This window comes from Staphylococcus sp. HMSC62D11 (assembly GCF_001839145.1).
Classification (GTDB): Bacteria; Bacillota; Bacilli; order Staphylococcales; family Staphylococcaceae; genus Staphylococcus; species Staphylococcus lugdunensis.
This window is the reverse complement of sequence record NZ_KV840185.1, coordinates 53,363-97,856: the sequence shown is the minus strand read 5'-3', so window position 1 is coordinate 97,856 and position 44,494 is coordinate 53,363. Positions and strand designations below refer to the sequence as shown.

At 34.3% G+C, this 44,494-nt stretch carries 46 protein-coding genes and 1 other annotated feature; of the genes, 23 read left to right on the top strand and 23 right to left on the bottom strand.

The annotated features are described in order from the left end of the window. Window positions 1-1,008 (bottom strand): MFS transporter (locus tag HMPREF3267_RS05050; RefSeq protein WP_070866793.1); only part of this gene is annotated, 1,008 nt, incomplete at its 3' end. 344 nt (window positions 1,009-1,352) lie between these two features. On the opposite strand from HMPREF3267_RS05050, the gene HMPREF3267_RS05045 reads away from it, so the two are divergent. Continuing rightward, window positions 1,353-1,916: a GNAT family N-acetyltransferase gene (locus HMPREF3267_RS05045; RefSeq protein ID WP_002479217.1), complete on the top strand. Its 564-nt coding sequence runs from the start codon at window positions 1,353-1,355 to the stop codon at window positions 1,914-1,916. 244 nt (window positions 1,917-2,160) lie between these two features. Here HMPREF3267_RS05045 and HMPREF3267_RS05040 read toward each other — a convergent pair whose 3' ends face one another. Beyond that, window positions 2,161-3,039: a YwqG family protein gene (locus tag HMPREF3267_RS05040; RefSeq protein ID WP_070823863.1), complete on the bottom strand. Its 879-nt coding sequence runs from the start codon at window positions 3,037-3,039 to the stop codon at window positions 2,161-2,163. A 296-nt stretch (window positions 3,040-3,335) separates the two neighbouring features. Between HMPREF3267_RS05040 and HMPREF3267_RS05035 the strand changes: the two genes are divergently transcribed. Beyond that, window positions 3,336-3,740, top strand: a complete 405-nt coding sequence (locus HMPREF3267_RS05035) for a hypothetical protein (RefSeq protein WP_002479219.1) — start codon at window positions 3,336-3,338, stop codon at window positions 3,738-3,740. A 189-nt stretch (window positions 3,741-3,929) separates the two neighbouring features. Here the strand turns inward: HMPREF3267_RS05035 and HMPREF3267_RS05030 are convergent, their stop codons facing one another. The 3 genes from HMPREF3267_RS05030 to HMPREF3267_RS05020 form a co-directional block, all read right to left on the bottom strand. Beyond that, complete coding sequence (locus tag HMPREF3267_RS05030) at window positions 3,930-4,907, bottom strand: LacI family DNA-binding transcriptional regulator (protein WP_002461073.1); 978 nt, start codon at window positions 4,905-4,907, stop codon at window positions 3,930-3,932. A gap of 179 nt (window positions 4,908-5,086) precedes the next feature. Further along, window positions 5,087-6,502, bottom strand: a complete 1,416-nt coding sequence (locus HMPREF3267_RS05025) for a glycoside hydrolase family 32 protein (RefSeq protein ID WP_037540913.1) — start codon at window positions 6,500-6,502, stop codon at window positions 5,087-5,089. Between the two features lie 20 nt (window positions 6,503-6,522). Next, window positions 6,523-7,800, bottom strand: coding sequence for an MFS transporter (locus tag HMPREF3267_RS05020; protein ID WP_062078418.1), 1,278 nt, complete (start codon window positions 7,798-7,800; stop codon window positions 6,523-6,525). Window positions 7,801-8,078: 278 nt separating this feature from the next. Between HMPREF3267_RS05020 and HMPREF3267_RS05015 the strand changes: the two genes are divergently transcribed. From HMPREF3267_RS05015 to HMPREF3267_RS04995, 5 genes are all read left to right on the top strand, one after another. Next, the gene (locus HMPREF3267_RS05015; RefSeq protein WP_062078420.1) at window positions 8,079-8,750 is read left to right on the top strand and encodes a response regulator transcription factor; all 672 of its coding nucleotides are present in this window, start codon (window positions 8,079-8,081) and stop codon (window positions 8,748-8,750) included. 90 nt (window positions 8,751-8,840) lie between these two features. Beyond that, window positions 8,841-9,755 (top strand): ABC transporter ATP-binding protein, encoded by a 915-nt coding sequence (locus HMPREF3267_RS05010; RefSeq protein ID WP_062078422.1) that lies wholly within the window; start codon window positions 8,841-8,843, stop codon window positions 9,753-9,755. Beyond that, entirely contained in the window at window positions 9,748-10,497 is a 750-nt protein-coding gene (locus HMPREF3267_RS05005) for a membrane protein (RefSeq protein WP_002492056.1), read from the top strand. Before HMPREF3267_RS05010 ends, HMPREF3267_RS05005 begins: the two co-directional genes overlap by 8 nt. A 22-nt stretch (window positions 10,498-10,519) precedes the next feature. Beyond that, on the top strand, window positions 10,520-11,422 hold the full coding sequence (locus HMPREF3267_RS05000) for a sensor histidine kinase (protein ID WP_002479225.1): 903 nt from the start codon (window positions 10,520-10,522) through the stop codon (window positions 11,420-11,422). Window positions 11,423-11,458: 36 nt separating this feature from the next. Then, window positions 11,459-11,707 (top strand): hypothetical protein, encoded by a 249-nt coding sequence (locus HMPREF3267_RS04995; RefSeq protein WP_062078424.1) that lies wholly within the window; start codon window positions 11,459-11,461, stop codon window positions 11,705-11,707. Between the two features lie 246 nt (window positions 11,708-11,953). On the opposite strand, the gene HMPREF3267_RS04990 is transcribed toward HMPREF3267_RS04995, so the two are convergent. Then, window positions 11,954-12,370 (bottom strand): VOC family protein, encoded by a 417-nt coding sequence (locus HMPREF3267_RS04990; RefSeq protein WP_062078426.1) that lies wholly within the window; start codon window positions 12,368-12,370, stop codon window positions 11,954-11,956. Window positions 12,371-12,537: 167 nt separating this feature from the next. Here HMPREF3267_RS04990 and HMPREF3267_RS04985 point away from each other — a divergent pair, with 167 nt between their 5' ends. Genes HMPREF3267_RS04985 through HMPREF3267_RS04975 form a run of 3 tightly spaced genes read left to right on the top strand, consistent with a single transcriptional unit; the run spans window position 12,538 to window position 15,531 of the window. Further along, the gene (locus tag HMPREF3267_RS04985; protein WP_062078428.1) at window positions 12,538-13,659 is read left to right on the top strand and encodes an efflux RND transporter periplasmic adaptor subunit; all 1,122 of its coding nucleotides are present in this window, start codon (window positions 12,538-12,540) and stop codon (window positions 13,657-13,659) included. After that, the gene (locus tag HMPREF3267_RS04980; RefSeq protein ID WP_002461084.1) at window positions 13,656-14,351 is read left to right on the top strand and encodes an ABC transporter ATP-binding protein; all 696 of its coding nucleotides are present in this window, start codon (window positions 13,656-13,658) and stop codon (window positions 14,349-14,351) included. The genes HMPREF3267_RS04985 and HMPREF3267_RS04980 overlap by 4 nt, the downstream gene beginning before the upstream one ends. Continuing rightward, window positions 14,335-15,531, top strand: coding sequence for an ABC transporter permease (locus HMPREF3267_RS04975; protein WP_062078429.1), 1,197 nt, complete (start codon window positions 14,335-14,337; stop codon window positions 15,529-15,531). Before HMPREF3267_RS04980 ends, HMPREF3267_RS04975 begins: the two co-directional genes overlap by 17 nt. 71 nt (window positions 15,532-15,602) lie before the next feature. On the opposite strand, the gene HMPREF3267_RS04970 is transcribed toward HMPREF3267_RS04975, so the two are convergent. The 8 genes from HMPREF3267_RS04970 to HMPREF3267_RS04935 all read right to left on the bottom strand — a co-directional run bounded on the left by HMPREF3267_RS04970 (window position 15,603) and on the right by HMPREF3267_RS04935 (window position 26,450). Further along, window positions 15,603-16,490 (bottom strand): CobW family GTP-binding protein, encoded by an 888-nt coding sequence (locus HMPREF3267_RS04970; RefSeq protein ID WP_002492020.1) that lies wholly within the window; start codon window positions 16,488-16,490, stop codon window positions 15,603-15,605. Window positions 16,491-16,505: 15 nt separating this feature from the next. Then, the gene (locus HMPREF3267_RS04965; protein ID WP_062078430.1) at window positions 16,506-17,855 is read right to left on the bottom strand and encodes a nucleoside recognition domain-containing protein; all 1,350 of its coding nucleotides are present in this window, start codon (window positions 17,853-17,855) and stop codon (window positions 16,506-16,508) included. Beyond that, the gene (locus HMPREF3267_RS04960; protein WP_062078431.1) at window positions 17,849-18,964 is read right to left on the bottom strand and encodes an NAD(P)/FAD-dependent oxidoreductase; all 1,116 of its coding nucleotides are present in this window, start codon (window positions 18,962-18,964) and stop codon (window positions 17,849-17,851) included. Before HMPREF3267_RS04960 ends, HMPREF3267_RS04965 begins: the two co-directional genes overlap by 7 nt. 226 nt (window positions 18,965-19,190) lie before the next feature. Next, on the bottom strand, window positions 19,191-19,934 hold the full coding sequence (locus HMPREF3267_RS04955; RefSeq protein ID WP_002461090.1) for a cyclase family protein: 744 nt from the start codon (window positions 19,932-19,934) through the stop codon (window positions 19,191-19,193). Window positions 19,935-20,158: 224 nt separating this feature from the next. Next, the gene (metE, locus tag HMPREF3267_RS04950) at window positions 20,159-22,387 is read right to left on the bottom strand and encodes a 5-methyltetrahydropteroyltriglutamate--homocysteine S-methyltransferase (protein ID WP_002461091.1); all 2,229 of its coding nucleotides are present in this window, start codon (window positions 22,385-22,387) and stop codon (window positions 20,159-20,161) included. Further along, the gene (locus tag HMPREF3267_RS04945) at window positions 22,384-24,222 is read right to left on the bottom strand and encodes a bifunctional homocysteine S-methyltransferase/methylenetetrahydrofolate reductase (protein ID WP_062078433.1); all 1,839 of its coding nucleotides are present in this window, start codon (window positions 24,220-24,222) and stop codon (window positions 22,384-22,386) included. Before HMPREF3267_RS04945 ends, metE begins: the two co-directional genes overlap by 4 nt. Then, on the bottom strand, window positions 24,176-25,351 hold the full coding sequence (gene metC / locus HMPREF3267_RS04940) for a cystathionine beta-lyase MetC (RefSeq protein ID WP_002461093.1): 1,176 nt from the start codon (window positions 25,349-25,351) through the stop codon (window positions 24,176-24,178). Before metC ends, HMPREF3267_RS04945 begins: the two co-directional genes overlap by 47 nt. 4 nt (window positions 25,352-25,355) lie before the next feature. Continuing rightward, window positions 25,356-26,450, bottom strand: coding sequence for a PLP-dependent transferase (locus tag HMPREF3267_RS04935; protein WP_002479235.1), 1,095 nt, complete (start codon window positions 26,448-26,450; stop codon window positions 25,356-25,358). Window positions 26,451-26,518: 68 nt separating this feature from the next. Then, window positions 26,519-26,911 (bottom strand) — a binding site (T-box leader). Window positions 26,912-27,183: 272 nt separating this feature from the next. Here HMPREF3267_RS04935 and HMPREF3267_RS04930 point away from each other — a divergent pair. From HMPREF3267_RS04930 to ychF, 4 genes are all read left to right on the top strand, one after another. Continuing rightward, window positions 27,184-28,011, top strand: a complete 828-nt coding sequence (locus HMPREF3267_RS04930) for a ParB/RepB/Spo0J family partition protein (protein ID WP_002479236.1) — start codon at window positions 27,184-27,186, stop codon at window positions 28,009-28,011. Between the two features lie 208 nt (window positions 28,012-28,219). Beyond that, window positions 28,220-29,101, top strand: a complete 882-nt coding sequence (locus tag HMPREF3267_RS04925; RefSeq protein WP_002479237.1) for a mechanosensitive ion channel family protein — start codon at window positions 28,220-28,222, stop codon at window positions 29,099-29,101. Between the two features lie 17 nt (window positions 29,102-29,118). Further along, the gene (locus HMPREF3267_RS04920; RefSeq protein ID WP_002479238.1) at window positions 29,119-29,334 is read left to right on the top strand and encodes a DUF951 domain-containing protein; all 216 of its coding nucleotides are present in this window, start codon (window positions 29,119-29,121) and stop codon (window positions 29,332-29,334) included. Continuing rightward, window positions 29,334-30,431 carry a redox-regulated ATPase YchF gene (ychF, locus tag HMPREF3267_RS04915; protein ID WP_070823862.1) on the top strand — a complete coding sequence of 366 codons (1,098 nt, stop codon included), beginning with the start codon at window positions 29,334-29,336 and terminating at the stop codon, window positions 30,429-30,431. The genes HMPREF3267_RS04920 and ychF overlap by 1 nt, the downstream gene beginning before the upstream one ends. Before the next feature lie 239 nt (window positions 30,432-30,670). Here ychF and HMPREF3267_RS04910 read toward each other — a convergent pair whose 3' ends face one another. Both HMPREF3267_RS04910 and HMPREF3267_RS04905 read right to left on the bottom strand, forming a co-directional pair. After that, window positions 30,671-30,862, bottom strand: a complete 192-nt coding sequence (locus HMPREF3267_RS04910; protein WP_002479240.1) for a hypothetical protein — start codon at window positions 30,860-30,862, stop codon at window positions 30,671-30,673. Window positions 30,863-30,923: 61 nt separating this feature from the next. Further along, complete coding sequence (locus HMPREF3267_RS04905) at window positions 30,924-31,709, bottom strand: GH25 family lysozyme (protein ID WP_002479241.1); 786 nt, start codon at window positions 31,707-31,709, stop codon at window positions 30,924-30,926. A 317-nt stretch (window positions 31,710-32,026) separates the two neighbouring features. Here HMPREF3267_RS04905 and rpsF point away from each other — a divergent pair, with 317 nt between their 5' ends. The 5 genes from rpsF to HMPREF3267_RS04880 all read left to right on the top strand — a co-directional run bounded on the left by rpsF (window position 32,027) and on the right by HMPREF3267_RS04880 (window position 35,207). After that, window positions 32,027-32,323, top strand: a complete 297-nt coding sequence (rpsF, locus tag HMPREF3267_RS04900) for a 30S ribosomal protein S6 (RefSeq protein ID WP_002461101.1) — start codon at window positions 32,027-32,029, stop codon at window positions 32,321-32,323. 21 nt (window positions 32,324-32,344) lie between these two features. Continuing rightward, window positions 32,345-32,854, top strand: coding sequence for a single-stranded DNA-binding protein (ssb, locus tag HMPREF3267_RS04895; protein ID WP_002461102.1), 510 nt, complete (start codon window positions 32,345-32,347; stop codon window positions 32,852-32,854). Between the two features lie 46 nt (window positions 32,855-32,900). Further along, the gene (gene rpsR / locus HMPREF3267_RS04890) at window positions 32,901-33,143 is read left to right on the top strand and encodes a 30S ribosomal protein S18 (protein WP_002461103.1); all 243 of its coding nucleotides are present in this window, start codon (window positions 32,901-32,903) and stop codon (window positions 33,141-33,143) included. 698 nt (window positions 33,144-33,841) lie between these two features. Further along, window positions 33,842-34,090 (top strand): hypothetical protein, encoded by a 249-nt coding sequence (locus HMPREF3267_RS04885; protein ID WP_002479242.1) that lies wholly within the window; start codon window positions 33,842-33,844, stop codon window positions 34,088-34,090. Window positions 34,091-35,009: 919 nt separating this feature from the next. Next, window positions 35,010-35,207 carry a hypothetical protein gene (locus HMPREF3267_RS04880; RefSeq protein ID WP_002492167.1) on the top strand — a complete coding sequence of 66 codons (198 nt, stop codon included), beginning with the start codon at window positions 35,010-35,012 and terminating at the stop codon, window positions 35,205-35,207. A 343-nt stretch (window positions 35,208-35,550) separates the two neighbouring features. Here the strand turns inward: HMPREF3267_RS04880 and HMPREF3267_RS12580 are convergent, their stop codons facing one another. Next, window positions 35,551-35,715, bottom strand: a complete 165-nt coding sequence (locus HMPREF3267_RS12580) for a hypothetical protein (protein ID WP_002479244.1) — start codon at window positions 35,713-35,715, stop codon at window positions 35,551-35,553. Window positions 35,716-36,199: 484 nt separating this feature from the next. Next, window positions 36,200-36,457: a hypothetical protein gene (locus HMPREF3267_RS04875; RefSeq protein ID WP_002461107.1), complete on the bottom strand. Its 258-nt coding sequence runs from the start codon at window positions 36,455-36,457 to the stop codon at window positions 36,200-36,202. A 237-nt stretch (window positions 36,458-36,694) separates the two neighbouring features. Here HMPREF3267_RS04875 and HMPREF3267_RS04870 point away from each other — a divergent pair, with 237 nt between their 5' ends. The 3 genes from HMPREF3267_RS04870 (at window position 36,695) to HMPREF3267_RS04860 (ending at window position 38,372) form a co-directional block, all read left to right on the top strand. Continuing rightward, window positions 36,695-36,925, top strand: a complete 231-nt coding sequence (locus HMPREF3267_RS04870; protein WP_002461108.1) for a DUF3923 family protein — start codon at window positions 36,695-36,697, stop codon at window positions 36,923-36,925. A 148-nt stretch (window positions 36,926-37,073) separates the two neighbouring features. Further along, the gene (locus HMPREF3267_RS04865) at window positions 37,074-37,325 is read left to right on the top strand and encodes a GlsB/YeaQ/YmgE family stress response membrane protein (protein WP_172412362.1); all 252 of its coding nucleotides are present in this window, start codon (window positions 37,074-37,076) and stop codon (window positions 37,323-37,325) included. A 468-nt stretch (window positions 37,326-37,793) separates the two neighbouring features. Next, window positions 37,794-38,372: a histidine phosphatase family protein gene (locus tag HMPREF3267_RS04860; RefSeq protein WP_002461110.1), complete on the top strand. Its 579-nt coding sequence runs from the start codon at window positions 37,794-37,796 to the stop codon at window positions 38,370-38,372. Between the two features lie 224 nt (window positions 38,373-38,596). Here the strand turns inward: HMPREF3267_RS04860 and HMPREF3267_RS04855 are convergent, their stop codons facing one another. From HMPREF3267_RS04855 to HMPREF3267_RS04835, 5 genes are all read right to left on the bottom strand, one after another. Continuing rightward, complete coding sequence (locus HMPREF3267_RS04855) at window positions 38,597-38,848, bottom strand: hypothetical protein (protein WP_002461111.1); 252 nt, start codon at window positions 38,846-38,848, stop codon at window positions 38,597-38,599. A gap of 206 nt (window positions 38,849-39,054) precedes the next feature. Further along, window positions 39,055-39,678: an NDxxF motif lipoprotein gene (locus tag HMPREF3267_RS04850; protein ID WP_002479245.1), complete on the bottom strand. Its 624-nt coding sequence runs from the start codon at window positions 39,676-39,678 to the stop codon at window positions 39,055-39,057. 418 nt (window positions 39,679-40,096) lie between these two features. Continuing rightward, window positions 40,097-41,620 carry an alkyl hydroperoxide reductase subunit F gene (gene ahpF, locus HMPREF3267_RS04845; protein ID WP_002461113.1) on the bottom strand — a complete coding sequence of 508 codons (1,524 nt, stop codon included), beginning with the start codon at window positions 41,618-41,620 and terminating at the stop codon, window positions 40,097-40,099. A 17-nt stretch (window positions 41,621-41,637) separates the two neighbouring features. Next, window positions 41,638-42,207, bottom strand: a complete 570-nt coding sequence (gene ahpC / locus HMPREF3267_RS04840; RefSeq protein WP_002461114.1) for an alkyl hydroperoxide reductase subunit C — start codon at window positions 42,205-42,207, stop codon at window positions 41,638-41,640. A 527-nt stretch (window positions 42,208-42,734) separates the two neighbouring features. After that, entirely contained in the window at window positions 42,735-43,514 is a 780-nt protein-coding gene (locus HMPREF3267_RS04835; protein ID WP_002461115.1) for a 2-keto-4-pentenoate hydratase, read from the bottom strand. Between the two features lie 165 nt (window positions 43,515-43,679). Here HMPREF3267_RS04835 and HMPREF3267_RS04830 point away from each other — a divergent pair, with 165 nt between their 5' ends. After that, the gene (locus HMPREF3267_RS04830; protein ID WP_062078437.1) at window positions 43,680-44,435 is read left to right on the top strand and encodes an NADPH-dependent oxidoreductase; all 756 of its coding nucleotides are present in this window, start codon (window positions 43,680-43,682) and stop codon (window positions 44,433-44,435) included. Window positions 44,436-44,494 lie beyond the last annotated feature (59 nt).

Here is a 44,494-nt window from a genome sequence, read left to right as displayed (position 1 = left end):
CTCAGGTATTCCAGCCTGGTAAACCGTTCCTTTAAAAACTTTATCAGATAGATAACCACAGATAATTGTGCCAGGTATTCCAGCCCATTCATATAGAAAATAAGCCCAACCAGAGCTTTTAAGATCAAAACTTTTTTCTTCACTCAAATAAGTAGGTGCCCAATCAAGCACACCATAGCGTACAAAATAAACAAAGATATTGGCAAAGGCGATAGCCCAAACCCATTTATTATTTAGCACGTACTTAAACAAAATATCTTTTGTAGTGAGTTCAGTTTCAAATGTTTCTTTCTTAGACGTCGGGTAGTCATCTTTATAAACTTCTATTGGTGGCAATCCTTGTGATTGTGGTGTGTCACGAACTAAAAAGAAGGCAATAATAGCTACAATGATGGCTAATAATGCAGGAAAGATAAACGCACCTTCAAACCCTTTTAAATAGCCTAAATGATATTGTGCTGTCACAAAAATACCCCAAGTTGCTAGTGGCGCCATTAATCCACCACCGATATTATGTGCAACATTCCAAATTGCTGTTTTACTACCACGTTCACTCACACTATACCAATGCACGAGTACACGACCAGACGGTGGCCATCCCATGCCTTGGAACCAACCATTGAGAAATAATAAAATGAACATAATAAGAATACTAGATGTGAAAAATGGTACAAATCCTAATAATAAGTTCACAACGGCCGTAAGGATTAAGCCAACTGTTAAAAAGATACGTGCATTGCTTCTATCACTTACCGTCCCCATCACAAATTTACTAAATCCATAAGCAATAGAAACAGCAGATAATGCAATACCGAGTTCTGCTTTACTAAATCCTTGTTCAATCAAAGCTGGCATTGCTAAAGAAAAGTTTTTGCGCAGTAAATAATAGCCTGCATAGCCAATAAAAATGCCTAAAAATACTTGCCAACGCAAACGCTTATAAGTTGCATCAACATCACTTTGTGGAAGTTGTTGTTTAGCTGCTGGCGGCTTTAAAAAGTTGAACATTTCAACACCCCTTTATTAAATTTACAAATACTTAACATCATCTTAATATAATTTTCTTGGTAATGGAATAATATTTTTATAATAAAAACAAATTAGTTATTAAAATATTATCGGTTAAAAATACATAATAAAATATATGGATTGTGGTCGAGAATGAGGTAAGGATATGTTAGTATAATGATAATTTATTATTGTATGTTAAAGGGAGCATGATGAAGATATTTGATTTTCAAGTCAATAATAGTATTCATTTCGAAAGATTAGAGATTGCTGAAGTAGATGCGTTATATCAACCTGTTGATTAATTTAGCTAATCATTATTTATAAATCATGGAGGGATAATAATGATATTTGGATATAAAATAGATGAAAGTATTAGTTTGAAAATACTAGAACAACGTGAAGCACCCCTTCTTTTCAAACTGGTAGATTCAAATCGTGAGTATCTATCCGAATTTTTACCTTTTGTTGAATACACAACAACAGTTGAAGATAGTAAAAAGTTTATACGTTCGGCGCTACAACAATTTAGTGATGGCAATGGCTTTCACAGTGGGATTTGGTTCGATGGAGAACTTGTCGGCGTCATTGGATTGCATTATTTGGACTTAGTTAATAAAAAAACATCGATAGGATATTACTTAGCAGAAACTTTTCAAAAGAAAGGGATTATGACTAAATGTACTGAAGCTTTAATTCGTTACATTTATGAGGAATTTGATGTAAATCGTATCGAGATTTGTATGAGTACCGATAATAAAAAAAGTCAATCAATACCTCAACGTCTTGGATTCACAAAAGAAGGTACTTTAAGAAGCAATGAAAGATTGCACGGAAAATTCTCTGATAGTTATGTATATAGTTTGTTGCGAGAAGAGTATGATCATTCATTATCGTTAAATAATTGAGAATTTTTCATGGATAAGTGTCATCATTTATGGGAGCGGGACAAAATTCATAATGAATTCGTAGTCCCGCCCTGGCAAGGTTGACTAGGATTGAAAAAGCTTGGCATACGCGTATTTTCAATCCAGTCAACTAATGCCAATATAGAGTTCATAACTTAAAACATAATTATGTCCCAGGTTCTAAACGATAACGTTATTCATTGCGCCTAGAAATAGAGAATTAATTAAGTGTGGACGTTTCACATTATCCGCAATCCCAAGTATACATGTAATCATCAAATTTCAAAGCTAAGAGATCTTCGGGCTTAATAAAGATGTTACCAATTCCTAAATCTCCCCACATAATTTTAGCATTGCCTTTTTTTGTAGAATCAATCTGTAGTAAGAGCGTATCATATACTCTTAATCCTTTGTCATAAGCTCTTGGGTCTGCTTGCATAAATAGTGGATAGCCGCCTAGCTGGTTGCTTGGCTCTTCAGCAGAGAACGTATTAAATACAAGTTCCATTAAATCATCATAGCCATCAAACATTGATTCTAACTTAAATGAAGGGTTAACTTTATTCCAGATTGAGCGTAAATCTTCATCATATCTATAATCAGAAGAAGATATTGTTTGTTCAGTAAGCTTGTATTCTATTGAAAACGTTCCATCAAATGGAATATTCTCTTTATCAAACGCCAATGAATCCATATGAGCACGTACGTCTTCAAATGTTAAATTCGTAACTGGGTCTTTAATATAAATAAGACTTGAATTTGGCTTGTCATTTTCTTTTTCATCAGACAAACCATACATTTCATTCTGTGCACTAATCCAGAATTGTATTATTCCTTCATTTACAGGAAATACTTTTTGTTCTTCTGGAAGTTCGCTTAAGTTAATCTGTGCTAACAAGGCCATAGGCTCTATATTTTCATCCAATGGAATATCATCCACTGACTTTAAAAATGGAACTCCGCCAATCTTACTTTTAAGTAAAGTTTCATCTTGCATTTCAGATAGTTCCATTTTAATGCATGGACGTACCGGCAGATTGCTCTGCTTCACCGATTCGACAAAGCGGTTATAAACCGTCTGTTCCTCTTCAGAAAGATGGCTGACATCTTGAATGTTTAGCATATGAACAGCTCCTTCTGTATGAATTAATACAATGCCATTATAAAGTAAAAGCATATCACTGTATAGTTTTGTATGCGCTAACGCATCCCTTGGATAGGTACTTCGTTAGGTTCAAGTATACCCAATATTATTATATGAAATTTGGGATAAACAACCGATAAAGGTAAATGATGTTATTTAAATTGTGCAAGTGATTTCGATAGAAATACCTTTTTACAAGAAACGTAAGTAAAATTATGTTACATTTGCAGTGGTTGTTAGATATGTTTGAATAAAATTAAAAGGAGAGTTTTATAATGAAAAAGAAACTAGCAACAATTATTGCAAGTACCATTATCCTTTCTCCATTAGCATTTAATTTGCCAAACGACATTAATCCAGTTTCACAAAACAATCACACCGCACATGCTGAAGGTAAAGTTCTTTCTAAATACACGCTTAGCAAAGGTGAGGTTAAATCAATGGCGTCATCCATGCCTAAAAAATATAAAAATATTAATAAGTGGGCAGGCATCGTATCAGAATTATTTGGTAAATATAGCATTCCTGTAGAAGCGTCAATTTTAGCTAGCAACCACGCACAGAAAAAGACAGTTGACACTTTTACGTCAGCAGCAAAGCAAAATAAAAGAATCCAAGTTATTATTAAATCAGGCCCAACACCAAACCTTAATACAGTTGAATATAAAATTGTAAAATAAACGATATATTACGATTAGCGATGAAAAATTCTGTTAAAATAAATTTTTCATCGCTATATTGCGTTTTATAATAATGTAAGAAAGCAAAAAAAGGTGTGTTTCCTATATTTCTCAGGAAATACACCTTTGAATTTATGTACTAATTTAGAAATTATTAACTCACTATACGAAAAGAGCCTTTTTATTAAATTACCCTGTCGTTCCCTCATGCAATTCAACTGGAAAAATATACTCTTGATGCGTAGCCTTATTGTGAATTCTTTGCTCTAAGATGTCTATGGCTTTATCCGCAATTTGACTGATAGGTTGGATGATTGTTGTTAAGTAAGGATGCATATATCTCATGAGTTGAGTTCCATCATAACCAATCAATTTCAAATCGTCTGGTATTCGTTTACCGAGTACTTGGGCAAGATGATAGATTTGAATAGCATCTGTATCATTGGAGGCAAAGATGCCATCAACGTTAGGATGTTCTTGAAAAATACGATTAAAAATTGCTGATTTTTCTTCGTAGCCTAAGCTAAAATCAACAGTATAGGTCACTGGTGATAAACCATGTTTATGCATCGTTTGTTCATAACCGGTTTGTCTTAGATTGGCAGGCGTATTCACATCAATAGGCCCATTGGTATGAATGATATGACGCGCGCCTTGTTGGATAAGACGTTCTGTAGCAATAATACCACCATTAAGATTGTCTGAACGAATATCTGGTATATCTTCGTTCATAACTCTATCAATGGCCACAATCGGTAAGTTTCTATTATTGTATTGTTCAATACCAATATTATGCGTGCCAACGATCAGTGCATCTATTTGGTTTGATAATAATTGATTAATATAATGACGTTCTTTTTCTGGATTATTCATTGAGTTACCAATTATAACGATATAACCTTTATCATACAGCCTTTTTTCTAATTCAAAGATAAGTTCACCAAAGAATGGGTTGGCAACCGTTGGAAAGAGCAAGCCAATTATATTTGTTTTTTGTTGATAGAGTTGGCGAGCTGCGGAATTTGGTTGATAATTCAACTTTTGCATTGCATGATAAACCTTATCTTTCGTTTCTTGACTTATATAGCCTCGGTTATTTAGGACACGTGATACCGTTGTTTTAGAGACTTGCGCGAGCTTAGCAACATCTTCTAATTTAGGTTTCATTGTGTGACACTCCTACTCCATATAGATTATTAACTTTATTATGCACTTTTCATAACCAGAATGCGATACAAATGAAACAGAAGCGGGATCAAAGTTAACTTTCGATTGTATACACAACGTTGACTTCGTAATCCCGCTTCATAAAACAATGAGATATGATTATTTTTTATTGTTTTGATTTAATCAAATTGGATGGCGTTTTCTGCTAGTTCATAAATATGAGTATTAAGTTTGATAGGTGAATCTGCAGAAACCCATATCTTAGGGGCAGTTTCGCTATAGAATCTTTCTGTAAATACAGCTTCACCATCATTAATAAACAATTCTACTGAACTTGTATCAATATACATTTGAAGTTTAAGCTGAGCTGATGGTTTGATGGTTGTGTATCTGCAATCATTTAAATCATTACGGTATAAGGTAAACTTACATTTTGTTGCATCGTAGTCAACAGATAATAATTCACTTTGCTGACTCGTCAATTGAAGTTTAAAGTTCTGTTGAGGAAGTAAAAGATTAAGTTCAACTTGTTTCATACCTTCTGATAATAGCGTACGTTCGCTAACTGTCATCGTATCATGTACACCTTCATCTTTACGCAATTGCTTTAATTCTTCGATAGGCGTCATGTATAAGTGGCCATGATTTAAATGAAGTTCACGTGGTAATGTCAGTGCACCTGACCAACCATCTTCTTTTTCAGGCATATGGCTTTCCCACATAGCCATCCAGCCAATTAAAATGCGTCTACCATCAGGTGTTTGCATCGTCTGAGGTGCATAAAAGTCATGACCATGATCCAGTTCTTTGAAGTTATCACGTGTAAATCGATGGTTGTCATAATCAAAATCACCCACGAAATACCCATTTTGGAATAAATTTAAATATTGTTCTTCTTCTGCATCCATGCCTTGTGGTGAAAAGAGTAAGACATGCTGACCGTCTAATTCAAATAAATCTGGACATTCCCACATATAACCTTCGATTTGTTGACCATTAGACATATCAACAGGACCAATGTAATCCCATGATAATAAATCGTGTGAGCGATAAAGAATAATACGTCCTAAGGATTCGTTATTTTGACTGCCAACAATCATATAGTAGTCATCTCCGTGTTGCCAGACTTTCGGATCTCTAAAGTGGTGTGTATTATCTTCAGGTGGCTTAGGAATAATCGCATTATGTTGATATTTGGTAAAATGTAGACCATCTTGTGAAAAAGCCATGTTTTGATTTTGCCAAAAATGATCGGGGTCATTATCACCATAATAGTGATGGCCGGTATAGAATAAATATAAAGTGTCATCTTTAACAATACCGGTACCTGAGAAACAGCCATCTTTATCTTCTGTATCTCCTGGAGTTAAAGCGATAGGTAATGTTTCCCAATGTACTAAATCTTTACTGCGCGCATGTCCCCAATGCATTGGCCCCCATTCAGGCGCATAAGGATAATGCTGGTAAAAGATATGATAGTAGCCATTAAAATAGGAAAAGCCGTTTGGATCATTTATCCATCCTGATTTAGGCATAATATGATAGCCCAAACGATATCTATCATTTGAAATTGCATTTGTATTTTGCGTCTCCATTTTTATTAACACTCCTTAATTTATTCTCTAATAAAAGGATCTCCAAAGACATATTCGTCATCTTTTCTTAATGTAACAAAGGCAAAAACACCTGCCAATAAGACGATTGAAGAGATAACAAAGAATGTCGGTTGATAGCCAATATGGTCTCTTAATGTACCGAGTGGACCTGATAATATCACTTGACCAACTTGAGCAGATACATTGTAACCTACCATGTATATAGTAGCGGATAATTTTGTATCAAAATGCAAGGTAATATATCTGAAAATCGGCAAAATAAACAGAGGAACTTCTAAAGCATGGAACATTTTTATAAATGATACACTAATAGGTCCTTGAGCAATGCCACATAGGCCAATACGTAAAAACATAACAGTCGCACCTAAAAGTAACGTTTTACGCACACCAATTTTTGACATGATAATTGGCACAATACCCATCATAATTGCCTCTAAAAATACTTGTACAGAATTTAATGTGCCGTACATTTGCTGCCCTACACTAGTAGATGAAAATAGTTTCGTATAGAAATCAGGAAACATTTGTTGGTCGAATATCGTATAGAAAGACCATGAAAATGTAATAAATATAATAATAATCCATAAGTCTTTTACTTTTAATAATGATAAGATACGATGCATTGATGGAACGGCTTCATCTTCGTTATCCTCAATACGTTCCTTAGCATTGATTTCTTCATCAGATTTCCAAAAGATGATGGTTAATAATAATATTAAACCAAGCAATGAGCCTAACCAGAAATTTAAATGTGGATTGATAACAAATGTGAAACCGGCAACAAGTGCCATTACGGCATATCCGAATGATCCCCATGCACGTGCTTGACCGTAATTAAAGTTAAAGAAACGACTGAATCTTTCTCCAACAGCTTCATATGCGCCCACAGCCGCTAAAAAACCACAAGATAGGAAGATAGCACCTAAAGCAACACCTAACCAAAACACATTTTGAATCAATGGTGCGTAAAGCCAAATGAAAAATGGGCCAACGAAAGTTGAAAAGAGTGAACAGAAAATAAGCAATGACCGTTTGATAACTAATTTATCTTGGATAATGCCATAGATGAACATCAATATGAGTGTGACAAAAGAATTGGCCGAATATATAGTACCAACCTTTCTGCCAGTTAAACCTAAACCGTTGCTATCTGAAGTAAGCCAAATTTGGAAAAATGACCACCAAATACTCCATGAAGCAAAAAAGAGCATGAACATTAATGAACTTTGTAAATAAGATTTGTTTTTAAAGGTAGCTATGAAATGTGTAGGTTTCATAATAGACCTCCTTATATCATTTTAGAAAACGCTTTCTTAATTTAGTTAAAGTGTAATCGCTTTCTAAAAATATGTCAACCGGATGACATATAATGTTTGGATGTAAGGATATACAAATTTAAACTTCCGGAAGTCTTAGCGCGCTTTTAAATTAAACGATGTTATTGAACTCATTGCTGTTTAACAGCTTTACTAGAATGCATACACATCATAAGTACGTCGAGCATTTGAATCGTGTTACACTATAATCGATGTAAAAAATAAAAAGGAGAATTACAATGGGTTATCATGCTTTAATTATTGAAGATGATATAGATATCGCACATATTTTATCGCTTACTTTGACAAAGATGCATATTAAAACGACGTTAAATTTTTCTGGACAGGAAGCAATAGAAACGTTAGAAAAAGACCAATTTGATTTAATTCTATTAGATTTAATGTTGCCAGAGGTAAGTGGAGAAGAAATATTAAGCTATATTAAAGCACATGCCAACAGCAGAGTCGTCGTTATTTCTGCTAAAACAGATGTTGAGGAGAAGGTACGTTTGCTAAGCAGTGGCGCCGATGATTATTTAACCAAACCGTTTGATACAAAAGAATTAGCTGCACGGATTGATGTACAATTGCGCAATTTGCAACAGATGCCACGTCAAGGTGATATCTTAACGTGGCGAGATCTTACGATAGATAAACAAACAAGAAAGGTGCAAGTTAAAAATCAGGTGCTCAATGTTACTAACACTGAATACGATATTCTATGTTTATTTATGTTGACACCCGAACAACCGATTTCTAAGCAAAAAATCTATGAAAATATTCAAGGTATCTATTTAGGTGATGACAATACAGTGAATGTACATATTTCTAATATTAGAAAAAAATTAGCTGCCTTCAGTGATGAATCTTATATTAAAACGGTATGGGGTATCGGTTTTATGCTTGAATAACAATCTTTATACTTTTTTTATATTTTACTTAAAGGACTTTAAGTATTTTCAAGTTAAAGTAAAGGTAACATTATAAGAGGAGATGATAATGTGAGCCTAGTTATTCAAACACAACAGTTAAGTAAAAAATACAAAGGTGCTCATGGCTTAATGCCAACGGATTTTAAATTGTATCAAGGTCAAATTTGCGCACTTATTGGTCGAAATGGCGCAGGAAAATCGACATTTTTTAAATTATTAGCACATCAAATTGAACCAGATAGCGGACAAATTGAGCTATTTGGACAGCAGGCAACAATTAAGCAACAAACGCGTAAGCGAATTGGGTTTATGATTGAACAGCCAACATTTATTGGCCGTTTTACTGCGTTTCAAAATCTAAAATATTTTAGTATTCAAAGAGGAATGTCGAGCAATCATCATATCCATGAAGTATTGCGAACGGTAGAACTTGATAATGTGACAAAAAAATTTAAAGCCTATTCATTAGGTATGAAAAAGCGTTTAGGCTTAGCGTTGGCACTGTTGAATGGACCTGATTTATTAGTGTTAGACGAACCTATTAATGGCCTTGATGCACAAGGAATAAAAGATTTTCGTAATTTAATTTTACGTTTAAATCAAGAGCACGGTATTACCATTTTATTATCAAGCCACATTTTAAGTGAATTACAACAAGTGGCACAGCGCTTTGTCTTTATTGACCAAGGCCAAATCATGCAAGATATAACGAAAGAAGAACTCAATCAACAAAGTGCCAAGCAACTAGTTATGACTGTCGATGATACAGCACATGCGGCACAAGTGCTTGAGGAGCATATTCCAGGTGTGAAATACAACGTGTTACAAGATGATACATTAATCATTTTTGAAAGTCAGATAAAATACAGTCAGATTAATACACTAATGTTCCAACATGGTGTGACAGTATATGAATTAAGCATGCAATCAGCGAATTTAGAAGATTATTTCTTGAAAATGAATCGAGGTGGCAAGAATGATTAACTATCTTAAAAGTGAAAACTATCGGTTGACACATAGTAAAGGTATTTATTTATATACTGCTATCATTTCTGGATTAATTATTTTAGCGGCACTCACGCTTGTGAATTTTGGTCATACGACAAATAATTTTCCATATAGTAGAGCAAAATACCTTTACGGTAATGTTATTAGTGGGGCTATACCAATTATGTTTGTTGCTTCAGCTATGAATTTGCTCGTCAACAGTAGAGAAAATAGACAAATAATAAAACAAAGTCTATCATTTGATATTTCAAAAGGAATTATTTATTGGTCTAAGTTTCTATTATTCTTAGTGTATTTTGTACTATTATGTGTGATTTGTATTCTTGTGACCATTGGCATGGGCCTAACAGTTTTTAATAAAGACATGAAGTCATTACATGATTTTGTTATATCTATTTGCAATATGGCGCCATTGGTTTTTGGTGCGTTAGCATTAGTACACGTGTTGAATAGCTTGAAAATAAATGGTATTTTTTCAATGATTTTAACGCTAATTATTTACTACTATAGTGCGGGACTCTTACGTCTTTTAAAATATATTGATAAAGAATTTATTATTATTTATAAAAATTCTCCAATGCATGGATTTAAAAATATACTTGAAGAATACCTTAATGGCATGAGTACGTTTCATGTGGAATATTGGTTTTTAGGTATAGGTTTAAGTATCGTTATTTTAGCTTTAGGGCGATGGTTAGTGAATAAAGTAACGTATTAAATGATAAGTAAGGTGAATGGGTATGTTGATCTTTATAATAATCGTGTTGATTATAGGGATATTATTTTTAACTTATAAATACTTAGCACTCAAACGCGATGTGTCGCAACTGACGATACAATTGCAACAGTTGAGTCAAGATATTTCATCAAATCAACGCTTGCGTACAACAACACAGTTTCATGAAATGCAACAATTAACTAAGGCATTAAATCATATGTGTGATGAATATAAGCAACAACGTATCCAATTTAGAAAAAAAGAACTGATGTTGAATCAAGAAATCACAAATATTTCTCATGATTTACGCACACCATTAACAGCCATTAAAGGATATTCTGAACTCTTCACAGACGATATTGAAGTGACCGAGCAGAGACGCTATTTGAATATTATTAAAAATAAAACAACAACGCTTATCGAGACAGTTAATTTATTCCATGAAATTACGAAACTAAAGTCGTTAGATTATGAACTTAAAGTCGAACCAGTATCATTAAACACAGAGATAGAGCAAGTTTTCTTGTCGTATTATGCACAATTTACTAAACAACAACTTGAAGTGCGTTTCAATTTGCAACGTGTTTCCAACGTTAAGTTAGATTTAGCGGCCACGCGACGAATATTGACGAATTTAGTTCAAAATATTTTGCGCTACGGTAAAAGTTTTGTTGATATTTGCATCTATGAACAAGAAGATTTTGTAGTAGTGAAGTTAGCCAATGATACAGATGAAGCTTTAACGGATGAAAATATACAAGATATATTCAAGCGTACCTATACACTTGATAAAAGTCGTCATCAAGGTAGGACGGGTATTGGGTTATACATTATTGCACAATTAGTTGAAAAACAAGGTGGAAATGTAAGCGCAAATATTAAAAATGACCTCTTTACGATAACAATGAAATTTCATAAAGGTTAAAATATAGATATCATTAATTAAATTAAAGGAATAAATATGAATAAAACATGGTATAAGAACAATAAATATACATTGAGCTATATGATAATTTTTGGTGTCATCTTGTCATTTATTTTTGGGATACCATTAGGAACAGGGTTTGGTGTCGCAATTGGTGTCTCAACGGGTGTCGCACTTGGACAAGCAAAGCAAGTTAGTGTAGGAGCCCCAACAAAGAGGATTTCGAGAAGAAATTCGTCAAGCAAAGCAAGTAGGGGTGGGCCTAAGCACAGTAAAACTGACTAAACCAGTTTTTTCTAACAAAGAAAGCTGGAGTGGCTCAAGCTGTCCTCTAAGAAAGTGTGCCAATCATTCAGCGTATTAATTAAAGCAGAGTCGGGACATTATTATGTTTTAGGCTATGAACTAAATATTGGCAGTAGTTGACTAGATTGAAAATACACCGATACAACCTTTTTTCAATCCTAGTCAACCTTGCCGGGGTGGAACTATGAATTCATTATGATTTCTGTTCCGCTCTTTTTTTAATGCTTAATTTAATTGAATTTGTTGAATGACGTCGTCAAATGCTTCTTGTTTTATTAAAGGCTGTGTCAACGTAATCTGGTGACCATCAGGATCTTTAAGCGTCAATTCATAGGCATTCCAAGGTTTTAGAGTTAATGGCTCTAGGATGTTTTTGGGAGATGCACGAGCTGCAACAGCGTCAATGTCATCAACTAGTAGATTAAGGTAAATCGCGTTACCAACATGCCAATCTGTATCGTTAGTTATAAGCATAATATCTTGATATTTAGCTAAACGCAGATGATTCATAAGCACTTGTTGCTTATCATTTCTAAACTTGAAGACACTTTTGAATCCGAGTGTTTTGCTATACCATTTTTCGGATTTAGCTATGTCTTGCACACAAAGTTTATTAAACATTGGCATAAGATAAAATTCCATATGTCTCACCTCCTTCTGATGTTTAATATAAAGTATGACGTAACGTCAATATCAATAGATAAATAAACGAACAGCTTGCTAACAATATTGTCATATGCCATAAAGACAACATTTTCGTCTGTATAATTAAAAAAGATATTGAGTTATAACAGAAAAGGAGTAGACAGATGACTAAGAAAAAAATATGGGCAATCAGTTTTATTATTCTTATATTATTAATCATTAGTGTTGTTATTTTTAAATATATATTGCGAGATCATAAGCAACAACATTCAGGTTACGATACATATACAGTTAAAGCGGAAACACCGATTCAAATTGAAGGTAAGGCCGCGCCACAGTCAGTAAAAACTTATCAATATAATAGTCAAGTTGGTACGTTGATTGCTGCTACAGTTGAAGATGGACAAAAAGTACGCCAAGGTGAACGTCTTATTAGTTACGATACAAATACGAGTAAGCGTCAATCTATGGCCAATAAAGTGAATCAAGCACAGCAACAAGTGAATAAAGATGTGACGCAAATTAATCAAACGCCTAATGACCAGTCATTACAAACGAAGCTTACAGAGGACCAAAGTGCCTTATCAGAAGCACAACAGCAACTTGCACAATATGATAAACAGGTAAATGATAGTACGGTAGCTTCATTTAACGGTATTGTTAACATTAAAAATGGCAGTGATGCTAGCGACGGTGAACCTATTTTGCAGCTAATATCGAATCAACCTCAAGTTAAAGCAACCGTTTCAGAATTTGATATTGATAAAATCAAAGAAGGAGATAACGTCAATATTAAGATAAATAGTAATGGTAAAAGCGGGACTGGGAAAATCATCAAGATTGATCAACTTCCAACATCGTTTGAAGATTCAACAAATACAAATGCTGCACAAGCAAGTCAACAAGGAAATATGGAAAGTAATGGCGAGGCGGGCGGGACACAAACAGCTATAAATCCAACTGTTAATAATCCATCAGGAGGTAAAGACGGAGCAGCATCAAAATACACGGTAATTATAGGGAATATAGATCTCCCAATTAGAGCAGGTTTTTCATTAGAGGCCAAAATTCCATTGAAAACATTAAAATTACCGAAGAATGTTTTAACGAAAGATAATCAAGTATTCGTGTTGGATTCTGAGCATAAAGTACATAAACGCCATATTAAAATTGAACGCAATAATGATCAAATTATTGTTAAAAAAGGATTAAAATCTGGAGATAAAGTAATTAAAAATCCTCAAGTCAATCTCAATGATGGTGAAAAAATTGAGGTGTCTTCATGATTGAGTTAAAAGGTGTCAACCGTGCTTTTAAGAATGGCAATGAAACAACCCAAGTATTAAAAGACATTAACTTGAACATTCAAGCAGGCGAATTTATTGCAGTTATGGGTCCGTCTGGTTCTGGGAAAAGTACGTTAATTAATATTTTAGGTTTTATTGATCGTGGTTATTCAGGAATCTATAATTTTGAACATGAATCTTACAAACAAAGTTCAGATAGTAAATTAGCTGAAATACGCAATCGTACAGTGGGTTTTGTGTTTCAAAATTTTAAATTAATTCAAAATCATACTATTTTTGAAAACGTCAGCATTCCACTTATTTACAATGGTATGTCAGCGAAAAAAAGATCAGTACGCGTGAAGCAACGGCTTGCTGATGTTGGACTCACAGGGAAAGAAAATTTACTGCCTAGCAAGTTATCAGGAGGTCAGCAACAACGTGTGGCAATTGCTCGAGCAATCGTCAATGAACCAAGGTTTATTATTGCTGATGAGCCAACTGGTGCACTTGATTCTGAAACGTCGAAGGAGATTATGGCATTATTTGGAAGTTTAAATAAGGCACAACAAACAACATTAATTATGGTTACCCATGATCGCAAAGTGGCTGAACAAGCAGACCGTATTATTCATATATTAGATGGTCGCATACAAAGCGAAGAGGTGATGACACATGAGCAATTTATATAATGTTATTGTTGTCGCCTTGCGCTCAATATTAAAAAACAAACGACGTAACCTGTTAACTATGATTGGAATCATAATTGGTATTGCCGCTGTGATTACAATTATGTCGCTAGGTAATGGATTTAAACAATCGACCAATGAACAATTTGATGATGCAGGCGCGGGCAAGAATCAAGTAATAATCAGCTTTGCTACAGAAAACCAAAGCGCTCCAAAAGAAAATCCGTTTAAAAATGAGGATATTCAGTTAGTAGAACAAGTCAATGGTGTGTCCTCGGCTAAAATCAAAGAAACACAAGAAAGTACATATGCAGCTAAAGCGACCAATACCCAAGGTAACGGCGAAGTTAACTTAAAAAAAGCAACAGCAGTAACAGCGGTAGATGAAGGCGATGGATATTCTACTGAAGACAATGATATGATTGAAAAAGTTGTCGTCATTGACCATAAACTTTCAAAACGAATCTTTCATAATGATGCGGTTGGGAAGTCATTATACATTAATGGTGAGGGCTTTAAAGTTGTTGGTGTGTCTGATGCTGATGTTACAGATGACAGTGGTTCACCAGTTGAAAACGTTGTGCAAATGCCTACGAAAACATTTAATCATTATATGAGCGACCTTTCACAAGGTACGCCGCAACTTCAGCTTACTGTGATGGCAGATGCACATAAGAAAGATGTCGCCCAACAAGTTGAGAAGGAATTAAATAAAAAAGGCTCAGGGCTCTCTGAAGGTAAATATAGCTTTGTGGATAATGAAGATATGATGAAAAGTGTGGGTAATATTCTTGATACCATTACCTACTTTGTTGCTGCAGTAGCAGGAATATCATTGTTTATTGCTGGTATAGGTGTAATGAATGTCATGTACATTTCAGTGACCGAACGTACCGAGGAAATAGCGATTCGCCGTGCGTTTGGTGCAACCGGCAAGAACATTGAAGTACAGTTTTTAGTGGAAAGTGTTATCTTATGTTTAATTGGAGGTATTATTGGACTTATATTAGGCATTGGTTTGGCAACACTTATTGATTTCGTTACACCTGACATGATTAAGAGTTCGGTCAGTCTAGGGTCAGTCTTATTAGCAGTTAGTGTTTCTACACTAATTGGAATCATTTTTGGTTGGGTACCAGCACGTGCTGCGGCTAAAAAAGAATTAATTGATATTATTAAGTAGTAGTATAAAAACAACTAATAAAGGCCATAAAATGCATATCGTAGCGTGCATTTTATGGCCTATTCATTTTGTTACGTTTTGAAAGATGCACTTAGAGCGTCTTCTAAGTTTATACCTATCATCACGAGATAAAGTGGAATGTCTTGTTGCAGAGCAATAGGTGTTAATTCGATTTGTTGTTGTGTACATTGGACAAGGTAAGTGTAAGGTTTATCAGCAAAGCGCATAAAGCCTTTTAGTCTATATACATGTGTTGGTAAATGTTCTAAATGATCGATAAATGTATGTTGATTAACTATCGTCGGCTGTTCAATAAAAATATGATTCAGACGATGGTGATGTTGTCCAGAAGGCTTAGCATGTAAAGCCTGTGGTTGTATTAAATCACTTAAAGCTAATTGGCCTTGAACGCCCACTCGCACATCTGCATCTTGATGTTGTTGGCCTATGTTAACCAGAAATTCACTTAAGCTGTCTAAATCAACTCGATCTATTTTATTGATGAATAGTGTAGAACTATGCTCTAGTTGTGCAAAGAACAAGTGCTGAATGTCATCAGGATAGGTTGATAGCTTATTTGCCATTGCCGCATCGATGACATTGACAATACTATCAATACGAACGATAGGACTAAGCACTGGTGTTAAACATGCATCAACAACTGCCAGTGGTTCAGCCACGCCACTGCACTCGATAAAGACAACATCTGGTTGATAGTGTATATAAAGCTGATGTAGTTGTTCCGAAACATCCGCTTTCATTGCACAACAAATACAGCCTGACGTTATTTCTTCTAAAGGAATAGGTTGTTCAATTAGTAAGCCATCGATACTTTGCTTACCAAATTCATTCATAATCACAGCCGGATGCAAGTGATTGTCTATAGCATCTTTAACTAAATGATTTAACAGGGTAGTCTTCCCACCGCCTAAAAAGCCACCAATAATGATAATTCTCATACGATTGCCTCCTTATTAATGTAGCCAAATGGTGCAGATACGAACGATAAACCATGTAACCGTTATACACAAGCTTGCAGTTATCATTTGTTGTGAAATCATTTTCAAGCTTTGCAACCATCCTAAATGTCGTATTAACATAGTCATTGTAACAGTACATGATGTGAACGTTGAGCTGAAAAACACTAATAGTAGCAACTGTAAACTACTTAACTGCTTAAGCCAGAATCCATCATGCATATTGAAAAGCAACATGCCGTCCTTGCGTATAATTGAAAACAATATACCGGGAGATAACTGTGTTGGTATATTGAGATAAGATAATAAAGGCATAAAAATTTGTGAAATAAACGTTAATATGGGCGTTAATACTAAGAGGCTAACAATAACACAAATGCCTATAAAAATAGGTAATGCTTGTAGCAAAAACATACGCACATTACACCATAAAGCATTACATAAAGAAAAAAACTGTGGCCAATGAAATTTAAAATTGTGATAAAAGTTCGAATTGGTTATTAATCTTTGCTGTTGTCGGTTCCTCCACAACTGGTTGTGTAACATACCGCCTAAAAAGACTAAAATTAAGTACGGTACAAATAACCAAGAGCGCTGTGCTACGTTGAAAATAGAAAGGGTTGCACCAATTTGATAGCTACAAGAGCTACCAAAACTAATTAAACTCATACACTGTGCTTTAGTACATTGGTGACATTGAGAAGCCGCTTGTGATACCGCTGCAGCATTACAACCGAAGCCTTCAAGCACGGGGATGATATCAGCTCCGTGTAGGCCCAACTTTTTCATAGTAGGCTCGATAGCCCATACAATATATTCTTTAAGATGTGTTTGAGCAACAATGGCTGTCGATAAGCTGATTAATATAACTACTGGTAACGCCCATATAAGTGAATAAGTGCCTAGTGAGCCAATGCCATAATCTCCAAATAATATCGAATTTACCCAATGTTGACTGAATAGAGATAGCTTGGCTAAACGTTGTATGCCTTCTTCTACATAAGCAGTTTGTAACCATGCTGAAAAATGATACGCCCCCCATACGGGTAGTGCAAACATAATCACAATCAATAACCAACCGAAAGACATATCACGTTTTTTGGGTTGTATCGTTTTGCATAACTGTACAAATTGAGTGAGTTGTTTCACAATGGCTTCACTATTCAAAGGACTTACTAATATACGTTCATACAAAGAAATATCTAATTGATGTTTTACAATCCATTGGCGTAATAAAGTTTGTTGCTGGGTTGTTAGTTTAGTAATATTTGTTAACTTTAGATAATGAACATCATGTGGTATGGCATCATGTGTACCATTTTTTAAATCAAAGGTTATCTCTAGCATGAGCAGTTCACATCACAGCATTCATAATCATCTAGGTACATTTGATTATGCTTATAGCGGTCAACGATATTTTGATTGTCTGATAACCCTTCACGATCAGCAATTATCTTCGCTAATACCGCAAAACGTGCTCTAAATTTATAAATGTAACATAATGTTGCATTGTCATGACGGACTGTTGCACCAATCATAAACACATTTGGATATCGTGTTGATTCGTCTTGGTCTGTAAGTTTAATGTCTTGACCGTTAATATCAAAAAGTTGTTGTACCAATGGATTGGCCCTGACATCAAAACCAGTTGCAATAATAGGCTCAGTTTCAGATTGAGTAATAAGCCCATTTGTAAACGTTAAAGTATAGATGTCATTATCATATGAGATAGATGCTAATGTATAAGGTGTATGCATATCAATTTGAGCACCATTAGACATGGCACTTTTCAAACGATGATAGGTATATGATGATAAGCGAATACTTGGATCTGCATCCACTTGATTGAAACTTGATTGCTGTGCATAAATTGATACTTGGGCACCAACGTTAGACAGATGTATGGCAGCGTCAAAAGCACTTTCATTACCACCGATAATAGTGTAGCGTTTGTTGTCTTGTCCTAACGTGTTGAAATCATGGATCTTGCTGTAATGGCGACCATATTGAAATGGTTGATATGGAAAGTCAAAATCACCAGTAGCAATAAATAAATAATCAGCAGAGTAATCGCCATGATTTGTCTTTATGTAATAACAATCTTTCTTTGCTTCTATACTGTTTACAGTCGTCTTGGTTTCAACATTTAATTGATAATGTTGACTAATCAATTCCAAGTATTCACCATATGTTGAACCTGAAAGGTGCTCTTCTTTAAAGGTAAATGCTGGAGAAGTATCGATTGACACGGCATTAATATCAGGCATACCGAAGCCATTAGTAGTAAATGATGGCGTAATGGTTCTGGTTGACTTTGGCCATTGCTTAAAAGAATGACCAATACTATTTTTTTCTAAAATTAAGACGTCGGATAGGTTAAAATCTTGAAGGGTAATCGCCATTCCAATGCCAGCTGCACCAGCGCCAACAATAATAATAGAGTGATGTTGAGACATATATATGCTCCTTTATATAATTATAAATAGTAATGATTACGATTTGTAATTATATAATGAATATCCGGTGAATTCAAATGAAAGTAATAAGTAGAAGATTGAATAAAGTAAGAATCATAAAAACAACCAAGGCTTGAGGGTGTGTACCTTGGTTGTTCTGGTTATCATAGATGAGGCATTATTAAGGAGGCAAGTTGATGCCTTAATGATATAAAACGTGAGCTATTTAAGGCTTAATTGCAAATGCACGAACGGGGAATCCTGGTGCATTTTTAGGTTTAGGACTAATGGCATAAATAATGGCACCACGGGTTGGTAATTGATCAAGATGAGTCAATAATTCAAGTTGGAATGTGTCTTGACCTAGCACATAGCGTTCACCAACAATATCACCATTTTTAGCTGTATCTATTGAAGCATCTGTATCAAATGTTTCGTGACCAATAGATTTTACCTGACGTTCTTCTAGTAAGAACTTTAATGCGTCAAGTCCCCAACCTGGTAAATGTTGTTGACCTTTAGCATCTCTGTTTTCAAAGCGTTCTATATCAGGCCAGCGTTTTGACCAATCCGTACGCAAAGCGACAAAGGTATCAGGTTCAATTTGACCATGTTTCGCTTCCCAGGCTTCTAAATGAGCTCGAGTGACGACGAAATCATTGTTGTCAGCAGCTTCTTTAGAAAAATCCAACACGATAAGAGGCAGAACGAGTTCTTTTAAATCTAAGTCTTCTAAATAACGTTTACCTTCAACAAAGTGAATAGGTGCATCAATATGTGTGCCATATTGTGTCACAATATTCCAACGTTGCACGTAAAAACCGTGTTCTTTTACAGTGAATAGTGTATCCACTTGACCTTTTTCGAATTCACTAAAACGAGGAATATCTGGATCAAACGTATGTGTAAGGTCAACCCATTGTGCTGATTTTAATTGATGAAGTTGTTCCCATAAAGGATAAGTTGTCATTACAATCACCTACTTTGAATAATATTAATCGTGATGAGTCTGGAATATCATCATATTTTAGGCTCTGAGCCCTATATTGGCAGTTGTTGACTGGATTGAAAAGCGCTTATACCAAGCTTTTTTAATCCTAGTCAACCTTGCCGGTGCCGGACTACGAATTCATATTAAACTCTGTCCCGCTCCCATCTTAAATCATCAGCGTATTAAGAAATATAAGATGTGTCTTATTCAGCGCGTTTTTTCTTCACGGTATTTACCAAGACGGTTAAAGCAGCTTTAACTTCATCTTCTTTACGTGTTTTTAAACCGCAATCTGGATTAACCCAGAAGAGTGAACGATCAATTTGTTGAAGTGAACGATCGATTGCCGTTTCAATTTCATTTTCAGTAGGAATACGTGGACTATGGATATCATAAACGCCTAGACCAATACCTAAATCATAGTTGATATCTTCAAAGTCTTGAATTAAATCGCCGTGACTACGTGATGTTTCAATTGAAATCACATCAGCATCTAATTCATGAATCGCATTGATGATTTGACCAAATTGAGAATAACACATATGCGTATGAATTTGTGTATCATCTCGCACAGATGATGTCGCAAGTTTAAATGAATGTACTGCGTCTTTTAAGTATTGTGCATGATATTCAGAGCGTAGTGGTAAGCCTTCACGTAATGCAGGTTCGTCTACTTGAATTACTTTGATGCCTGCAGCTTCAAGTGCTAACACTTCTTCATTGATTGCTAATGCAATTTGATCTTGTACAATTTTACGAGGTACATCGACACGTTCGAATGACCAGTTCAGAATGGTTACAGGACCAGTTAACATACCTTTTACCGGTTTGTCTGTTAAACTTTGAGCGTATACTGTTTCTTTAACAGTAAGTGGTTCGGTCCACTTTACATCACCGTAAATTACAGGTGGTTTTACGGCACGAGAGCCATAAGATTGTACCCATCCAAATTTTGTTACAAGGAAACCTTGTAATTTTTCTCCAAAGAATTCAACCATATCATTACGTTCAAATTCACCATGAACTAACACATCTAAACCGATATCTTCTTGAATTTTAATCCAACGCGCAATTTCACTTTCTAAGAAATCATTATAGGCTTTATCTGAAATTCGATGATTTTTCCAATCTGCTCGATATTTACGCACTTCCCGTGTTTGCGGGAATGATCCAATCGTTGTTGTAGGTAAGTCAGGTAAGTGTAAACGTGCATCTTGAGCTTTTTTACGAGCTGGGAATGCTGATTGACGATGTGTACGTACACTTTCAAAATCATATTCAAGATTTTTAAATGATTGACTTTGGAAACGTTCATAACGTGCTTTTAGTGCATCATATTTAGTGCTATCATTGTTGTTAAATAAACGACGAAGCGCATCCAATTCATCTAATTTTTCAGTAGCAAAGCTTAACCCTTCAGCGACTGACGCTTCTAATGTTTCATCATCTAATGATACTGGAACATGCAATAATGATGATGATGGTTGAATCACAATATGTTCTGTATATTGTTGCAATGTTTCAATGAGATTTTTCTTAGCTTCAATATCTGCAGCCCATACATTACGACCATCGATAATACCTGCGTATAATGTTTTTGAACGATCAAAGTCTCCGGCTTGAATTTGTTTTAAGTTGTAACCATTGTCATGAACAAAGTCTAAACCTAAGCCACCAACTGCTAAAGTACTTAAGAATTTAACATTAGCACGTTCAAAATATGTTTGAATGACTAATTTTTTGCCCAAGCCATCATGAGCTAAATAATCATATGCTTCTTTCGTGATTGTTTCATAATCACTGCTGCCATCAGTAACTAATATCGGTTCATCTACTTGAATGTATTGTGCACCAGCGTCAACTAATTGTTGTAACACTTCTTTATAAAGTGGTAGTAATGCACGCACTTTTTCCTCAAAAGATTGATGACCGCCTTTTGATAATTTTACAAAAGTAATAGGTCCTACAATGACAGGATGTGCATTGATATTTAGTGATTGTGCATATTTAAAGCGTTCTAACAAAGCATTATATTCGATTTTAGGAGTAACATTGTCCCATTCTGGTACGATATAGTGATAGTTGGTATTGAACCATTTGATTAAGGCACTAGCTACGTGTTCTTTATTTCCGCGTGCGATATCGAATAATAAATCATCATTCACTTCTCGGCCTTGGAAACGTTGAGGGATAATATTGAATAATAGAGATGTATCGAGAATATGGTCGTAAAGTGAAAAATCTCCTACAGGTACACTATCTAAATTGTAATTTTTTTGAAGTAGTAAATTTTCTCTGTGTAAGTCAGTTAATGTTTGGTCTAATTCAGCTTTATCAATTTTTTTAGCCCAATAACTTTCTATGGCTTTTTTCCATTCTCTTTTTCTACCTAATCTTGGGAATCCTAAATTTGAAGTGTTAATTGTTGTCATAATATTGCCTCCTTATTAGTGGTGATTGATCGTGAGTACGCTGCGAGTTCTAGAGAGTAATCTACACGTTGAAATGGTGTGATGATATACAATCCGTTAAAATATTGATGTACTGTATCAATCAAATCTTTTGATAGTCTTAAACTCAATTCTTTCGTCTTTTCTTTATCATCTTTAACTGCTTTAAACTGATTTAATACACTTTCTGACATCTTGATGCCTGGCACTTCATTATGTAAAAATAGTGCATTGTTGTAACTTGCAATAGGCATAATTCCTATAAATATAGGTATATTTAGATGTTTTGTTGCTTCATACACTTGAATGATTTTTTCTTTGCTATAAACCGGTTGTGTAATGAAATAACTCATGCCGCTTGCTATTTTCTTTTCTAAGCGTTTTACAGCGCCATCTAACTTTCGTACGTTTGGATCGAAAGCGCCAGCGATGTTGAAGTTGGTATGTTTCTTCAGCGCATCACCGTCTGTATTAATACCTTGATTAAAACGTAAAGCTAATTCTGTTAAACCTTTAGAGTTGACGTCGTAGACATTCGTTGAACCTGGTAAATGTCCTACCTTAGATGGATCTCCAGTAATAGCTAAAATTTCATTGACACCTATTAAAGATAGGCCTAATAAATGAGATTGTAAGCCAATTAAATTACGATCTCGGCAGGTAATATGTACTAAAGGTTCAATGTCATAGCGCTGTTTAATTAGACTGGCAGCAGCGATGTTACTAATGCGAACAGTGGCCAGCGAATTATCTGCTAACGTTACAGCATCGATATGTGCTGCATCCAATTTTCCTATATTTTCAAAGAATAAATCTGTATCCAAGTGCTTTGGAGTATCTAGTTCGACAATTACCGTTGGGCCTTGTTTAACTTTAGAAGTTAGTGATTGTTTTATCGAATCTGTTCGACGCTGATTACTCTTTTTATGAATAGGAATAACCTTTTTATGGTTAACAGGTGAGAGGTGTGACACCGAGGATTTAATGTAATGAATGTGTTGTGGTGTCGTTCCACAACAACCCCCAATCAAGCGTACACCTTGTTCGATTAATTTTTCTGCTACAGCACCAAAGTATTGTGCATTGTCATTATATTTAAATTCACTGTTTTCAATATCTAGTAAACTGGCATTGGGATAACACGAAAGATATGCATTATCTGGCAATGCGATGTGAGAAAATGATTTTTCCATATGATGTGGTCCGTGATGACAGTTCAGGCCAACCACATCAGCACCACAAGTAACAAGTTGTGCTAAGGCATCATTGATTTCTGTACCGTCAACAAGATAAGTTGTGTTTGAAGCGGTTAATTGTGCGACTACCGGAATGTCATAATTACGTTTAGTCCAGGTAACAATACGTTTCAATTCATCTAAGTCGTAATATGTTTCAAATAGCAGTGCATCTACACCTTCTTCAATCAACGTATCAATTTGATTTTCCGTATGATACTGTATCGTTGATAAAGAAATATCATCTTGTTTAATACCGCGAAATCCGCCTACAGTACCTAATATAAATGTATTTTTAGTCGCAGCGCGCTTTGCAATTTTAACAGCAGCCTTATGAATTTCTTTAACTTTATGTTCTAAACCAAAGGGTTTTAATTTTTCAAAATTAGCACCATATGTGTTGGTTTGAATAACATCGGCGCCTGCCTCGATATATGAGCGATGAATTCGTTCAACTTTATCAGGATGAGTTAAGTTATAGGCTTCTGGGCAAGTATCTAAGCCTTCTGAATAAAGAATAGTACCTATAGCACCATCAGCTACTAAGATATTGTTTTGTAACTGGTTGAGAAATTGACTCATTAAAAGCCTCCTTTAGTGCAAATTTGATGTCGGCAATCAGTTCGTCAGGTTGTTCTAATCCTACACTTAATCGGAATAAGCCAAAGGTAATACCGCGTTGATTTCGCACATCTTCTGGAATAGCTGCATGTGACATAGTAGCTGGATGAGATAAAATTGTCTCAACACCGCCTAAGCTGACGGAAACTAATGGTAGTGTCAATGCATCAACAAAGGTTTGTGCTTTTGACTCATCCTTTAATCTAAAGCCTATGACAGCACCGCCACTAGATGCTTGTTGCAGATGTTTAGCATGATTTCCTGGGTAATAAACTTCGGAAATTTCAGAACGTTGAGATAAAAATTCGACTAACCGTTCTGCATTGGCTGTAGCTTGCTTAAAGCGTACTGGCAAAGTCTTAAGATGTTTAGCTAGTGTCCAACTATCTTGTGCTGATAATGCGGTGCCAGTACCGTTTTGTAATAAGTAAAGAGCTTGAGCGACATCTTGTCGATTTGTAATTGCGGCACCTGCAATAATGTCACTGTGACCACTTAAAAATTTAGTTGCTGAGTGTACAACAATATCAGCGCCTAATGCTAAAGGTGACTGGCCTAGTGGTGTCATAAATGTATTATCAACCGCTAATAATAACTGATGTTGCTGTGAGATTTGGGCGACAGCACGAATATCAGTGATCTTAAAACATGGGTTCGATGGTGTTTCAACATAAATCAACTTTGTGTTAGATTGAATCGCCTGTTCAATGTTATTGGGTTGTGTGGTATCGACAGTTGTAAATTCAATACCAAAACGGTTCAATATTTGTTCTGTTAAACGGAATGTACCTCCGTAAACATCATCAGGAAGTATGACATGGTCTCCGGACGACAGCGTTAACAATACAGCCGAGATAGCTGCAATACCTGAAGCATAAGCAAACGCGTAAGTCCCACCTTCTAACTTAGCTAATTTATCTTCAAGCAGTTGCCGGTTTGGATTGCCACTACGTGCGTAATCAAATGGTGCATTGCCACCTAATACTTGTTGATGAAATGTTGAAGAATCATACAGTGGTGGGTTTGCTGAGTCATAATCAATACCGCGTCGTTCATCAAAAATGACTTCAGTTTCTTTAGATAAAGCCATATCATCACTCCTCTTTAGCTTGTGTTAAAGCTTGAATAATATCTGCTTCAATATCTTGGTAATGTTCAATACCTATAGACAAACGTATTAAATATTCATCGATGCCACGTTTATCCTTTTCTTCATCTGGCATATCGACGTGTGTTTGCGTGTATGGGAAAGTAATAAAAGTTTCTGTTCCACCTAAACTTTCAGCGAATATACAAATTTCTAAATTTTCCAAAAATTTAGCAACTGAATAATGTTTGTTGAGACGTAAGCTTAGCATGCCTGTTCGTCCGCTATATAAAACTTCATCAATAGCTGCTAAGTCGTTACAACGCTGTGCAAGTTGTTGGGCATTTTGTTGAGCCCGTTCAACTCGGAGATGAAGTGTTTTTAAACCACGCTGTAATAAATAACTGTCTAATGGTGAGAGTGTTGCACCAGTCATATTATGAAATTGACCTAATGTTTCTGCTAATTGCGTATCCTTGACCGTGACGACGCCAGCCAACACATCATTATGGCCACCAATGTACTTTGTTGCTGAATGTAGTACTATATCAGCACCTTCAGTCAACGGTGTCGATAAGTATGGCGTAAGAAACGTATTATCGATAATCGTCAATAATCCATGACGCTGACTGAGATCATAATAAAGCGTGACATCAATTTCTATCATTTGTGGATTTGAGATTGGTTCAATAAACAATGCTTTAGTATGTGCATTGATATGCTGTAAAACGTCATCATAATTTAAGAAATCGACATATTTAAATTTAATGCCATATTGCTGTTCATAAAAATCAAACAGTCTAAATGTCCCGCCATATAAATCAAATGCGACAAGCACTTCATCACCTGGTTTAAAGAGGTTACAGATAAGTTGGATAGCGGCCATGCCACTCGACGTCGCAAATGAGGCAACGCCTTGTTCTAGTGCAGCGAACGCTTCCTCAAATGCACTGCGTGTTGGATTCTTTGTGCGCGAATAATCATAACCTGTTGATTCACCAAGATGAGGATGTTGAAATGCTGTTGATAAATAAATGGGATTCGCAATGGCGCCGGTCGCATCTTTAGTTAAAGCGATTTGAGCCAATTGTGTATCTTTCATATCAATGTCCTCCATTCCGTTTTTCAATAAAAAAAGCTTTCGTTCTTTAAACCCGATAGTTATCGGATGTAAAGGACGAAAGCTTGTTTCGCGGTACCACCTTTGTTTGTTACTTTATTGCTAAAGTAACCTCATTCAGTACGCCATATTTGTCTAGACATAAGTGAAACGAATATCACGTTTAGCCACGATTAATGTGAATTTAGAACACATTAAAAAACTCATTTAGTTCTAAAGAATTAAATGAGTATTAACCGGCATGTCGTGACGTATTGCATTCCAGTACGCCATTCAACAAAATGTTAATACTGTATCGCTATAACGGGCGAACCCGTTGATACCTCCTATTGGTATCAACACTCAAAGGCCATTTTCAAACATGCTTCCAATGTTTCCTTTCAGCAAATGGAAACTCTCTGTGCTTGTAGTGTATGCTCTACTTTCCTTATTACAGTGTGTAGTGTTTTTGTAATGATATTTCATAGCTTACAGCTCAAAATTTAATTTGTCAACAACTTTTCTGAAAATTTAGATTAGAAAATTAATTCCGATAGATTATCGTAAACGATAAAACATGCGAGATAAATTAGATAAAAAGATTTTATTTTTTGGCTAAGGGTACGGTTAGCACTTGTGAAAACCACAATTAATTTTTAAAATAATATAAAGTAATAGAACACAATCATTTGATGTATAAAATAAATTTAGTAAAGGGAAGATGAGGTGAGAATTAGTGGCTATAGAAAATGATCATCGCCTACAGATAAATGAAGATGAGCAGATACGATGGATTGCAATTGAAGAAATTATGCCTAATCCATATCAACCAAGGAAAAATTTTGATGCAGAACGACTAAACGATTTAGCTGAGTCAATTAAAATTCACGGTATTTTACAACCCATTGTGCTCAGACAAACGGTTCAAGGATATTATATTGTAGTAGGTGAGAGACGTTATAGAGCTTCTCAACTTGCTGGATTGACAAAGTTGCCATCAATTATAAAAGAGTTATCTGATGCAGATATGATGGAACTCGCTATTATTGAAAATTTACAGCGTGAAGACTTAAATGCAATTGAAGAAGCAGAAAGTTATCAACGATTGATGGACGATTTGCAACTTACGCAACAAGAAGTCGCGCATCGCTTAGGTAAATCGCGTCCATATATTGCCAACATGTTAAGACTTCTGCATTTGCCCACATCACTTAAAGATAGTGTACAACGAGGAGAACTCAGCGGCGCACATGGCAGAACATTACTCGGAATCAAGGATAAACAACGTATGATTCAAGTGGGCAGAAAAGCGTTTAAAGAATCATGGAGTGTAAGGTATTTAGAAAAGTATGTGAACAACATTCAAGAGGGAAGTCAGCCTTACCCCAAAGTAACTAAGGAACCACTAAAACCTAAATTCATTCAAAAACAAGAGCGGTTATTACGAGAACAATATGGTGCAAAAGTTGATATCTCTACTAAAAAACAAGTTGGTGCAATTACGTTTGAATTTAAGTCGAAAGAAGAATTTGAGCGGTTAATTAAATTATTGCATGATAAGTAATGCACGATTTTTAGTCTTATTTACCCAATTTGAGGTTCGGATAATAAAAAGTGCATGCATATGATAGCAATAAGGTGTTACTATATAGCGGTGGAAAATGAAAACAAAGGTCGTGATGTTGTTCATTATTCGAACCGTAGACGGATGACGGTATAACCGAATTTATATATAATGGCATAATTGTCGAAACATAGGGAGGTTTGCATAAATGAATCAAATAAAAAATGTACTAGCATCATTATTCGAACCGTTAACTAAGGTCGAAACATATGAAAACTTAATTACAAAACTAGCTTTAATCTTAATTTATATCTTAGTAGCAATCATTGTTATATCCATCTTAAATAAAATTATTGCTCAAGCGTTTAAAATCCAAAACAAGAGTAAAAAAGGAAATAAAAAACGTTCGAAAACACTCATATCCCTTGTACAAAATGTCGTAAAATATATTGTTTGGTTTATCGTTATTACAACCGTCTTAAGTAAATTTGGAATAAGTGTAGAAGGCATTATTGCTAGCGCTGGTGTGGTGGGATTAGCTGTAGGTTTCGGAGCCCAAACGATTGTAAAAGATGTTATCACGGGATTCTTTATTATTTTTGAAAACCAATTTGATGTTGGAGATTATGTTAAAATCAATAGCGGTGGAACGACAGTTGCAGAAGGTACAGTTAAATCGATTGGTTTGCGATCAACACGCATTAATACAATAACTGGAGAATTAACTATTCTTCCTAATGGTAGCATGGGTGAGATAACAAACTTTTCAATTACGAACGGTACTGCAATTGTAGTTATTCCTGTATCAGTTGAAGAGAATTTAGATGCAGTTGAAAAGAAATTAAATAAATTGTTTGTGTCAATGCGAAGTAAGTATTATTTATTTGTAACAGATCCAGTTGTTCTTGGGATAGACGCAATTGAGAATAATAAAGTAACATTTAGAATTTCTGCAGAAACCATTCCTGGTGAAGGTGCAGCTGGTGCACGTATTTTACGTAAGGAAATTCAAAAATTGTTTGTCCAAGAAGGTATTAAATTGCCTCAACCGGTCTTTTCTCAATACGAAAGTCAACAAAAGAGCAAATAAGGATTGGAGGTAACTTTATGACGTCAAAGTATGGAATAAATGATATAGTAGAAATGAAAAAACAACATGCTTGTGGTGCGAATAGATTTAAAATTATTCGTATGGGCGCTGATATTCGTATCAAATGCGAAAAATGTAATCGCAGCATCATGATTCCACGGCAGACGTTTAATAAGAAAATGAAAAAAATCGTTGTATCACAGCAAGATACAGAAAGTAAGGAGAATGAATAATGGCTTTAACAGCAGGTATTGTAGGTTTACCTAATGTAGGCAAATCTACCCTATTTAACGCAATTACTAAAGCAGGGGCTTTAGCAGCAAACTATCCGTTTGCTACCATTGATCCTAACGTTGGGATTGTGGAAGTGCCAGATACGCGTTTAGATAAATTAACAGAAATGGTAGAACCAAAGAAAACGATTCCTACAGCATTTGAATTTACAGATATTGCTGGGATTGTTAAAGGTGCAGCTAAAGGAGAAGGTTTAGGCAATAAATTTCTATCACATATTCGTGAAGTAGATGCAATTTGCCAAGTTGTACGTGCATTTGATGATGATAATGTGACACATGTCGCTGGTCGCGTAAATCCTTTAGAAGATATCGAAGTCATTAATATGGAACTCGTGCTTGCAGACTTAGAATCAGTTGAAAAGCGTTTACCACGTATTGAAAAAATGGCTCGTCAAAAAGATAAAACAGCAGAAATGGAAATGCGTATTCTAAATCGTATTAAAGAAGCTTTAGAAGAAGGTAATCCAGTGCGTAGCCTTGAGTTTACTGAAGAAGATCAAAAATGGGTTAATCAAGCACAGCTATTAACATCTAAAAAAATGTTATATATCGCTAATGTAGGAGAAGATGAAATTGGCGATGTAGAAAACGATAAAGTAACAGCAATTCGAGAGTATGCTGCAAAGGAAGATTCTGAGGTTATCGTAATCAGTGCAAAAATTGAAGAAGAGATTGCAACACTTGATGATGAAGATAAAGCGATGTTCTTGGAAGACTTAGGCATTGAAGAACCTGGTTTAAATAAACTTATCCGTACGACTTATGATTTGTTAGGTTTATCAACATATTTTACGGCGGGTGTGCAAGAAGTACGTGCTTGGACATTTAAACAAGGTATGACGGCTCCACAATGTGCAGGTATTATCCATACAGATTTTGAACGTGGTTTCATTCGTGCAGAGGTAACAAGTTATAAAGACTATGTCGAATATAATGGTGAACAAGGTGCAAAAGAAGCTGGGAAACAACGTTTAGAAGGTAAAGACTATATCATGCAAGATGGAGATATTGTTCACTTTAGATTCAATGTCTAAAATTGGAATGATAACAATAAATTGCTAACTCATAGATAAAAAACAATGTAAGCTTCGAAAATGGCTAATGTGACGAGGGGCTTACATTGTTTTTATTTATTAACTTTGGAAAAGTATATATTGTGATTTAAGTTAAAATTGAATGAATAAGTTAGTTAACTGAAGACTTATACTACAAAATTGGTATGGTCGTAATTGTTTCATGTCACTATTTATGAATAAGATAATGTCAAGATGATTTAAAAGAAAGGTATCACTTTACTCGCTTCAACAATATCTTCTGTGCTAAAAAACTGTTTACCTTCACCAGTATAAGCGGGTTGAAGTACCAAGTTTGCTTTAGCACAATAGAGCCAATCTGGGTGGATACCACTATTTAGAATGTCTTGAAATTCTTGAAAATCCTTAGACCAATCTAAATTTAACTGCATGTTAAACACCTCACATCGATATTATAGAACATACGTTCTGTTTTGTAAAGTGCTATTTAACCTAGTTGATAAAAAAATTCTGATTAAGATTTTGACTTACATAGTTAGCATCAACATTTTGTTTGAGTTCAGATGCATAATAGTGATCCGTGTATTGCCATAGGACATGTTCGCTTTGAGGTTCAGTTTGTTGATACGCTGCTAACCAACATCCATCATAAGCATTAATGGCGTTAGCAACATGATTTAACATGAAATTCTCGTAAGAATAGAACAATACCTTTTTATTTCCCGCTAACTTTTTCATTTCAGCAGCCCAAGCTTGAGTGGCAGTATTTTCATCACCAGATTTAACCGTTTGTTGTTCATAATCATTAATGTAAAAATCAGCTTTAGGTGCACGTTGATGAAGTGTTCGAGCCTCATAACGCGCATCATCGGCATTTTCATACATACTATAAGAATAAACACCAAATTTCATATTGTATTTATCTAAAAGTGCAGAATTGTTTGCTAAACATTTATCGACATATTCAGAGCCATATTGTCCGCGAATAATGATGAAGTCATAGTTTTTCTTTAATGCTTTTACTTGAGCATCGGTAAGTGCACCTTGCCATTCAGATATATCTAAAATTCTTTTGCTGGATGACGAAACATTTGCCCGTGGTTTAGTTGGCATGCCTCCTCGGCCGCCTGCACCACTATTTATGTATTGTTTGTAACCAGAGCCCATTGTACCTTTATGATATTGATATACTGGTTTTTCTGCTAAAGCTGTGGTGGTACATAGAGTTGTCAGTAAAATTAAGAGGGTTATAATCGATCGTGATATTTTTATAAACATTAAGAGCCTCCTTATTATGTAAACTACAGTTGAAAGTGTTTAAATATTTTTTGAATGGTTCGTATAGAGGGTAAAATATTTAAAATGTATTAGCAACCATGCGTATTGCTCGATATATGAAATAGGAAATAAGTTTGATTTAAAAATAAAATGTTCACTATATTTTGGCGGTATGCGACATGTAAAAGACAAAATAATATAGATTGTAAAAAGTAAAACCCTATGCTATAATTATGGACTGTGAGTAATGAAAATTATTCCTTGCTTATTGATAAAGTTAATAAGCCGCATAGACCACAAGGAGGTGCAATTATAAAATGAGAACATATGAAATTATGTATGTCGTACGTCCAAATATTGAAGAGGATGCTAAAAAAGCTGTAGTAGAACGTTTTAACGGTATCTTAGCTTCAGAAGGATCAGAAGTTTTAGAAGAAAAAGATTGGGGTAAACGCCGTCTTGCTTATGAAATTGAAGATTTCAAAGAAGGCTTCTATAACATCGTACGCATTAAAACAGATAACAATAGAGCGACTGACGAATTCCAACGTTTAGCTAAGATTAATGATGATATCATTCGTTACATCGTTATCCGTGAAGACCAAGATAAGTAATAATTAGACGGGGGCGCTTATATGTTAAATAGAGTTGTATTAGTAGGTCGTTTAACCAAAGATCCAGAATACAGAACTACTCCCTCAGGCGTAAGTGTAGCGACTTTTACTTTAGCTGTTAATCGTACATTCACGAATGCTCAAGGGGAACGCGAAGCTGACTTTATCAACTGTGTTGTTTTTAGAAGACAAGCAGAAAACGTTAATAACTATTTAAATAAAGGTAGTTTAGCCGGCGTTGATGGTCGCTTACAATCACGTAGTTATGAAAATCAAGAAGGTCGTCGTATTTTTGTTACCGAAGTTGTATGTGACAGTGTTCAATTCCTTGAACCTAAGAACGCACAACATGGTGGCCAACGTTCACAAAACAATGAATTCCAAGACTATGGTCAAGGATTCGGTGGTCAACAATCAGGACAAAATACGTCATATAATAACAATAACGCATCAAAATCTAATCAAAACGATAATCCATTTGCCAATGCTAATGGACCGATTGATATTAGTGATGATGACTTACCATTCTAAAAAAATGAACGCATGAAATAAAAAATATTAAAGGAGGCAGTTAACCATGGCAGGTGGACCAAGAAGAGGCGGACGTCGTCGTAAAAAAGTATGTTATTTCACAGCAAATGGCATTACACATATCGACTATAAAGACACTGAGTTATTGAAACGTTTTATCTCAGAACGCGGTAAAATTTTACCACGTCGTGTAACTGGTACTTCAGCTAAATATCAACGTATGTTGACAACAGCTATCAAACGTGCACGTCATATGGCATTATTACCATATGTTAAAGAAGAAAACTAATATATAGTTTATTATAAAACCCCGTAAGCATAGGCTTATGGGGTTGTTTTTGTGTTTTGAGAATTATAGAACCATTTATTAAAGGACCTGGGATATCATTATGTTTTAGGCTATGAACTCTATATTGACAGTAGTTGACTGGAGTGCAAATATATTGATACCAAGTTGTTTTCAATCTTAGTCAACCTTGCCAGGGCGAGACTACTCATTCATCATGAATGCTGTTCCGCTCCCATTACATCAACGTCCTAAGTTACAGTGGGGAATAACTATGTAGGTTAAGCGTGCGCAAGATTTCTTGATATACTAGATAGTATATAACTAATAGAACCAATTGTTCACTGAGATATATCAGAACGAATAATTGAGCTTTTAGACATATAGATATATTGGGTATGTTAATTTGCGTTCATTCGTGGCAAATATAATTAAAAGCCTATGGAGGTCATATATATGGAATTAATAGGTAAAATTATAGCGTTTACTATGGAGACTATTTCAAATTGATTGGGGAGTAACGCTCTATTGAGAGATATTAAGAATGGGTTTAAGCGAAAACGCAATTGAACCAAATACTCATATTTGATACAGTGATATTAAATATACATAGGAGGTTGTTAGAATGATTTACTTTCTTATAGCGTTTCCTTTGATAATGATGTTAATATTAATAGCCAAAGCTAAAAAGGAAAACAAGGATGAGTAAATTTTTAAAAACACTAGGCGATTTTATATTCATTATTGCTATCTTTGTGATAGGTACATATTTATTAAGTTATTTTAATATACATATAACTAATCGGCTTGCTGACAAAATAAGTTCGTTAAACATTATTAATATCTACAGTGATAATGGATTAAATGGACTTTTAACATTAGGGATTGTATTAGCGGTAATCTCATTTGTTTACGATATGGTTTTTAGAAAAGAAAAACAAAGTGATTAGTAAATAAAAGAGGGCAAAAAAAGGGCGTACTTTTGAAATAAAGGGCAAGAGTATGAATATTAACTCATTAATATTATAGCTATAAATATTGTTATATAAGCATTTTAATAGCGAATGAAATGATATAAAATATCCCTATATTAAAGAGGAAAACTCCGTAAGCATAGGCTTATGGAGTTATTTTTGTGTTTTGAGAATTATAGAACCATTTATTAAAGGACCTGGGATATCATTATGTTTTAGGCTATGAACTCTATATTGACAGTAGTTGACTGGAGTGCAAATATGTTGATACCAAGTTGTTTTCAATCTTAGTCAGCCTTGCCAGGGCGGGGACTACGAATTTATAGTGAATGCTGTCCCGCTCTCATTGCAGCAACGTCCTATGTTACACTTATAATTAAGATGACTATAAGCGAGGTAAACGGTTTTGAATATTTATGTAGCTTTGCTATTAGGCTTATTATTTATAGTATTATATTCTGTAACTTGTACTTTTTTCTATAACTTAAATTATAGAAGGATAAATAAAGGTAATAATATGAATAAAAAACAGATTTATATTAACCTATTAGTGCATGGGTTTATCGGTCTGGTATATGTAACAGTAGTAATTTATTTTTCTTATTTTAAATAAAAAGATCATTTCAGACGCTTGAACGGAATCATTTATTGTATGTAATTTGAGTTTGCAAGATCGTATAACATAATTGTATATTGATAAAAAGGCTTCATTTTCAGCTTTGGAGATATTTGTTATCATATGTGGTAAATATAAAAAGTATTTATGGAGGCCATACATGCGAAGTAATAATAAACGTTATTGGTTCCATAATACATGCAATAATCATATAATTTACAGAAAAGCGGATGAGAATTTCAGAAATAGCAATAAGAATAATTAGACAGGAGTGTAACTATGGCAAAGTATTTTACTTCTATGAAAGTGATTTTGTACCTTTTAATCTTAATTATATTACAGCCAATCGTTTTTAATGTTTTAAATTTAGACGAATCTAAACTTCTAGGCATTATCGGTCATGTGATTATTATATTGATAGGTATTGCATTAATTTATTTACACGCTAAGTATAATAAAGATAGAAGTAATAATTAATTTTAAATCAACACAGCAAACGGGCAAGGTTATTTTGAATACACTAATAATAAATTAAAAGAAATACATGTAAATAATATTAGTGAAAAATACTGATATATATACAACGGGTATCACTAATTATATTTAAATACTGACATATAGTCATGAGTCAAAATAATATAAAAAGGACTGGGACATCATTATGTGTTAGGATTTGAACTAAATATTGGCAGTCGTTGAGTGGATTGAAAATGCACTTATACTAAGCTTTTTCAATCCTAGTCAACCATGCCGTGGCGGGACTACGAATTTATAATAAATGCTGTCCCGCCCCATTGCATCCATCAGGCCAATGATAATATTAGTACGTTTTACGATCTTGATACAGTATGCCCACGCCATAGCCACCTGTTCCAACTTGGTAATCAAATTTAATAATTTCGATATAAGGATTTTCTTCTAAAAATTGATTTACTTTCTTATTTAAACCATTTTCAGTCATTGTACTAAAGTTAATGAATTTCATCTTAATTATGCCTCCATATACGTATATTTTAATCATTGATTTTTACATAATTATAACATGTATTAGAATATAAAATTTAATATAATATGTTAGCTCGAATCATTTGTTAATAAGGTGTAAAGATGTTGTAAATTACGAGTCTGTGATAAAATTAAAGTATGTTCAGATAGGCGCGAACATAGTGAATATTATGCCTAATGTTATATGTGTTCTTACACATACAGCGCACCCGTCTTCCAACCCAGGGCGGGTGTGCGTTGTATAAAAATAACACCTGAGACATAATGATAAGCTCCCTTCAACGTAGACATTGAAAAAATGAAAACTTTGAAGGGAGCTTTTTGATATTTCGTAATCATATATTGGCAGTAGTTGAGTGGATTGCAAATACGCTTATACTAAGCTATTTAAAATCTTAGTCAACCATGCCGTGGCGCCGGGACTATGAATTCACAATGAATGCTGTCCTGCGCCCAATATAAACTTAGAGACGAATATCTACGTCTTCTAATTGTTGTTGATATTCTTGATATTTACTTTCCACAAATAATTCATATGGTGCATCAAAGAAATCGGCTAAATTCATAGCGTCTTTAAATTCTGGTTCATGTTGATGATTTTCCCACTCCCATAATTGATGTGGCTCATAATGTGTACCATATTTTTTATTTAATAAATCTGTTAATTCATTAATTTCTAAGTTACGTTTTGTTCTTAAGTTAAATAAAGCATGTGAGCTCATAACATAACCTCCAATAAGTAATAGTCCTTTATATATTCTTGATATTTATATATATTATGCCTATTCTCAAAAATAATCAACTTATTAATTTTGGAACTTCAAAATAGCATTGTTATATAATAAACGAATTTAACAGCGCGTTTTTTGTGCATCATTCATGTATAATTGCTATTATTTCGTAATTTTTTTAAAATGTTTGTAAATACACAATAATTAGAAAAGGACTTGTTGATATTTATGAAAACGTCATGGATCATATGGTGGATTGTGACTGTTTTTTGGATAATTACGTTTGCAGGCATGTCGTTGGCTATTTTGATTCGGAAAGTAGATGGTTCTGGCATGGTACAGTCACCTGAAGCTCGAATGTACGCTTTGATTGTACTTTTAATCGCTTACATTATTCCATTTATAATTCAGATTGTATGGCTGATTATTAATATTATCGTTAAATACAGAAAGCGGTAAAACACGAGGAAAGTTATATAGATTCCATAAAACCAAGTTTTAAAAAAGTTTATATAAAAATGATATAAATTTTGTTGTGATGTTTATATTGTCGACAGAGTGGTATACATAAGGGACATAATAATTTAATTGATGAAGGAGAGAATAAATTATGGGATTTATATTAATGCTTATAGTCGGCGGATTAATTGGTTGGGCAGCAGGTGCCATTTTAGGTAAAGACATTCCAGGTGGTATACTTGGTAATATTATTGCTGGTATTGTAGGTTCTGCTGTAGGTAGTTGGTTACTAGGACATTGGGGACCATCTATTGCTGGTATTTACATTTTCCCAGCATTATTAGGTTCAATCATTTTAATTTTCTTAATTTCTTTAGCTTTAAAAGCATTAAGAAAATAGACATCGTATCATTTGAGCGACTGTATCAAGTATCGTAAAGACGGTACTGGTATAGTTCGCTTTTTTATTTTAATGAGGTTGTTCATATGGGTTTACCTTAAAATACATAAAAAAAGAGGATGACGTCGGGTTAAGGCGTCATCCAGGAGTATTATGTTCATGAATATAAAAGACTATGTAGTTATCTCTAACTACAGTTATATTTTAGCATGATTACATGTTACTAGCAATAAAAATAGTGATAATAATTAGAAATTTTGCACAATGAAATTACTTAATAATGATATTTTTTTAATAATAATTGTATCACATTGATGTATTCAGGTATGATACAATTGTTGTGATTGATTCATCAAAGTAACAGTCTTAAAATCATGTTGGTTTGTATCATAGTTTGCCCAACAAAAGTATTGTGATAAGAGACATTAAAATTATAAATATATTCTGCAGCATGAAAGGTAATAGACTATGAAAATATATTTTGTTAGACACGGAGAATCACAAGCTAATTTAGATAATCATCAAGGTAAGACATACTATTGCGGACAACTTGATGTTGATCTCACACAGACGGGAAGAAATAGTGCACAGGCACTTGAATCTTATTTTAATACTAAAGATATTCAGCATGTCTATGTGTCAGATTTAAAGCGCACAGTACAGACGTATAGCTGTATTTTCCCATATGATATTCCTACGACGCTAACGCCATTGCTTAGAGAACGTTCCCTAGGTGTATTTGAGGGGAAAAATCAACAAGAACTCGAACAGATATCCGAATATAAGAAATATTTTACCCAATCATCATATATGAATTTTAGAAATAGCTATACTCAACGTGTACCTCAAGGAGAAAACTATCAAGACGTTATTGATCGTTTTGAAGCGTTTTTTAATCATACCGTCAATTCGACGTATGATACTATTGTAGTTGTGGCGCATCAAATACTTATTCGCTGTGCCTTAGTGTATTTAGGTGTATTAAAACGTGAAGACGCCAAGCAAATACATATTGAAAACTGTAAACCCATTGTGGTAGAAATATAAAATAAGGAGCAGGACAGCAATCATGATGAATGAGTAGTCCCGCCCCGGCAAGGTTGACTAGGGTTGAAAAAGCTTGGTATCATCGTATTTTCAATCCAGTCAACTACTGCCAATATTTAGTTCATAGCCTAGAACATAATAATGTCTCAGGCACTTTCTGCCAAAAATAAAGAATTTTAATGCTAGAAAATGATATATTAACCGAGCGTATTTTTGTCACGTATTTAATATAAATTAAGCAGTAGTATAACGATGGCAATAATGATATCAGTAACAACAATACCCATATTCTTTTTATAAATATTAGGAATGACGTTAATCAATAAGCCGATAATTAATAGTATAGGAATAATCAATTTAGGCAAATCAATAAAAAAGCTAATAATTAGGATAATTAAGGCTAATAACATACATATTGTTGATATATAATTTAAAATTTTGCAAAACAAAGGTTCATTATAATAATCTTTGTCCATATAGTGATACCCTCCATAGTGTTATTATTTCACTATAAAGGGTATCATAATTTGTTTGTGCTACCAACTTTAATCAATATTCTTAACATATTATTTAAATTATGAACGCAACATCATTTCATGTGTCATCTAAAAAGTCGCTTAGCGGTATGAGCATCGCATGCAATTAGAGTAAACTGAGACATCAATAAACTTATGCCTTAGTTTTATTTATCAAAGACATCAGTCTTAATATGTTTATCGTTTAAGAAAGATTTGATTTTGTTTTGAACTTTACCATTTACATCACCAGCATAATGTGTTGGAACATCTACTACATTAATTGAGTTTTGTGGTTGATAGTTTAATTCTTCAATAGATTTATCAACATCAGAAATGGTGCTATTTAAAGCATGAAAATACTTAATGATACGTTCGGTATTTGCTTCGTATCCCTTTGGCAGGGTATTATTTTTTACAAAGTTTTTGAAGTGCATATCGTTTTTAACTGCATTATTAGATAATTGACTTAACTCTTTAGCCTGCTTGTCAGTTACTTTATTTTGACTATCAGATTGCTTATCTAATTTACTTTGCATTAAATATTTATTGTCAAGGATAATTGAATTAACATCTAAATATTTTTGGATCGCTTGATTCATCTCTTTTTCACTGAGTTTTTTATTTTGTTTATTAGAAGAAAAGATGTCTTTTTCAGTTATTTTTTTAACATTTTTGGGTGCATGGATACCATTTGCGTGGTGGTCATTATCATCTATATCACCATTTGAGCAAGCGCTTAAGACGAGCATAATAGTGAATAATAAAGCATAAATTATTCTTTTTTTCATCGTATTTTGTATACTCCTTTATAACTATCGCATGAATGTTTGTTTGCATACATAATAATAATAGATTATCACGTATATCACAATAAATGAACGTTTACGATATATTAAATTTTATAATATGAAGAAAATATGGCGATAATTTGTATGGATATTAAAGTTAGTGTCGTAGAGTGTATACTTATTGGATTCATTAGAAAGTTTTTGCTGATGCAAAATGATGAATAATGAAAGATCTTCAAAAGACTGTGAAATCATTATGTTTTAGGTTATGAACTAAATATTGGTAGTAGTTGACTAGGAATTCATAATGAATTCTGTCCTGTTCCCTTGGCTCACTTCATCATTTTAAAACATAAAAAACGAACCTCATTATCGAGGTTCGTCTTTAAAGATATTGTTGATAGGTGGGCTAATTTAATTAATTTCGGATGAGATAATCAAATGCGTTTAATGCAGCATTAGCACCTGATCCCATAGAGATAATAATTTGTTTATTTTTTTGATCTGTTACATCTCCTGCAGCAAAGATACCAGGAACGTTAGTTTGATTATTGCGGTCAGTCACAATTTCTTTACGTTCATTAAGCTCAACTGCATTTCCTAACCATGCTGTATTAGGAACTAATCCAATTTGAACAAAGATACCATCTAAAGTTAATTCTTTAATTTCATTAGTTGACATATCTTCATATTGGATACCAGTCACATGATCATCACCAAGAACTTCTGTTGTTCTAGCATTTGTTGTAATATCAACATTAGATAATGAACGAAGACGTTCTTGTAAAACAGTATCTGCTTTAAGCTCTGGTGCAAATTCAAATAATGTAACGTGTTTTACTATACCAGCTAAATCAATGGCTGCTTCAACACCTGAATTACCACCACCGATAACTGCCACATTTTTATTTTCAAAAAGTGGACCGTCACAGTGCGGGCAGAATGCCACACCTTTATTGATTAGGCGATCTTCTCCAGGAACGTTGAGTTTACGCCAACTTGCGCCCGTTGAAATAATCGCAGTTTTTGTTTCCAATACTGCATTATTTTCGAGTGTAACACGAATAGCTGAATCTGTTTTTTCGATATTTGTGGCACGAATACCTGTCATAGCATCAATGTCATATTGCGCAATATGATCTGCTAAATTAGATGAAAACTCACTACCAGTCGTTTGTTTAACTGTAATAAAGTTTTCAATGCCAGCTGTATCATTAACTTGACCACCAATACGGTCAGCGATAATTCCAGTGCGTAGGCCTTTGCGGGCTGTGTAAATAGCCGCACTACCACTTGCTGGTCCACCACCTATGATAAGTACATCATAAGGGTCTTTATTTTCATATTCAGAAGCATCTTGTGTGCTACCTAGTTTAGATAAAATATCTGAAATTGTCATGCGACCATTGCCAAACTCTTCACCGTCTAGGAAAACAGCGGGCACAGCCATGATATTTTCAGATTCATCGCGGAAAATCGCACCATCAATCATCGTATGCGTAATGTTAGGGTTAATTACACTCATTAAGTTTAATGCTTGAACGACATCTGGGCATTTTTGACACGTTAAACTAACATAAGTTTCAAAGTGATAGCTACCATCTAGTGCTTTGATTTGATTAATAATGCTTTCTTTTTCTTTAGGAGCACGACCACTTACTTGTAAGATAGCCAAGACTAGTGAATTGAATTCGTGGCCTAATGGAATACCGGCAAAGGTAATGCCGGTTTCTTCATTAGGACGATTGACTGAAAAACTTGGTGTACGTTTTAAGTCTTTTTCAACGACTGTTATACGCTCTGACATGCCTGAAATCTCATCTAAGAGATCTTTTAATTCTTTGGATTTATCGTCGGAACCAATGCTCGCTACAAATTGAACATCGCCTTCCATTAAGTCAAGAAGTTGAGACAATTGTTGTTTTAAATCTTTGTTAAGCATGCTTTTCGGATGCCCCCTTAAATTTTACCTACTAAATCTAATCCTGGTTGTAGCGTTTCTGAACCTTCTTCCCATTTAGCTGGGCAAACTTCACCTGGATGTTGACGAACATATTGAGCAGCTTTGATTTTGTGTACTAATGTGCTTGCATCACGGCCAATACCGTCAGCATTAATTTCAGCTGCTTGAACAACGCCATCAGGGTCTATAATAAATGTACCACGTTGAGCTAGACCTGATTCTTCATCTAATACGTCAAAGTTACGTGTAATAACTTGTGATGGGTCACCAATCATAACGTATTGGATTTTACTAATCGCATCTGAATGGTCATGCCAAGCTTTGTGTACAAAGTGAGTATCTGTTGAAACTGAGAATACATTCACACCTAAATCTTGTAATTGATCGTATTGATTTTGTAAATCTTCTAATTCAGTAGGACATACGAATGAAAAGTCTGCTGGATAGAAGCAAACAACACTCCATGAACCTTTTAAATCATCTTGAGAAACATCTTTGAATTCGTCTTTCTTTGGATCATAAGCTTCTGCTGTAAACGGTAAGATTTCTTTGTTAATTAATGACATAGGTAAATTCCTCCTAAATTTGATTGTAGATTGTGAATTAGAATCACTTCTTGATTATAATAATTCTAATCTCTTAATCGCTATTATCACATGGCAAGTTTAAATAGTCAACATAAGTAACTCACTAAATTATCAGAAAATAATTAGGATATGAATTAAGCTTAATAAACTTCAATAATTAGAATTAAAGTTCACAAATTATACAAGAACTTAAAAATATATTCACATTTACCATTTAACCTCTTTTAACCTTGGCAAAACATGACAAGAAATTTTAGACACAAAAAAGTGGCAACAGCTACATACTTATTATAGTTATTGTAGGTTGCCACTTTGGAATTAAAAGAATGATTAGTTTAGAAAGGTTTGTGAACCTAATTACTTCTGTGTTTAACATAAGGACGATCATAGATAATAATTAATATTATATGTGAATCTTTGTTTACAATTTTATCAATTAGATATTCATTTTCTCAATTAAATAGTAGTTAAGAATTGCTGTTGAATATCATAAATTAAATCATATCTTAATTTGTAACCGTTATGTCAACAGAACCAACTTCGCCATAGCTTGCTGTATAATTACCTTCTTCTAAAGTTAATGGCGAGATAAAAGTTCCTGATGATATGATTTGATCTTTTTTCAACTGCTTATCTTGAGACTGTAATTTATTGTTTAACCATTTTACGGATTCAATAGGATTGCCTAATACTTCATTTGAAAGGCCAGTTGCGATTTCTTTGCCATCTTTTACTAATGATAACGGAATATTCGCGAATGCATCGTAGTCTAATGGGTCAACAAATTTGCCAACTACAATAAGACCTGTCGCTGTATCGTCTGAAATAAGATCGGCTAAAGTGAAATTAGGGAACCAATCGATATATCGCGCATCAGGTATTTCAATGCCTGCCGCAACTTTAACATTAGATAAAATAGTTAGATTATCTGAGTCTTTAGGTAAGTCTGCCGTCAGTTTAAACATAATTTCTGGCTCTAACAAAGGACTAAATAATTTAGATAATGAAATTGTGTCGCCCCCTTTGACTACTTTACTTGATAAAATAGTGCCGTAAGCGGGTTCGTTGGTATTGGCAATCGCTTGAGTTGCCGCACTGGTCATACTTACTTTATAACCAGCTACTTTAGAACCTTCATAAGATTGTAGTTGTTTAATTAAATCATCTTGCGTATGATAAGCTTCACTCTCATTTAATGAATAAGATTTACTTATAAACTCAATAGGTTGATGCGTTTTAAAAGCATTAAATAAAGCTGAAGATACGTGTTGATTAGCTTGAGTCATACTATCATCGCTCCTTAATATTCTGAAAATTTCTACTATTATGATAACGATATTTAACTTTGATGGCAAATGTTTTTAATTTATGACTAAATGGGTATGAAGCGAGTAAACATACAATTTAACAAATCATTGTTATAATGAAGCAACGATAAAGGAGTGGATAATGTGTCAGAATATGCATATGAATTGATGAAAGAACATCATTCTGTGAGACAATTTAAAGATAAACCATTAAGTGATGATGTCGTAAGAAAATTGGTTGAAGCAGGTCAAAGTGCTTCAACGTCAAGTTACTTGCAAACATATTCCATTATTGGCGTTGATGATCCTCAAATTAAAACAGATTTAAAAGAAGTATCTGGACAGCCATACGTTGTGGATAATGGATATTTATTTGTGTTTGTGCTTGATTATTATCGTCATCAAATGATTAACGAACGCACAGATAATGATATGACAGGATCATTTGAATCAGCAGAAGGATTGTTGGTAGGTACGATTGATGTAGCTTTAGTCGCTGAAAATATGGCAGTCGCTGCCGAGGATATGGGTTATGGCATCGTTTATCTGGGCTCATTGCGCAATGATGTTGGTAGAGTGAGAAACATTTTAGACTTACCTGAGTATACCTTCCCGTTATTTGGTATGGCTATAGGTGAACCAGCCGATGATGAGCAGGGGACACCAAAACCACGATTACCATATGATAGTGTGTTCCATCAAAATAAATACAACGCAGATAAAGACAATATCACACGTGTATTAATAGAATATGACCAGTTAGTTAGCGACTATTATAAGAAGCGCACAAATGGTACACGAGTAGAAACCTGGTCCGACCAAGTTCAGGCTTTCTTAAGTAATAAACCACGTCTAGATATGTTAGAACAATTAAATAAAGCGGGGTTTATGAAACGATAATCATTGATATATAGAATAAAAGAAGCTGGGACATAATTATGTTTTAAGTTATGAACTCT

Bases quoted from the DNA above. Each gene is read 5' to 3' on its own strand.
- HMPREF3267_RS05045 (WP_002479217.1), top strand. From the start codon at position 1,353: ATGATATTTGGATATAAAATAGATGAAAGTATTAGTTTGAAAATACTA.
- HMPREF3267_RS05040 (WP_070823863.1), bottom strand. From the start codon at position 3,039: ATGCTAAACATTCAAGATGTCAGCCATCTTTCTGAAGAGGAACAGACG.
- HMPREF3267_RS05035 (WP_002479219.1), top strand. From the start codon at position 3,336: ATGAAAAAGAAACTAGCAACAATTATTGCAAGTACCATTATCCTTTCT.
- HMPREF3267_RS05030 (WP_002461073.1), bottom strand. From the start codon at position 4,907: ATGAAACCTAAATTAGAAGATGTTGCTAAGCTCGCGCAAGTCTCTAAA.
- HMPREF3267_RS05025 (WP_037540913.1), bottom strand. From the start codon at position 6,502: ATGGAGACGCAAAATACAAATGCAATTTCAAATGATAGATATCGTTTG.
- HMPREF3267_RS05020 (WP_062078418.1), bottom strand. From the start codon at position 7,800: ATGAAACCTACACATTTCATAGCTACCTTTAAAAACAAATCTTATTTA.
- HMPREF3267_RS05015 (WP_062078420.1), top strand. From the start codon at position 8,079: ATGGGTTATCATGCTTTAATTATTGAAGATGATATAGATATCGCACAT.
- HMPREF3267_RS05005 (WP_002492056.1), top strand. From the start codon at position 9,748: ATGATTAACTATCTTAAAAGTGAAAACTATCGGTTGACACATAGTAAA.
- HMPREF3267_RS05000 (WP_002479225.1), top strand. From the start codon at position 10,520: ATGTTGATCTTTATAATAATCGTGTTGATTATAGGGATATTATTTTTA.
- HMPREF3267_RS04995 (WP_062078424.1), top strand. From the start codon at position 11,459: ATGAATAAAACATGGTATAAGAACAATAAATATACATTGAGCTATATG.
- HMPREF3267_RS04990 (WP_062078426.1), bottom strand. From the start codon at position 12,370: ATGGAATTTTATCTTATGCCAATGTTTAATAAACTTTGTGTGCAAGAC.
- HMPREF3267_RS04985 (WP_062078428.1), top strand. From the start codon at position 12,538: ATGACTAAGAAAAAAATATGGGCAATCAGTTTTATTATTCTTATATTA.
- HMPREF3267_RS04980 (WP_002461084.1), top strand. From the start codon at position 13,656: ATGATTGAGTTAAAAGGTGTCAACCGTGCTTTTAAGAATGGCAATGAA.
- HMPREF3267_RS04975 (WP_062078429.1), top strand. From the start codon at position 14,335: ATGAGCAATTTATATAATGTTATTGTTGTCGCCTTGCGCTCAATATTA.
- HMPREF3267_RS04970 (WP_002492020.1), bottom strand. From the start codon at position 16,490: ATGAGAATTATCATTATTGGTGGCTTTTTAGGCGGTGGGAAGACTACC.
- HMPREF3267_RS04965 (WP_062078430.1), bottom strand. From the start codon at position 17,855: ATGCTAGAGATAACCTTTGATTTAAAAAATGGTACACATGATGCCATA.
- HMPREF3267_RS04960 (WP_062078431.1), bottom strand. From the start codon at position 18,964: ATGTCTCAACATCACTCTATTATTATTGTTGGCGCTGGTGCAGCTGGC.
- HMPREF3267_RS04955 (WP_002461090.1), bottom strand. From the start codon at position 19,934: ATGACAACTTATCCTTTATGGGAACAACTTCATCAATTAAAATCAGCA.
- metE (WP_002461091.1), bottom strand. From the start codon at position 22,387: ATGACAACAATTAACACTTCAAATTTAGGATTCCCAAGATTAGGTAGA.
- HMPREF3267_RS04945 (WP_062078433.1), bottom strand. From the start codon at position 24,222: ATGAGTCAATTTCTCAACCAGTTACAAAACAATATCTTAGTAGCTGAT.
- metC (WP_002461093.1), bottom strand. From the start codon at position 25,351: ATGGCTTTATCTAAAGAAACTGAAGTCATTTTTGATGAACGACGCGGT.
- HMPREF3267_RS04935 (WP_002479235.1), bottom strand. From the start codon at position 26,450: ATGAAAGATACACAATTGGCTCAAATCGCTTTAACTAAAGATGCGACC.
- HMPREF3267_RS04925 (WP_002479237.1), top strand. From the start codon at position 28,220: ATGAATCAAATAAAAAATGTACTAGCATCATTATTCGAACCGTTAACT.
- HMPREF3267_RS04920 (WP_002479238.1), top strand. From the start codon at position 29,119: ATGACGTCAAAGTATGGAATAAATGATATAGTAGAAATGAAAAAACAA.
- ychF (WP_070823862.1), top strand. From the start codon at position 29,334: ATGGCTTTAACAGCAGGTATTGTAGGTTTACCTAATGTAGGCAAATCT.
- HMPREF3267_RS04910 (WP_002479240.1), bottom strand. From the start codon at position 30,862: ATGCAGTTAAATTTAGATTGGTCTAAGGATTTTCAAGAATTTCAAGAC.
- HMPREF3267_RS04905 (WP_002479241.1), bottom strand. From the start codon at position 31,709: ATGTTTATAAAAATATCACGATCGATTATAACCCTCTTAATTTTACTG.
- rpsF (WP_002461101.1), top strand. From the start codon at position 32,027: ATGAGAACATATGAAATTATGTATGTCGTACGTCCAAATATTGAAGAG.
- ssb (WP_002461102.1), top strand. From the start codon at position 32,345: ATGTTAAATAGAGTTGTATTAGTAGGTCGTTTAACCAAAGATCCAGAA.
- rpsR (WP_002461103.1), top strand. From the start codon at position 32,901: ATGGCAGGTGGACCAAGAAGAGGCGGACGTCGTCGTAAAAAAGTATGT.
- HMPREF3267_RS04885 (WP_002479242.1), top strand. From the start codon at position 33,842: ATGAGTAAATTTTTAAAAACACTAGGCGATTTTATATTCATTATTGCT.
- HMPREF3267_RS04880 (WP_002492167.1), top strand. From the start codon at position 35,010: ATGGCAAAGTATTTTACTTCTATGAAAGTGATTTTGTACCTTTTAATC.
- HMPREF3267_RS12580 (WP_002479244.1), bottom strand. From the start codon at position 35,715: ATGAAATTCATTAACTTTAGTACAATGACTGAAAATGGTTTAAATAAG.
- HMPREF3267_RS04875 (WP_002461107.1), bottom strand. From the start codon at position 36,457: ATGAGCTCACATGCTTTATTTAACTTAAGAACAAAACGTAACTTAGAA.
- HMPREF3267_RS04870 (WP_002461108.1), top strand. From the start codon at position 36,695: ATGAAAACGTCATGGATCATATGGTGGATTGTGACTGTTTTTTGGATA.
- HMPREF3267_RS04860 (WP_002461110.1), top strand. From the start codon at position 37,794: ATGAAAATATATTTTGTTAGACACGGAGAATCACAAGCTAATTTAGAT.
- HMPREF3267_RS04855 (WP_002461111.1), bottom strand. From the start codon at position 38,848: ATGGACAAAGATTATTATAATGAACCTTTGTTTTGCAAAATTTTAAAT.
- HMPREF3267_RS04850 (WP_002479245.1), bottom strand. From the start codon at position 39,678: ATGAAAAAAAGAATAATTTATGCTTTATTATTCACTATTATGCTCGTC.
- ahpF (WP_002461113.1), bottom strand. From the start codon at position 41,620: ATGCTTAACAAAGATTTAAAACAACAATTGTCTCAACTTCTTGACTTA.
- ahpC (WP_002461114.1), bottom strand. From the start codon at position 42,207: ATGTCATTAATTAACAAAGAAATCTTACCGTTTACAGCAGAAGCTTAT.
- HMPREF3267_RS04835 (WP_002461115.1), bottom strand. From the start codon at position 43,514: ATGACTCAAGCTAATCAACACGTATCTTCAGCTTTATTTAATGCTTTT.